The sequence below is a fragment of the Rhodococcus marinonascens NBRC 14363 genome (genome assembly GCF_001894885.1).
Taxonomy (GTDB): Bacteria; Actinomycetota; Actinomycetes; order Mycobacteriales; family Mycobacteriaceae; genus Rhodococcus_F; species Rhodococcus_F marinonascens.
This window is the reverse complement of record NZ_BCXB01000014.1, coordinates 1-56977: the sequence shown is the minus strand read 5'-3', so window position 1 is coordinate 56977 and position 56977 is coordinate 1. Positions and strand designations below refer to the sequence as shown.

Genomic DNA, 56977 nt, shown 5'->3' with positions numbered 1-56977 from the left:
GAGACCCGGGGCGCTGCGCACGCTGTCGAGCGCCTGCTCGAACATCGCGCCACCGCCGGACATCCGCTCAGGTAGCGGCGCAGGACGATCCGGTTTGTTCGGTGACGGTTCGGGGCGCCTACTGTGCAGGAGGGTCATCAACTGGATGCCTCCGAGACCGTCCGTGATGCTGTGATGGGTCTTCACCACGTAGACGGCGCGGCCGTCGACTAGACCTTCGATGAGCATCGCGCTCCACGGTGGCCGGGCACGATCGAAGGGTTCGGTCGCCATGTGCCGACACATTCGCAGCGCATGGTCGAAGGTCGCGGGTTCCGGTAGTCGAACCCGGGACAGGTGGTAATCGAGATCGAATTCGGGGTCCACCGACCACACCGGGTTGCCCAGGCGCAGTGTCGGCTCCACCACCCGCATCCGGATCCGGGGCACCATGCGCGACGCCCACTCGTGCGCACGTACCAGTCGATTCCAGTCCGGTGGTTCATCGAGCACATCTACAGCGACGATCGGTGAGCGCAGTTTGGGCTGCACCTCCTCCATTCGCCACATTCCGGCCTCGAGGTCGGACATGGTGCGGGACGCCCCCCACGTGACGTCGGAGAAATCCACGTCGACGGCGCTCGGCGGTATCAGAGGTTCGCAGTCGGCCATGCCCACCCTCATTCGATTTCTCGCGTTGCCCTCAGCTACTGCGTTTACAGTGTGGACCCGCCTCGCGGATCGCGGCGCCGCTTCCGGCGGATTGCGCGCCGGAGTTTCGATCTAAGCTGGTCTCGTGCCGACTTTTCACCACGCGACGCTCGACAAGATCGACTCAGCCACCCTCTATCGGATCATGGTGCTGCGCACCGACGTGTTCGTCTTCGAGCAGGGCATCGTGTCGGAACCCGAACTCGACGGACGGGATCTCGAACCCACCACCACCCATTTCTGGGCAGAGGAGGACGGCGAGGTCCTCGCAACTCTGCGTGTACTCGCGGACGAACCGACGGTGCATCTCGGACGCGTGGCGACCGCCGCGACTGCCCGCCGCCGCGGACTTGCGGGACTCTTACTCGAGGCCGTCTTCGACCAGTTTCCGGGACCGATCGAGATCTCCGCCCAGGCCTACCTGGAGAAGTGGTACGGCCGTTTCGGCTTTCGCCGGATGAGCGAGAACTACCTCGAGGCGGGCATCGACCACTTGCTCATGAAGCGCTGATTGCCGAGCGCGGACGACGCTGATCAGGGCTCGGGCACCACGCACAGTGTTTGCGTAGGCTGCTTCCATGGCGAAGAGTTTCGAATACTCGGAAGAGATCGCATACCCCCTCGATCGGGTGCACGCGACGGTAACGAATCCGGCCTTCTGGCAGCATCGGTTCGAAAAAGCGCCCGAGAAACTCACTCTCGACGCCAGTCGAGGACCCGGCACGCTGACGGCAATCATGCGTGACTCGATCGGGGTGTCCTCGCTCCCCTCGATCGTCAGCAAGGTCGTGTCGGGTGAATTGAAGGTCGAGCGCATTGACGAATGGGGTGCCCTCGACGGAAACCGCGCAGACGGTCGGATCAGCGGAAGCTCGACCGGAATCCCCGTGCAGATCGATTGCACCTCGGCGCTTCGCGCGTCGGGCGAGGAGGCCACAGTCCTGGAGGTCGCAGGCTCGGTGGAGGTCAAGGTTCCGCTGGTCGGCGGACAGATCGAGTCCTTGATCAGGAAGCAGGTCGGCGACATGATCGGGCAGGACCGAGCCGCGATCGAGAAGTCGCTCGGCGACAGCTGACCGGTCACCCGCGCCGGAGATGTCCGTGGAGATGGTGGGTGAGCGGTGTCAGATCGTGCGCCATCCAGAGGTCATAGGTGAGGTCGCCGCCGCGGACCGACAGTTGCCGTCGAACGCTGAACACGGGCTTGGCGTCCGGCGACGCGCTCAGCGCCAGCATGGTCAGTTCGATGGTTCGGTCTCGGATCTGACCCCGGTGGATTTCGGTGAATCCGGTGGGCTGGGCCACCAGCAGTTCGGCCTCGTTCTCGGTGACCAGTCGGAGATAGCCCGACTCCGTATGTAGGGGTCGGCCACTGCCTATCTCCCACGTCCGAGACCGGTACTCCAGGAACGGTTTGGCGGTCGGCGCGAATTCGATCTCTTCGGTATACGCGAAGTCGTCGATGGTTGGGTAAGCGCCCTCGCCTTCGCCGAACCAGCGGCCGACGAAGGGCGACAGGGCGGCTGGCACGGTGGGTTGCGGTAGAAAAGGCGCACTGGGCGGCGCAGTCGACTCCGCCGGCAAGCGACTCGAGTTCTGATCCATGAGTTACCTCCGCGGTTTCACGGTACTCGCCCGCGGCGCCGAGGGACACGTTCGATCGGGGCGCTCTCGTACGTGCCTGTTGTGCCGGTCGGCGTTACCGTCTAGTCATGAATGCGTCCGCACCACTTGGGGTCAATTCAGAAGTCGGGCGGCTCCGTGCCGTCCTCCTGCATCGTCCCGGGGACGAACTGAAACGGTTGACGCCCCGCAACAACGACCAACTGCTCTTCGACGGATTGCCGTGGGTCGACCGCGCGCAGGATGAGCACGACGCGTTCGCCGATGTCCTGCGAGGCCGCGGCATCGAGGTGTTGCTGCTGTCGAGTCTGGTCACCGAGACCCTCGGCACGAGTGGCGCCGCCCGTATGCAGGGCATCGGCGCGGCCGTCGACCCCCGCAAACTCGGGCACACTCTCGCGTCGGAACTGGCAGCCCACTTGCGGAGTCTTCCCGCGGAGGAACTGTCGACCATCCTCACCGCAGGCATGACCTTCGACGAGCTCCCGGCCGAGGCCAGCACGGCTTCGCTGGTCCGGCGTATGCATCAGGGCGGCGACTTCGTCATCGACCCACTGCCCAATCTGCTCTTCACTCGGGACTCGTCGTTCTGGATCGGACCGCGTGTCGCCATCACGTCATTGGCACTGCCCGCTCGGGTCCGCGAAACGTCGCTCACCGACATCATCTACGCTCATCACCCGCGATTCCGCGGTGCCCGGCGGGCCTACGAATCCCACACGGCCCCCGTCGAAGGCGGCGACGTCTTGCTCCTCGCTCCCGGCGTCCTCGCCGTCGGAGTGGGGGAACGTACAACCCCGGCAGGCGCCGAAGCGTTGGCGCGCAGCGTTTTCGAGGACGAGTTGGCGCACACTGTGCTGGTGGTGCCCATCGCGCAGTCCAGAGCATCGATGCACCTCGACACTGTATGTACGATGGTCGATCACGACGCAGTCGTGATGTACCCCGTAGTTCAGGACACTCTGTCGGCGTTCACTATTCGTCGCGAGGACAAGGGTGTGTCGATCCGCGGAGCGGAGCCGTTCCTGATCGCCGCCGCCGAAGCGATGGGTATCGGCAAACTGCGCGTCATCGATACCGGACTCGACAATGTCACCGCCGAACGCGAGCAATGGGACGACGGGAACAACACGCTCGCACTCGCACCTGGCGTCGTCGTTGCGTATGAACGGAACGTCGAGACCAACGCGCGACTCGAGGCGTCAGGCATCGAGGTGCTCCGGATCGCGGGGTCGGAACTCGGTTCCGGGCGAGGCGGCCCCCGCTGCATGTCCTGCCCGGTAGCCCGCGACTCGCTGTAGAGAATGTCGGCACGACGAGTGGTTGGTCTTCGAGCGATACTTCCGTGACCGGCTCGGTGTCAAGACTCTGCATCTACGTATGCATCATGCTTTTTGCCGCCTCGTGGATGAGGCTTGTCGATGTGCGGTTCGGGATCGTCGAGCATGGGTCGCGGTTTGGCGTTCGCAGCACCGGTGTGGTTGTGCCGTCTCGGGGTTTCGGAGGTGCCTGTCCGCTGGCTGTGTTCCGCTGATCGGGGGACATCTGATTGGCCCGGTGAAAGGGCTGTTCGGGGGACAGACGTATCCCGTGCTGGCGGCAACACTTCATCGGGGCGGTGCTTTGCCGAATACCCACTGGACATTCCGTGGGTACTGCCCGGGGAAGCAAGATGGATTACAGCGCGGAACGCTACAAATCGATGCTAAGAGTGTGGGCATCACGTTGACAGGCAACATAATTCGACCATCAAAACCCCAGGTCGGAATCGGCAGGAAACGTGCAGCTGTCGCACCTCTACCTGGGTCGATGTGGGTTGTTCCTTTGAAGTAGGAGACGAATGTGAATCGGTTCAGTAACTTTGGCGGCAATCTGGCGGACAGGGAGAGCGTGCGGGGCCTTTTGCTCGGGTCGGCGGCCGTCAGCGCGATGGTGCTTGGTATGGCCCCTATGGGGGAGGCAACCGCGGCGGCGGATGACGTCGTTGCGACCATCGATCTCGACTATTCGGCGAACGACGTGGAGATAAGCCCGGACGGGTCCCGTGCGTACGCCACCGACGGCATTCAGGGCTCGCTGATAGTGATCGACACCCCCACCGACACCGTGGTCGATACCGTTCCCGTCGGGGAAAACCCGAACGGAGTGACAGTCACCCCGGACGGGACGCGCGTCTACGTCGCCAACTCAGGGAGCGAAGGGCAGCAAGCGGTAGAAGGTTCGGTGTCGGTGATCGACACCGCCACCGACACCGTGGTCGAAACCATTGACGCGGGGGTCCACCCCTACCAGGTGGCGGTCGCGCCGGACGGTGCCTTCGTGTACGTCACGAACGACTGGTACGACCTGTACGCAGACGTCGGTACCGGTGCGTTGACAGTGATCGACACTGCCACCAACGCCGTGACCGATACCGTTCCGATCGGGAATAGTGCCAAAGGGCTGGCGGTCACCCCGGACGGGTCCGGCGTCTTCGTCGCCGACTTTACCGACGATAGCGTCAAATTGATCGATAGCGTCACCCACGACGTCGACGCGACCATTGCCGTCGAGAAGCCTTGGAGGGTGGCGGCTGTCCCCGGCACGACCGCCCCCGACATCTCCGCATACGTGACCAGCGTTGCTGACAATACGGTGTCGGTGGTCAGCTACTTCGGCCTGGGCGTGACCATCCCGGTCGGGGAACAACCGTGGGGGGTCGACGTCAGCCCTGACGGAAAATATGCCTACGTCGCCAACAACGACGGCAGTTCGCTGACGGAAATCGAGACCTCCACCAACACTGTGCGCGGTACCGTCCCCCTCGATGGTCATGTGTGGGACGTATCGGTTGCCCCGGACGGGAGCTTTGCCTACGTCGCCGGCCATGGCCTGTTCCGGGTCTCGCTCTTCCCGTTCGCTGACCTTCCCCAGAGTCCCCAGACCTAGAGTCTTCCCGAGCCGAATACGCTGGGGTGGCCCCATACGCTGTGATGCTTCAGCCGCCCGTGTCGGCGAGGTTCTCGTGCGGCATGGCAGTGCCTGGAATCACCTTCGATGGCGACACGCCGATCGCAGAGGCGCGTTGTGCCGGCCCCGCATCGCGCAGAGGCTCGTACATATTCGGAGGGTCCGACCGCGTAAGCGTGAGTAGTTCTGCGGTGACGGGCCTCGGGCGCCCAATGGTGTTGGCTATCGATCTCAGGCGGTCAGGTGGTGGTGGTTACGGTGTAGCCGCGGCAGCTTCGTCGGGCCGTCCCACTTGCCGGGCAGTGTTTCGTGGATCGCGAGTTCAGGGCTGATTTCTTCGGGCATCAGGCATTCCGCGTGTGGCTTGTTGCCGAAACCTGTATCCGCATTCGCATCGCGCCCACCCCAGCATCGTGGATGAACCTGGTCGACGTGTGGTTCGGGATCATCGAACGCGGGCCCCTGGCTTCGTATTCCAATTGCCGTATGTCGTTGTTGCTTAATCGGTTCCGAGAATACTGATGTGTTGGATCGTGGTGATTGTCGACTCACGCCGTCTCAGTGTTGCGGCGTGGCCTGTCTGCTCGATGTGTTCCATCGGGTCCGATCGGGGGACACCTCAATGGTCCGGTACGGGGTCTGTTCGGGGGACATACGTGGCCCGCGTTTGCCGCGATACTGGGGTCCGTGCTCATCCGAAGCCACCGGATCTGTTCACGGATACCACTGCAGAGTTGAGGAAAAACCAGGAAGTGTGTGGCGTCGGCATCAATCATTGCCGGTCAAGAATTATGAGACTCTTTCTGTAACGGACCATTTCGATAGTAGCGGCGTCGTCTCCAATGAGCGCCTCTTCCGCCCGGTTGCAGCTCTGGGACTGCACCGGAGAGTTCAACCAGCAATGGAACTTACCTCCTTTTCGGTAAGCGATACCGGCTTCCCGTACTCGCTCCACAGCTCCGCGGCGGCCCTATGTCCCATGCCGAGATGATCGATCAGCGATCGTCGAACTTCCCTGTGGTGCAATATTATACAGTCCACAAGTATCTCCAGGTTGCGGGCATGCAACTGCAATTGTGTCGCTCGTTGCCCCGTCCAAACAAACAACACTGGCCAAGAACTTCAGGCGCCGAACTAGAGGACTTCGTTGACCTTCGTGGCCGGTCGGGCGAGGACGGTGCCCTTATCTGTCACCACGATGGGTCGCTCGATGAGAATGGGATTGTCCACCATCGCCTTCAGTAGTTCGTCCTCGGACGCCTGCGCAAGCCTGAGTTCTTTGTAGGCGGCTTCCTTCTTGCGGATCGCCTCGCTGGGTTTCAACCCGGCGTCGTCGAGAAGTTTTCGCAACCCGTCCCGGGACGGTGGAGTCTCAAGGTACTTCACGACTGTCGGCTCGATGCCGGCTTCCCGAATCAGTCCGAGGACGGTGCGGGAGGTGTTGCAGCGCTGGTTGTGGTAGATGGTTGCGGTGTCGGCCATGCCCGCCATTCTGACACCGGGGAACAATCGCGCGCGTAGCGGCGCTGCAGTATCGGGCAATACTGAAATCGGGCAATACTGAAATCGGGCAATACTGAAGTACCGCGAAGATGTAGGGAGATCGATCATGGCTGAACAACCGAGCGCAACTGCGCGCCGCATCGTCATCGCGGGAGGGCACGGAAAGATCGCCCGTGAGCTGATCAAGCTGCTCAACGCCCGCGGCGACCGAGCCATCGCGTTGATCCGCAATCCCGACCACGAAGAGGAAATCACCGCGCTGGGTGCCGAACCGCTGCTGCTCGACCTCGAGACGGCGACTGTCGACGAGGTCGGGCAGGCGCTAGTCGGCGCGGACGCCGCGGTGTTCGCCGCGGGCGCCGGGCCGGGCAGTGGTGCGGACCGCAAGGACACCGTCGACCGTGGGGCCGCAGTCCTGCTCGCCGACGCCGCCGAGGCGGCCGGTGTACGCCGATTCATCCAGGTCAGTTCTTTCGGCGCCGGGGCACCGATCGCCGAGGGAACGGACGAGGTGTTCGCCGCGTACCTCGTCGCGAAGACTGCGGCGGAGGAGGATCTGCGGGCCCGCTCCTACCTCGACTGGACGATTCTGCGCCCGGGCGGGCTGTTGGACGACAACCCGACGGGCCGTGTCGCGCTCACCGCGCCACCGCTCGAGCGTGGCACCGTTGCGCGCTCGGACGTAGCCGCCGTGATCGCGGCTCTGCTGGACGCTCCGAACACTGCGAAGAAGACACTGATGCTCACGTCCGGGCCGACACCGGTCGTGGCGGCTGTCGCAGCGCTGTAAGCCATTGCGGCACCACTAGGCACCAACTACTGTCTGATACAAAGCCTGGAACAGCGGAGGTGGCGCCGGCCGTGCACATCGACATCGATCACAACTCGTCGACCGCACCGTTCGACCAGTTGCGGTTGGAGATCATCGAACAGGTGCATAGCGGGCGGTTGATAGCGGGCACCAAGATCCCCACGATCCGTGCGCTCGCCGTCGAGGTCGGACTTGCACCGAACACAGTTGCCAAGGCATACCGGGAACTCGGTGAGCAGGGCGTCATCGAAACCCGCGGCAAGCAGGGCACGTTCATAGCTGCCGGCGCCGACCCCATCCGCGCCGGGGCCGAGAAGGCCGCAACCGGGTACGTGCAGGAACTGCGGCACGTGGGGGTTTCCGACGAGGAAATCCTCGGTTTCGTGCAGTCCGCTCTCCGCGGCGCCGAGTGACGGCAGTCGCAGCAGACAGGCAATATCGCTCCAGGAAGGTAGGTTGCGGTATGCGTTCCACACTTTTCCGAGACCTTGCTCTATTGATTGCGCGTATCGGGCTCGGGGTGGTCTTCATCGCGCACGGATGGCAGAAGTTCTTCGACGACGGAGTGCGGGCCACACAGGACGGATTCGCCGAGATGGGCGTGCCGCTACCCGAGATTTCGGCTGTTGCCGCCGCGACAATCGAACTCGTGAGTGGATTTGCGCTTCTCGTGGGTGTGCTCACGCCACTCGCGGGAACCCTTCTGTTCCTCGACATGCTCGGCGCGCTGATGCTGGTCCACGTGAGCAATGGCGTATTCGTCGCGGACGGCGGATTCGAACTTGCCGTCGCGCTGGGCGTCGGATCGTTGCTCGTGGCGGCGTTCGGCGGCGGGCGGGTGAGTGTCGACGGCCTTTTCGGAAGAGGTGCGGGATGGGTCAAAACTCCAGCGTAACGACATCGCGCAGGTGGTTTCGATTCGGTGTGCAGCGGAATGCTGGTTTGCTTTTACCCTCGGAAGTGACCAACGTAGTCGGACATGGCAACTAATACTGATCTGCCAACAAGAGATTCCGGGGCTTCCGACGCATCGGTTGCCGGGGGGCGCAAAAGGATCGGTGGCCGCACCGATTACGCTGTCTTCTCAGTCGCCGCTGCCGCGGTCACGGCAATCGTCGTCTGGGGTCTAGTGGCGCCCGACAACCTCGTTTCCACCACCAGCAAGGCGCTCGACTGGCTGGTCGTCGACATGGGTTGGCTGTTCGTTCTGTCGGCGAGTGCCTTCGTTTTCTTCTCACTGTGGCTCGCGTTCAGCAAGTACGGGCATATTCCGCTCGGAAAGGATGGCGAGCGACCCGAGTTCCGGACCGTCAGCTGGATCGCAATGATGTTCAGCGCCGGAATGGGCATCGGGCTGATGTTCTTCGGTGTCGCCGAACCGCTCGCGCACTACGTTTCGCCTCCTCCCGGCACCGACGGCGGTATCGGAACTGCAATGGCCACAACCATGTTCCACTGGAGCCTGCACCCGTGGGCGATGTACGCGGTCGTCGGGTTGGCGATCGCCTACGGCACGTATCGCAAGGGACGCAGGCAGCTGTTCAGTTCCGCGTTCATTCCGTTGCTCGGACGCCGCGCGGAGGGTCCGCTCGGCAAGTTCATCGACGTGCTCGCGATCTTCGCGACCCTGTTCGGCACCGCAGCCTCCCTCGGGTTGGGTGCACTGCAGATCGGGTCGGGATTCCAGGTCGTCGGTTGGATGTCGCAAACCGGAACCTTCCTGCTGATTACCATCGTCGCTCTGCTCACCTTGGCATTCGTGGCGTCCGCCGTGTCGGGTGTCGCGAAGGGTATTCAGTGGCTCTCCAACATCAACATGGTTCTCGCCGCTGTCCTTGCTCTGTTCGTGTTCGTGCTGGGGCCGACAGTTCTGATTCTCAACCTACTGCCGACGACGATCGGTGCCTACACTGCGGACCTCGCGCAGATGTCGGCGCGTAGCGGGGCGTCCGGCAACTCGGAGACGGGTGACTGGCTGTCTTCGTGGACCATCTTCTACTGGGCGTGGTGGATCTCTTGGGCCCCCTTCGTTGGAATGTTCCTGGCACGCATCAGCCGGGGTCGGACCATCCGTCAGTTCGTGATCGGCGTGATCGTGGTGCCGAGTGCCGTCAGTCTCGTTTGGTTCGCGATCTTCGGTGGTGCCGGGATCAGTGAGCAGCGAGCGGGGATCGATATCGCCGGTCAGGACACGACGGAGGGGCAGCTGTTCGGGATGCTCGAGCATCTTCCGCTCACCGGCTTCTCTACGGTCCTGGTGATGGTGCTCGTCGCGATCTTCTTTGTCGCCGGCGCCGACGCCGCATCCGTGGTGATGGGTACGCTGTCGCAGCGTGGTGCCCTGGATCCGCAGCGCTGGGTGGTGATCTTCTGGGGCACTCTCACCGGCGGGGTGGCCGCGCTCATCCTGTGGACCGGTGGTGACACCGCGCTCTCCGGACTCCAGACGATGACGATCATCGCAGCGGCGCCGTTCGTCCTGGTCATGATCGGCTTGTGTTTCTCGCTCTACAAGGACCTTTCCAGCGACCCGCTGATCGTTGAGGGCAAGAAAATGCGCAAAGCTGCGGCACAGAGCCGTCAGGAAATTTCGTCCCGCTAGAACAGTCCGGCTGGGAAGCAGCCCGCGAGCCGCTCGGTGTCCTACGGGACCCGGGCGGCTCGGTGCATCTCGACCTCAGCGCCAACTGGGGAGCCACAGTTGGTGCTGCCAGGTCTCCGGGGTGATGGGGAGGGCCGTGAGTATCGGCCACAGCCAGACGAAGTTGGCCACGACGAGACCCACGTAGAGGCAGACGGCGAGCAGTCCAGTGCCACGCCGCTCGAATGACGCCTTCGCGCTGCCCAGAACGTCGCCCAGCACCAAGGCGAAGCCCATCACCATGAACGGCGCCATCGCCACCGCATAGAAGTAGTACATCTGGCGGTCCAGGGTGATCAGCCACGGGAGGAACGCGGCGCCGTAAGCGGTGAGGACGGTGGTGTAGCGCCAATCCTTGCGCACCACGGCCTGCCACAGCGCCCACGCGAGCATCGGCAGTGCCAGCCACCACATGGCGGGCGTCCCGACGAGCATGACAGCCTTGACGCAGCTGGACGCACTGCAGCCGGTGACTTGATCACCCTCGGCGAAGTAGTACAGCATCGGGCGCAAGCCCATCGGCCACGTCCAGGGCTTGGACTCCCACGGGTGATGGTTGCCGGCCGAGTTGGTGAGGCCCTCGTGGAATGTGAGGACGTTGCCGCTGTAGTACCACAGTGATCGAAGCGCGCCGGGCACGAAAGACCAGGTCCCGCCCGTCCCGATCTGATTGCCCACCGCATACCGGTCGACGCCGGTCTCGCTGGCGAACCACGCCCAATAGCTGGCGAGGTAGACGAACAGTGGGACGACGACCAGCGCGTACAACGCGGGGCCGATGTCGCGGAGAGCGGCACCGAACCACGGGCGCCGCACCCCATACGCGCGGCGGGCGGCCACGTCGAATGCCACACTGAGCAGTCCGAAGAACACGACGAAGTACACGCCCGACCACTTCGTGCCGCACGCCAGGCCCAGCATGATGCCGGCGCCGAAACGCCACCACCGCACACCGAGACGCGGTCCCCAGTCGCTGTTTTCGATCCGCCCCTCGGCGTACACGCGGGCCATGCGTTCTCGCATCTGGTCGCGGTCGACGACGAGGCAGCCGAGAGCGGCCACTACGAACAGTGCTAGGAAGATGTCGAGCATGCCCAGTCGGGAGGAGACGAAGGTGACGCCGTCCGCGATCAGCAGGATTCCCGCGAGAGCGCCGATCAGAGTGGATCGGGTGAGGCGCCGGACGATGCGGATCACCAGCAGGATCATGATCGTTCCAGCAACGGCGGAGGCGAATCGCCAGCCCCAGCCGTTATAGCCGAAGATCGCCTCGCCCAACGCAATCAGCTGCTTGCCGATCGGTGGGTGTACCACCAGGCCGTAGGCGGGGTTGTCCTCGATCCAGCCGCCGCCGGTCAGTACCTGCCAAGCCTGCGGCGCGTAGTGCTTCTCGTCGAACACCGGTGTGCCCGCGTCGGTGGGATAACCGAGCATCGTGAACCGGGTGATCGCAGCGAGCGCGGTGACGAACAACGTCACCACCCAGCCTCGGGCGCGGTCGACGGGACCGAAGTCGGGGGGCGGCACCAACGGAGCCGGACTGACCACGGGCCGCTGTCGTGCGGAGGGCGTCGGTCGCTCGTCCGTCCACATCGTCACACGACGATCGTAGGCTGTGGGTCATGACTGGTCGCCTCGTGCTCGCTGCAACACCGATGGGGGATGTGGGTGACGCCTCACCAAGGCTGCGCACTGCGCTGGAAACGGCCGACGTCGTCGCCGCAGAAGACACCCGTCGCACCAAGGCTCTGGCCAAAGCGCTCGGGGTAACCATCACCGGGAACGTAGTCAGTTTCTACGACCAGGTGGAGGTGTCCAGATTGCCCGCACTAGTAGCCGACGTGGCATCCGGCAAGACGGTGCTCCTCGTCACCGACGCCGGAATGCCGTCCGTCAGCGACCCCGGATACCGCCTTGTGTCCGCCTGTGTCGCCCAGGATCTGGCGGTGACGTGTCTGCCCGGACCTTCCGCGGTGACAACTGCGCTCGCGTTGTCCGGGCTGCCGGTCGAGCGGTTCTGCTTCGAGGGCTTCCCGCCCCGGAAGCAGGGTCAGCGCAAGACGTGGTTGCGGGCGCTGAAGACCGAACCGCGGGCCTGCGTGTTCTTCGAGGCTCCGCACCGCCTCGCCGACTGCCTGGCCGACGCCGCGGAGGTGCTTGGCGGCACCCGCCGCGCCGCCGTCTGCCGCGAACTGACCAAGACTTACGAGGAAGTTCGGCGCGGCACCCTCGCCGAACTCGCCACCTGGGCCGAGAAGGGTGTCCGCGGCGAGATCACGGTGGTACTCGAGGGTGCCGCGCCGGTGGTCTCGGATCCGGTCGACCTCGTCGACGAGGTGGAACGCCTCGTCGACGAAGGAACACGGCTCAAGGACGCGTGCGCGCTCGTCGCCACCACCGGTGTGTCGAAGCGGGAACTCTACGAAACGGTGCTGGCGTCCCGAAGGGACTAGACATGGCCGCTACCGGGCCAGCGGCAGCGTATCGGCGACCGCGACCAGTTTATCGGGATTACGCACGAGATAGACGCCGCTGACCTTGCCGCCCGTGACCTCGATCATCATTACCAGATCTATTTCGCCTCGTGAGTACACGATCATCGCCGGAAGTACGTTGAAGGTCGACTGTTCGAGCCGCATGTCGGGCAGGCCCCGAGCGGCCAGACCCCCGAGGAACCGGGCGATCTTCTCCGCTCCGACGATCGGCCTACGGGCCGCACTGACTACTCCGCCGCCATCGGACAGTTCCACCGCATCCGGGGCGAGCATGTCCATCAATGCTTGGATATCCCCGGTCGTGCTTACGGCGAGGAATCGAGCGGCTACTTCGCGCGCCGATTCCGACGGGGGGTCGAACCGTTTGCGGCGCGCGTGCACGTGTTCCCTGGCGCGGTGCGCGATCTGCCTGGTGGCGGCGACGGAGCGGCCGATGGACGCGGCGATCTCGGTGTGACCGAAGCCGAACACCTCACGCAACACGAACACCGCCCGCTCGTCGGGGCCGAGTGTCTCGAGAACGAGCAGCATCGCCACCGATACCGATTCCGCGAGCAGGAGGTCGCTACCGGCGTCGGGCTCGGTGCGGACCGGCTCCGGAAGCCAGTTGCCGACGTACTGTTCCCGACGGCGCCGCGCCGACCGCAGCGCGTTCAACGACTGCCTGGTTACCACCTGCGCGAGGTAGGCGCGGGCGTTGTCGATGGTGTCGGGGTCGATGTCCGCGAGGCGCAGATAGCTCTCCTGGAGCGCGTCCTCGGCGTCGACGGTGCTGCCGGTGACCGCGGCGTATCGTCGCGGCGAGTCGACTGCACGACGCCGTAGCGCCTGCCCACCGAGATGCACTGGGCGACGAAACCAAGCGAGAGTGGCCGCGGAGAAGCGCCGTCGAGCAACGCCAGGACGGTGTCGGCGCCGTGCGCCCCCAGCGGAATCGCGGCCTGGCAGCTCATCCTGATGTGCGCCGCCACCTCGCGCGGTGGGGCGACGGCGTCGCCGATGCCGACGATGTCGGGTCTGTCCGTGCAGATCAGCGAGGCGTCGGCGAGCAGGCGTCCGTGCGCGTCGACGGGAAGACCGCTGCGGGCGGCAAGGTCGGGTGCGGTGAACCCACCGGCCCACACCGTGCACTCGGACGACACCACCGAGCCGTCGTCGAACTCGATGAAGGTAGCGGTGACCCGACTCACCGTCACTCCGCTGCGAATCTGCACGTCGAGTGCGCGCAGCCTGCGAAGAATCCCCTCGCGCGACGACAGGGGAAGACCGGCCGCCGGTTCGGCCCCCGACACCAGCGAGACCCGTAGCGCGGGATAGCGTTCGGCGATCTCGGCGCCGACCTCGATTCCGGTCAACCCGCCACCGACGACGGTGACGCGGGTACCGTCGTCGAGCGACTCGAGCGCGTTGCCGAGCCACAACGATTCCTCGTAGCCGTCGACGCCGAAAGTGTGGGTGCCGCCCGCGACCCGGGACATGTCGCGGGTGCTCCCGACCGCATACAGCAGCAGGTCGAACGGAAGCGTCGTGCCGTCTTCGAGCATCACGTCGTGCTCGCCGATTCGCTCTGCGACGCCGACCCGGATCTCCGCGTCCGGGTCGAGGACCTCGGTGAGGGCGTGAATGCCGTCGGATGTGCCCGTGGCCACCTGATGCAACCGGACGCGCTCGACGAACTGCGGACGTGGGTTCAACACGGTCACGGTGATGTCCGGCCGGCCGGCTGCGAGGATACGGTTGGCCGCCATCGAACCTGCGTAGCCGGCACCGAGTACCACCACGTTCTTGCGCTCAGCGATGTTATTGTGCGTAGACATCGGTTGTCCTCTCTTATCGGGAAGTAGATACCCCAGGGACACCGCTCACGCCGAAAACGTGACAGGCCGTTCGCGTACTACCGTCGCAGCGTGCGATCGCCGGGTGACAGCGATGCGTCGTCGGCGGCCGACTGCCCGGCGTACCAGCCGTTCGCATCCACAGCCCTGCCACGTGCCTTGCGGGTGCGCGGGAACAGGCGCTCGAACTCGGAATCGACCGCTTCGGACTTTCCGGCCAGGATCGGCAGGAGGTCGTCGACCGGGATCGCCGCCTCGTCCGCCGCATCGACCGTGGCCCGACTGTCGGCGTCACGTAGGCGCTGGCCGATGCGGCTGGCGAAGCCCGCGAGGAAGCCCTTGCGGAACGAGGTGGTGTGTGACCCGATGCTGCTGCTGGCATCAGCGAATTGCATTGCGCGGGTGGCTTGTACGAGCAGGGATGTGAAGAGCATGTCGACCTGCTGGAGGCCGAGGGGCGTCCCGACCACCGTGGCGATGGCGAGGGAACTGAACCACACGGTGCGCACCCGGTTGGAGTCGCTGATCTCGGTGAGGAGGTGTACCTTCTCCTTGACGTACGGATTCTCCAAGTGGATGCGACGACTGTGCACCGGTGTGTCGCCCATGCCGTTCCAGGTGTGGAGAAGGGCGGCGTTGATCGCGTAGCGCGTCATCAACTCCTGTGCCTTCGCGGTGAAGATCTCCGCTTCCTCGGCGAAGTCGGTGGCCTCGGCCTTGGCGAGCAGTCCGCGAATCCTGTTGAGTACCTTCGTGTCTGCTTCGGTCTCGGACCCCGCGACGCCACTTTCGTCGAGGCGGACGTTCGGCCACGTCGATGGCGGCGGGGCGAGCACGGTCCACCCGGGCAGGTTCGTCCACGTCAGAGAGAGGTCGGTGAAGTGGTGGACGGAGTGGAACGGATCTTCGTACATCAATCCTGCGGCGAGAGCGTGGTAGTCGGGGCTTTCTCCCGGATGACGCCGAGCAAGGTGGGACGTGGCCGGGTACAGCTCGCCGATGGTTCGGAGTTGCTCGATCCAGTCGCGGGGCGCGCGGTTCTCTGCACGCGTCCGCTCAGACTCGTGCAGCACGAGTGCGGCCGCGAGAGGTGCGTCGGATGGTTCCTTCGACCGACGCGCCAGATGCAGGATGTCGGCCGGTTGCCAACCGCGCTCGTACGCGGCGGACAACTCGCCCACAAGGGTGTGCACCGCGGCGGCGGCCTGAGGATCTGATTCGTCGTCGAACACGCGCGCTCCGTTCCCGAACCCGCCCGAATCGGATCGAATGTATGTTCTATTCGGCGTCATGGGGGCAGTGTGCATGCGGGGTCCGACAACCCGAACCCCGCAGAGGTCATTCGTCCACGTAGCGAGGGAAAACGCCCGACGGCGCGGGTAGCGGCGTTCCTGCCAGGATACGGGTCGGAAGGTCGCTGAACTGCCGCGCTCCGGCATCCTGGCCCAGGAGATCGAGGATCTTCTCCGCCGCGTCCGGCATGACCGGTTGCGCCAGGATTCCCACGATCCGCACCACTTCGAGCGTCACGTACAGCACCGTTGCCATCCGCTCGGGGTCCGTCTTCCGGAGTACCCAGGGCTCCTGCTTGGAGAAGTACCGGTTGGTCTCGCCAAGCACCGACCAGATCGCCTCCAGCCCGAGATGCAACGCTTGGACGTCGTATTCGGCGCGGACCCGGGTCAGTAGCGCATCGGCGTGCGCCAGCATCACCGTGTCGTCTTCGGTCAGTTCTCCGGGGGTCGGGACCCGGGCATCGCAGTTCTTCGCGACCATCGACAACGAGCGCTGCGCGAGGTTGCCGAGTTCGTTGGCGAGGTCGGCGTTGATGCGGGTGACGATGGCCTCGTGGCTGTAGCTGCCGTCCTGCCCGTAGGAGATCTCGCGGAGCAAGAAGAAGCGGACGGCGTCGAGTCCGTACTGCTCCACCATCGCGACGGGGTCGACGACGTTGCCGATCGACTTCGACATCTTCTCGCCCTTGTTGTAGAGGAATCCGTGCACGAAGACGCGCTCGGGCAACTCGATTCCCGCCGACATCAGGAATGCGGGCCAGTACACGGTGTGGAACCGGGTGATGTCCTTGCCGATGATGTGCAGGTTCGCGGGCCAGAATCTGCCGAACTGCTCGGAGTCGGTGTCCGGGTAGCCGGCGCCGGTGAGGTAGTTGGTGAGCGCATCCACCCACACATACATGACGTGTTCCGGGTGGCCGGGGACCGGAACGCCCCAGTCGAAGGTCGTGCGGGAGATCGATAGATCCTTGAGGCCGCCCTTGACGAAGCTGACGATCTCATTGCGTCGCGTCGTGGGCACGATGAAGTCCGGGTTCTCCTCGTACAAGCGCAGCAGCTTGTCCTGGTACTCGGACAACTTGAAGAAGTACGTGGACTCCTCGGTCCACTCGACCGGCGTGCCGGTCTCGGTGGACAGGCGCGAACCGTCCTCCTGCGGCGTGGTCTCACCCTCGGTGTAAAAGGCCTCGTCGCGGACGGAGTACCAGCCTGAGTAGGTGTCGAGGTAAATGTCGCCGTTGTCGAGCATCTTCTGCCAGATCGCTTTGCTGGCTTCTTCGTGATCGCCATCTGTCGTGCGGATGAACCGGTCGAAGGAGATGTTCAAGGCCTTGTCCATCGCCTCGAACATGTCGGAGTTCCGCGCGGCAAGTTCGCGGACGTCGATGCCTTCCTTGGCCGCGGTCTGCTGCATCTTCAGCCCGTGCTCGTCGGTCCCGGTCAGGAAGAAGACGTCGAAGCCGTCCAGGCGCTTGAACCGCGCAAGGGCATCGGCCGAGATGTACTCGTAGGCGTGGCCGATGTGCGGGACGCCGTTGGGGTACGCGATCGCCGTCGTCAGATAGAAGGGTGGTCGCGAGGCGGTGGAGTCAGCAGCATTCATGGTGTACCGCCCGAGAAACCCCCGGCTTTAGCAGTGGGGAGGTAAGGGCGGTCACGTATTCCGCTGGTTCTGGACATGTTTTGGGAACCTTCCTTGGATTCGGAAATTTGTGTGGCAGTGGACGATAAGAGTGGGTGTTGTGTTGTATGTTGATTCCTGTGACCGAGGTCGTGCGCTACACCTACCGGTTGCGCCCTGGTGCGCGAGCCGAGCGCGCACTGCTCGATGAATGGCATCGTTGCCGGTTCCTGTGGAACGAAGCGGTCCATCAACACCAGCCCGGCCGGAAGCCGACGTTCGGGAAACTGTGCAAACTGCTTACCGCCGCACGTGGTCGAAGTGGCTGGCTCGAGTCCGGCTCCCAGGTCGCACAGCAACGAATGCTCTGCACTTACGGGCTGGCCCTCGGCCACTCCTTCACGGTGAAGGGCCGCGGAAGGCCGGCGTTCAAAGCCCGTAGGAAGACTTTGCCGTCGCTCGGGTACACCACCCGCGGATTCTGCATCCGTGAGCGGCGTCTGGTGTTGCCGAAGGGTGTCACCATCCCGGTGGTGTGGTCCCGCGGGCTGCCGTCCGACCCGACCAGTGTCCGGGTGTATCGGGACAGCCTCGGGCACTGGTACGCCTCCTTCGTGGTGCGGCGCGACACCGAACCGGCCCCTGACGCGGACCCGGACAGCGGTCTCGGTATCGATTGGGGTGTGTCGACCACAGCGACCGCCACCGACAGCGCCTACGACCTGCCGTCTCTCGGGCATCGGAAGCGTTGCGCCGCCGAGTTGGCCAAGGCGCAACGGAAGATGGCGAGACGGCACAACGGGAAACGCGGCGCCCAATCCGGGGGGTATGCGCGGGCCAGGCGTGCGGCGGCGACGCTGCAGAAGAAGGCGTTTCGACAAACCCGGCATGATTCTCGGGTGTGGGCGAAACAGGTGGTCGATCATCACGACCTGATTGCCCTCGAGGATTTCAAACCCACCTTTCTGGCGAAGTCCACGATGGCCCGCAAGGCGGCGGATGCTGCGGTGGGTGCGGCGAAACGGGAATTGATCGAGCGTGGCAGGCGGGCCGGCCGGAGGGTGGTGTTGGTGCGGCCCTGGTATACGACGATGACGTGTTCGAGTTGCTTCGCGAGAGCCAAGCAGCGACTCGAACTGTCGGAACGAACGTTCCGATGCACGGCCTGCGGGTTTACTGCGGGTAGGGATGGGAACGCTGCCAGGGTGATCCTGGCTGTGGCAGAACGGGGCCACACAAGTGTTGACGACGTCAGACATGTGCGGCCTTCCTCCGGGTTGGTTGTGTGTGCGGTCTGAGCTTGAAATCCTCCGGCTTCAGCCGTGAGGAACCGCTAAGGTGCGATCACTCTATCTGCGCACTCCAGTTTCACGACGCCCAGATCGGCGTTGCTGCAGATCGGCGCTACACGGACTGCCGAATGTGGGGAAACGTGAAACCACGCAGCGGGCGGACAACGTCGTCACTGGTGGGATCCGGTCTCGCCGGTGACCTCGCGGGATTCGTACTGCACGCGGACGGCTTTGTCGGTGGCCGCCACCTGGTCGGGGACCGAGTTCGACGGCATCAGAGTTTGGCTCCCACCCGTTGTGGCGAATGTACCTCGTGTGACACGCTGCCGTGGCGACCCGATGGCGTCCACGGGGGTGCCGACGTCGACAATGTCCGCATGAGCAGAGACCGACCCGCACCCGAGCCGCCACAGCCGCTGTCCCCTCTCATCGACGCGCACACCCACCTCGATGCGTGCGGAGCCTCGGACGCCTCGAGCGTCCGGCAGATGGTGGACCGGGCAGCGGATGTCGGGGTCGAGCGAGTGGTCACCGTTGCCGACGACCTCGACGCCGCGAAGTTCGCCGTCGACGCCGCGAACTGGGATCCCCGGGTGTATGCCGCGGTGGCCATCCACCCGACGAGGGCGAACGTGCTCGGCGACGCCAACAAGGCGGAGATCGAGCGGCTTGCAGGCGATCCCCGTGTGGTCGCAGTGGGCGAGACCGGACTGGACTTCTACTGGCCCGGCAAACTCGACGGCTGCGCCACGGTCGCGGAGCAGACGGCGGGATTTCGCTGGCACATCGACTTGGCTAAACGCCTCGGCAAGACCTTGATGATCCACAACCGCGAGGCCGATCGGGCACTGTTGCAGGTGTTGCGCGAAGAGGGGGCGCCGGAGACGGTGATCTTCCACTGCTTCTCCTCGGATGCCGAGATGGCGCGCGAGTGCATCGACGCCGGGTACGTCCTCAGCTTCTCGGGCACCGTCAGCTTCAAGAACGCGAAGGCGTTGCGGGAGGCGGCGCCCCTGGTGCCCGCTGATCAGTTGATTGTCGAGACGGACGCGCCGTTCCTCACCCCGCACCCGTTCCGGGGAGCACCCAACGAGCCCTACTGTCTGCCGTACACGGTTCGGGCGCTGGCCGAACTGCGCGGCGAGAGCCCGACAGAACTGGCAATTGCGTCGACCGCCACCGCAGAGCGGGTATTCGGCCTGCGATCCGTGAGAAGTTAGCGAGTCGCCGCACCGCCCACGCCGGCCCGTTTCCACGGAATCCGTGGCTGGCCGACGCGCCCCTTGATGCAAACGAGACGCCCCTGTCTTGAGCTGGGGCGTTTCGTGTCGGAATCAGCTACCGAAGATCGAACCCAGTGAACCCAGTGAACCAGTTGAAAGGTTCCCGCTCTGGTTCCGGCGCAGTGCTGTCGACGGTCCGCCATGCGGATTCGATCTTCCTGGCAATCACTTCAAGGTACTGGGTCTTGGGCGTGGTCCTGACCAGAAGCCATTCGTCCCAGTGACGCGGAAGCGGTTGTCAATCTTAACCCTTTCGTGATCCAAACCGCGGAAATTGGCGGAAATTTGCCAGATGATCTTCGGTTCGTTACCGTACCGTGATCAAACAATCGTCTGCCTTGGGACTCGATGTGTCTATTACCGCCAGGATCGCCAACGCTGAATCGTCACTGCGCTGATGTCCGCGTTTGCGAAGATCAACGCGGCTCGTTCGCCGCTGCTGCTCGCCGTGGTGGCACTGCTTCTCGTCACCCTGATTGCCGGCGCCGCGATGGCCGTGGTCCGGCACAAGACCGTCACTCTCGACGTGGACGGCGAGAGGATCTCGCTGAGCACGATGACCACCAGTACCGCCGCCGCACTCGCCGCCGCCGGATATGCGATCAGCGACCGAGATGTAGTCGCCCCAGCGCGCGAAGCGTCTTTGTCTGACGGTGACACCGTGGTGTTGCGCCGCGCGCGTGAGGTATCGCTGACGGTGGACGGTCGTCCGAAGATGGTGTGGACGACCGCACTCACCGTCGAGGACGCGCTGAAGCAATTCCAACTCGGCGACGACGTATACGTGTCCGCCTCCCGTTCGCACCGGCTGCCGTTGGAGGGCGCCGCCCTCGAGGTGCGCAATCCGCTCGACATCACGCTGGCCGACGGCGCCCGTCCTGTTACCGCTGTGCGTCTGGCCGCACCGACGGTCGGGGAGTTCCTCGCCGCGCACGGTGCGCCGCTCGAACAGGCCGACACCGTCGTTCCCTCCGCGGATGCACCGCTGACCGAGGGAATGGACGTCACGGTCACCCGCGTTCGTACCGAGACCAAGGTCGAGACGTTGCCCATGGATCCGGAGGAGCAGCGCATCGAGGATCCGACGATGAATATGAGTCGGACCGTGGTGGAGGATCCCGGAATGCCAGGGGTCCAGGACGTCACGTTCGCCGTCGACACTGTCAACGGAAATGAAATCGGCCGCCGAGAGGTGGCGGCGACGGTTGCGACGGCCGCGGAGCCGAGGGTGATCCGCGTCGGCGCGAAGCCCGGCACCGAGGTGCCGCCCATAGAGAACGGTTCGACGTGGGATGCGCTCGCGCGCTGTGAGGCGACCGGAAACTGGGCTATCAATACCGGCAACGGCTATTTCGGCGGTGTCCAGTTCGACCAGAACACATGGGAGCGGCAGGGTGGTCTCAAATACGCACCGCGCGCCGACCTCGCCACCCGCGAAGAGCAGATTGCCATCGCGTCGCAGACGCAGAAGACGCAGGGTTGGGGCGCATGGCCGACGTGCTCGGCCGCGCTCGGCGTGCGTTAAGTTCACCTGATGTCCGACGCCGAAATTCCCCCCACCGCCCGAGGCCGGGCCGCACTCCTCGGTCCCGCAGAGGTTCGGTCGTTAGCCGAGGCATTCGGCGTACGCCCCACCAAGCAACTGGGGCAGAACTTCGTGCACGACGCCAACACGGTGCGTCGCATCGTCGCCACCGCAGGGGTGGATGATGCTGACACGGTCCTCGAGGTGGGGCCCGGCCTCGGTTCGCTGACCTTGGCGTTGCTCGATGTCGTCGACAAGGTGATCGCGGTCGAGATCGACCCGAACCTCGCCGCGCGACTTCCGGTGACGGTGGCGGACCGCGCTCCGACGCTGGCGGACCGACTGACGGTGGTGGGCGCGGACGCGATGCGGGTCGCACCCTCCGAGATTCCCGGCGAGCCGACCGCGCTCGTCGCGAACCTGCCCTACAACGTGGCAGTGCCGGTGCTGCTGCACCTGTTCTCCCAACTCCCCAGTCTGCGAACCGCACTGGTGATGGTGCAGGCCGAGGTCGCCGACCGGTTGGCGGCGTCGCCCGGCGGCAAGATCTATGGTGTGCCCAGCGTGAAGGCCAACTTCTTCGGCGAGGTCCGCCGGGCAGGGGCCGTGGGACGCGCTGTATTCTGGCCCGTTCCGAAGGTCGAGTCGGGTCTTGTGCGCGTCGACCGTTACGCCGTACCGCCGTGGCCGATCGACGAAGAACACCGTCGTCGCGTCTTTGCGGTGATCGATGCGGCATTCGCTCAGCGCCGCAAGACTTTACGTGCTGCTCTAGGCGGTTGGGCGGGCTCGCCCGCGGAGGCGGAGCGGCGACTGCTCAAGGCGGGAATCGAACCGTCCATGCGAGGCGAGACACTCGATGTCGCCGCCTTCGTCCGTCTCGCCGCCACCCAGCCGTGACTTGACCACACAGTCGCGACTTGACCACACAGTCGCGACTTGTCTGCGCCCGGCCGAATTCCTCTGGGACGGTCCTTCCGGCCACGCCCCCGACGCGTGTTGTCGGACCCGGGGAAGACAACGCCGCGCGGATGTGGTTCACTATTGGAGGTCGTAAGTTTTGTGTTTGTGTTTCCCACGCTCGCAAATCAATGGTTGCGAGCGTTTGGACGTCCTCCACAGGAATCGTCATAGACGGTCGTGTCAATGACCCAGGTAACCGAGCCGGTTACCTGAAGAAGTTACTGTGTTAGAGGAGATTTACATGGCAGAGGGCATCGTGAAGTGGTTCAACTCCGAGAAGGGGTTCGGCTTCATCGCCCCCGAGGATGGCAGCGCTGACGTGTTTGTCCATTACTCGGAGATCCAGAGTGGCGGCTTCCGCACGCTCGAGGAAAATCAGCGTGTTGCGTTCGAGATCGGCCAGGGCAACAAGGGCCCCCAGGCGACCGGCGTCACCCTGATCTGAGAACGACCATGACTTCCCGGTTCGCTGGGACATGACGTTCGAGCAAGGCCTCACTCCTCGAGGAGTGAGGCCTTGTCTCGTCTCAATGCAAGCTCAGTCTCTTGTTCGTGCAGGTTCACACCTTCGATCGGAGCGCAGGTGGGCCGCCTGGTATCCGAGATTCATGGCGCAGACCAGCCAGAGCGCGAGCGCAGAATTCTCAGATGATCCGAACATTCCGACCACTGCGGAGGCTCCTAGGCCGGCGGCGACGAAGAATGTTGCAGTTCCGAGCGTCTGGCGAGGCGTCGACGAGAAGATCACCACGCAGGTGACCATGAGCGCCCACAGCGTGGCCGCGATTATCGTTGCGACGACGAACCAATCCGTCGAGTACGGTGCCGGCCAGGTCCAGGGCGTGTTGCCGTTGTCGAGTGTGCATACGAACGCCAGCGAGAATGCCATGACCACCACCGTCGCGCTGCCGAGTGCCAGATGTCCCCGGACGAGTGCCTTCCTGCTTACTCCCCGCTCCGCCAGCGCACTTGGGCGCACCTCTTCGACAATCGCGTGCTGCATTCCCGACTACCTCGACCTTTCCTCGATCGTCACGCGTGTCGACGCCACGCAGGGCCGTGTGGGCCCCGGATGTCAGGTCCGCGCTGGCGGCTGAACGGCGTGTTGGTCAGGCGTTACCGTATCGGTCGGAGAAGACGCGGTGTCGCCCGCCCGCCCGTCGGGGCCCTTCACGCAGTTCAGGGGGCAAGGAGGCGAATTCGACTCCTAATGTGCTGAGCCAGTTGGCGGTCGACGAGATGGAGCCGCCTCCGATCGCGGCAGCGCCCGTAGGCACTTCTTCCACGGTTCCTCTGTCTCGAGGAGCGCCCCTGACGGGGCCCCCCGTCACGTGTCTCTGACGGCGGCCGTCACGTGTCTCTGACGGCGGCCGTCACGTGTCTCTGACAGCCGTTGTGAACCTGGACAGATTGTCTTTGTAGTTCATTCATGGCGGATTTCCGACCCCGGGACCGGTCCCAGGTAACAGGACATTTCAATTATCCCACTAGTCCCACAGAACCCAATGGACTCAGTAGACTAACCGACAACGCTTCGTGAACTTTCGTATGAGTACTTCAGTGGCATCCGACGGAAGGGTCTTCCGAGTGACACGCGTACGTATCCATCCGTTCTCCGCCGCAATCAGGGCGTTGGTCGCCACGGTCATGACCACCGCCCTATTCCTGGCCCTTGCGGTATCGACCGCAGCTACGGCGTCGGCCACGGCGGCCGACCTCTTCAATAACGCGCAGGGCAGATTTGCCGCCGGCGACACCCGGGGTGCCCTTGCCGACATCGGCGGGGCAGTCGCGAGCGAGCCCGGCGACACCAACGCGCTGGCGTTGCAGGCCATCTACGCCGACGCTGTGGGAGACCTGATCACTCGTGAGGCCGCGCTCATCCGCCTGGGTGCCTTAGACAGTGCTAAACGCGCCGGCGTCGACAATATGCTGAACGCGATCAGGATCGCGTCCTTCACCCCTCCCAATCCGCTCCCGGCCATTCAGGGCCCGTCCACGGCGATCATTGTCCTCGGCTACGGACTGCTGCCCGACGGAACAATGCGCCCGGAACTGGTCAACCGCTTGTGGGCGACGGTGGTCCAGTCGTGGGTGTCGCCCTTGTCACCGATCATCGTCACCGGCGGAAACCCACGAAACGGCATCACCGAGGCGGCTGCCATGCAAGGGTGGTTGCAGAGCCATGGCGTCCCAGCGAGCCGCATCCATGCGGAGCATCGAGCGGGGTCGACGGTCGGGAATGTACTCAACTCCGTCCCACTCGCCCGCTCGCTCGGTGCGGGCGGTGCCATCATCGTGACCTCCGCCAATCATATTCGCAGAGCGACGGTGGATTTCACCGTGGCGGGGTTGCCGGTTGTCGGTGCGATGAGCGCCGTCACCAGTGCCGGCCAGTTGATCGCCGAATTGAAGCCGCTGACCAAGAGCCAACAACTCGGCATGTACCGCGACGCGATCAAGGTGTTCGGCATCCCCTCCAGGTACTGATGCGACTTGCCGCCGGCGGCGACTGTGTCGAGGGCGGCAAAGTACGTGATCGGCTGCATTTCCGCACCCGCACGGAGAGCGCCTAAGCTCTACCCTTGTGCTTTCCGTCGTTCCTCACCCCGTCGTAGTTCGGGCCCCGTCCAAGGTCAATCTGCATCTGGCCGTCGGTGACCTGCGCGATGACGGCTATCACGAGTTGAATACGGTATTTCAGGCGCTTTCGCTCAGCGACTCGGTGGCGGTGGCTCCCGCGGACACTTTGTCGGTGACGGTCCGGGGCGAGGACGCTGCGGCGGTGCCCACGGACGGCGGCAATCTCGCTTGGAAGGCGGCAGAGATGCTCGGCGCCGAGTCGGGGCGGCGCCCGGATGTCGAGATCTCCATCGACAAGGGCATCCCGGTGGCTGGGGGGATGGCCGGCGGAAGCGCGGACGCGGCGGCGACGCTGGTGGCGCTCAACGTGCTGTGGCAACTCGACCTGTCCCGCGAGGAACTCGACGGTTTCGCCGCGAGGCTCGGTAGCGACGTGCCGTTCTCGCTACACGGTGGCACCGCATTCGGGACGGGGCGCGGCGAACGGCTTCTGCCGGTACTTTCCCGCAGTACCTTCCACTGGGTGCTCGCGCTCGCCAAGGGGGGGTTGAGCACCCCGGCGGTGTTCCGGGAGCTGGACCAACTACGCGCGGACGGGAGTCCACCGCGACTGGGCGGCGCGGACGATCTGATGCACGCCCTCACTACGGGCGACGCCGCAACCCTCGCCCCGTTGCTGGGCAACGATTTGCAAGCAGCTGCTCTGTCACTGAGTCCGGGGCTGAGGCGGACGTTGCGGGCCGGGGTCACGGCAGGCGCGCTGGCGGGCATCGTCTCCGGGTCTGGCCCGACCTGTGCTTTTCTGTGCGCCGACGCGGATGCCGCGGTCCAGGTCAGCGCGGAACTTGCGGGCGCGGGGGTGTGTCGCACGGTGCGGGTTGCGAGTGGACCAGTGCCTGGCGCACGAATATTCAACGACACGACGGAGGGATCGCACTGATGGCGAATCTGATCAATCTCGAGCAGGTGTCGAAGTCGTTCGGCATCAAGCCATTGCTCGAGTCGGTGTCACTCGGGTTGCAGGAAGGCGAACGCATCGGCGTCGTCGGTCTCAACGGCGGTGGCAAGACCACACTGCTCGAGGTGCTTGCCGGCGTGGAGGCGCCTGATGCCGGACGAGTCAGCCGGGTCGGCGGCCTGCGCATGGCGGTCGTGACCCAGCGCGGCGTCCTGCCCCCCGGTTCGAGTGTCGGCGACGTGGTCTTGGGGCCACTCGGTGTGGCCGATCACGAATGGGCCGGCGACGCTCGCATCAGGTCGATCCTGGCGGGTATCGGCATCGACAATCTGGGTCTGGACGTGACGGTCGACGGACTGTCCGGTGGTGAACGCCGGCGGGTAGCGCTGGCTGCCGCGCTCGTCCAGGACCTCGACCTCTTGGTGCTCGACGAGCCCACCAACCACTTGGACGTCGAGGGAGTGCAGTGGCTGGCCGAGCATCTCGTGGGCCGACGCAGTGCGCTGGTGGTCGTGACCCACGACCGGTGGTTCCTCGACACCGTCGCCAACCGCACCTGGGAGGTGGTGGGCGGCAAGGTCGAAAGTTACGAGGGTGGCTACGCCGACTGGATCTTCGCTCGCGCTGAGCGTGGCCGGCAGGCCGATGCGGCAGAAGACCGTCGTCGCAACCTCGCCCGGAAGGAACTGGCATGGCTCCGACGTGGCCCTCCGGCTCGAACATCCAAGCCGCGCTACCGAATCGAGGCCGCCGAGGCGTTAATCGCCGACGTGCCTGCACCCCGTGACAGCGTGGCCTTGGCATCGTTCGCGCAGCGCAGGCTCGGCAAGGTCGTCGTCGAACTCGAGGACGCGCGCCTCGAGACGCCCGACGGCCGGGTGCTCGTGAACGACCTCACTTGGCGACTTGCGCCGGGGGAGCGCGTCGGCCTGGTCGGAATCAACGGTTCCGGCAAGACCACTCTCCTGCGTACGCTCGCGGGGGAGATCGAACCCGCGTCGGGCAAGCGCATCCAGGGGCAGACCGTGCACATCGGATGGCTCCGTCAGGAACTCGACGATTTGCCGACCAACATGCGGGTTCTCGAGGCCGTCAAGGACGTGGCCGAGCGGATCACGTTGGGCGACAAGGAAGTCTCGGCTGGACAGTTGGCGGAGCGGCTCGGCTTCACCCCTGCCCGGCAGCGGACCCCGGTCGGCGATCTGTCGGGTGGCGAGCGTCGTCGTCTTCAGCTGACCCGTGTGCTGATGGCCGAGCCGAACGTCCTGCTGCTCGACGAGCCGACCAACGACCTCGACATCGACACGTTGCAGCAACTCGAGGACCTTCTCGACAGCTGGGCGGGCACGATGGTGGTGATCAGCCACGACCGGTACCTCATCGAGCGCATCTGCGATACGACGTGGGCGCTGTTCGGCGACGGAAAGCTGACCAACTTGCCCGGCGGTATCGAGGAGTACTTGCGTCGCAGGTTGTCGATGGCCGACGGCGGCGCCCCCTCGGTCGCGTCGACGGCCGGCGGTGCGTCGGCGCCCCGGCAGACACGTGACGGCGCGGCCGATCGCACAGCCCGCAAGGAACTGGCCCGGCTCGAGCGTGCGGTCGCGAAGTTGGACGAGCGGGAGCGGAAGCTTCACGCGAAATTGGCCGAAGCGGCAACCGACCCGGACAGCCTGCAGAAACTCGACGCCGAACTCAAGCAGGCCGTCGCGGAGAAGGAAGCCACCGAGGAGCAGTGGATGGAACTGGCCGCCGAACTCGACTAGTGCGGACCGATCAACCGTCTGCTTCGGGCGTCGAATATCCCTGGTGTGTGATTCGGCTACCATTACAGAAGCCGATATCGAAATCCGATAGCTGAGGGTTGATGCAGGTGAGTCAGTTTCTTCGGGGAGCAGTGCGCCTGAATGTTCTCCACCACGCCATGGAGGGTCCGATCCACGGGGCGTGGATGGCTGAGGAACTTGCCCATCACGGATACCGAATCTCGCCGGGTACCCTGTATCCGACATTGCATCGCATGCAGTTCGACGGCTTGTTGACCTCTACCCACGAGGTCGTGGACGGGCGCACCCGGCGGGTCTATTCGATTACCGACAGCGGTCGGGCCGCACTGGCCGAGGAACGGCACGCCCTGGCGGAACTGGCCCGTGAAATCCTCGGCCCCGGCCACGTGAAAGAGCAGAAATGAGTGCAACACAACCCACACTCGCCCGCCGACTCGACACCAAGGATGCGGTGGTCATCGGCCTCGGGTCGATGATCGGGGCCGGTGTGTTCGCCGCGTTCGGTCCCGCCGCGAAGGCCGCGGGCGCGGGCCTGCTGATCGGCTTGGCGATCGCCGCGGTCATCGCCTTCTGCAACGCGACCGCATCCGCCCAACTCGCGGCGACATATCCGACGTCCGGGGGGACCTACGTCTACGGTCGTGAACGACTGGGACCGTGGTACGGGTTCGCGGCCGGGTGGGGATTCGTGATCGGCAAGATCGCCTCCTGCGCGGCGATGGCGCTGACATTCGCTTCCTACGCAGTGCCCGGACCGTGGTGGGTTCAGCGCCTGGTCGCCGTCGTGGCGGTGCTCGCACTGGCTGGTCTGAACTACCGCGGAGTGACCCGGACGGCAATGTTGACCCGAATTCTGGTGTTCTGCACGTTGGTTGCGCTCATAGTCGTCGTCTTGGGCATCGCGTTCAGCGGCGGAGCCGACCCGGCTCACCTCGGCAGCGCGGGCGGGTGGTGGTCGGGTGGGTTCTACGGGATCTTGCAGTCGGCGGGATTGCTGTTCTTCGCATTCGCCGGGTACGCCCGGATCGCAACAATGGGCGAGGAGGTCAAGGACCCCACACGCACTATTCCGAAGGCGATCACGATCGCCCTTTCGATGGCGGTCGTGATCTACCTGATCGTCGGAGTTTCGGTGCTGCTCGGCGCGGGAGCGGACCGACTTGCCGCTGCGACTGCGCCACTGGCCGAGGCGGTCCGGGTGGCCGGGGTCGGGACGCTCGTGCCGGTGGTGGCAGTGGGTGGCGCGTTGGCCAGCCTCGGCGCCCTGCTCGCCCTGATCACCGGTATTGGCCGGACGGGTCTGGCGATGGCCCGCAACCGCGACCTACCGAGCTGGCTCGACGCCGTACACCCGCGCTACGGGGTACCCCACCACGCCGAAATCGCGCTTGCCATTGTGGTCAGCGTGCTGGTGCTCACCGTGGACTTGCGTGGGGTGATCGGATTTTCCTCGTTCGGGGTGCTGGTCTACTACGCGATCGCGAACGCCTCGGCATATACCCAACCCGCCGAGCAGCGCCGCTGGCCGCGCTGGTTCAACATCGTTGGCGGTGTCGGATGCCTGGTCCTGGTCGCTACGCTTCCTCCAACCTCGGTATTGGCCGGATTGGTCATGTTCGCTGTCGGGTTTCTCGTTCGTGCCTTCGTTCTGTGGAGGCGGAGCCAGGACCCCGCCGACAGGGATGAATAGTTCACCCGGTCTGAAGGTTCCACTTCGTGATGGCCCGGAGACTCGAGTTGACGTGCTCACGATTGAGGCTGAAGTGCCCGCTTGGCGAGCCAGGCATCGAGAGAGATCCGGCCCGGGCCGAGTAGAAGAAGTGCGATCAGACCGAACAACATGGACCAATCGGGGCGGGACTCGTGGGCCATGTCCCAAAAGCCGCGCAGTTGAGGGGTCAGACCCCCGGCTCCCCATAGGATCGGGATCTTGGTAAGGATGATCGCCAGCGAGATGTCCACCAACAGGGGAATGACTGCCACGCGGGTGATCAGTCCCAGAAGAATCAGTGCGCCGAACACCGTCTCGGCTAGCCCGTCGAGATAACCGAAGAAATAGGGGGCGGGCACGGAAATCTCCGCGAACCGGCCACCGCCGAGCGCGTCGGGGTACAAGAACTTCTGAATGCCCTCGGACAAGAACACCGCGCCGACCAGAATCCGGAGGAAGATCAGCGCACCCGGACCGTCAGCTTTCAGCCATCGCGTCCACTGGGTGCCGCCTTGGGGATATACCACCATAATCGTCTCCCGATGTCGATCATCGATATCTGTTCTCGATAGTACTGACGGTCCTGAAAGTCGACCACTATCGATGCCCCCGGTTGGGGCGACCCCGTGGGAGGGGCGATCAACTTCGTGCTCCAGGACGGGAGGGGTCGAACCCAGAGCCAATTTGTTATCGTTTCGTGACCAATATCTCGGCGGTTGCCTGCATGATCCGCGCGAAACGAGGGAATTACAGATGTATGTGCAGATTCTCGGTTTGGTCTGCAGTTCAGCGCTTACACGTTCGCTGCACAGGAGGCCGGGGTCATGAATCTCGAGGCGATCAAACATATCGAGCAACTCAAGCACCGTTACTCACGTGCACTTGACACCAAGTCCTGGGTCGAATTCGCCGATACGATGGTTCCGAATGTCACGGCGACATACAGCGAGTACCTCACTTTCGATTCCCGTGATACTTTCGTGTCTTTTCTCGCGAACACACTCGGGACCCGCGTGATCACCGAGCATCACTGCGGCCAACCGGAGATCACGGTTACCGGTGATACCGCAGTGGGGGTGTGGTTTCTCGCAGACACCACGATGATTCCCGAGGACGGAATGTTGCTCCGCGGGTCTGCCTATTATCATGATCGTTATCTGAGGTGCTCCGACGGGAACTGGCGAATCACGCACACCGGATACGAACGAATCTGGGAATCGGTTGCGGCACTCTCAGACTGGCCGAGTTTCCGGATCACTTCCAACAAGTGGGCGATGGCACAGCCGCCGCCAACCGTCTGAGGTAGGCGCCGATGTCTTCGAAAGCCCCCTCGCCAGGCGCACTACCGTATCTCACCGTGCGGCGCGGAGCCGAGGCCATCGACTGGTATTCCAGGGTGTTCGGCGCAGAGGTTGTCGGCGAACCGATCATCATGGACGACGGTCGGGTTGGGCACGCCGAACTACGGTCGCCCACAGGGATGATCTACCTCGCCGAAGAGTTCCCGGAAATGGGTCTGACCGCGCCGGAATCCGGTTCGACATCAGTGAGCCTGATGTTGCCGGTCGAAGATCCGAATGATGTCCTGGCGAGGGCCCATGATGCAGGGGGCAAGGTGGAACGGTGGATTTCGGAGGGCCACGGACACCGTAACGCCACCCTCATCGATCCGTTCGGCCACCGTTGGCTGCTGGTCGGGCCGACGGCTCCGGCCAGCCCTGACTGAGGGTATGAACCGCGGCTACTGTCGACACATGCCGACTGCACCCGACCCCTCGTCGTATCTGGACACCCGCGCTTGGATCCGCGCGCTGCCGGCGCTGAGCGGCGTGACGCCTCCGCTCGTAGAGGTGCTGCCGGATTCGCCGTCCGAGTTGTTTCTCTATTGGATTACGGAGGCCGGCGCCGCTGGTGTTCCCGAGCCACAGGCCGCCGCACTGTCGACTGTAGATGCCGACGGATGCCCCGACGCCCGGTTCCTGCTGCTCAAGGACGTGACCGAGCGGGGTTTCTGGTTCTCCGGTGACGCGCACTCACCGAAGGGACGCGACTTGGCATCGAATTCCTCTGCGGCACTCACGTTCTACTGGCGCGAGCAGGGCCGTCAGGTGCGGGTGCGAGGATCGGTGGAGGAGGGCGGGCCAGCGGTGTCGGCTCGCGATTTCCGCGAACGCTCCGTCACCGCGCGGGCCGTGGCCGCCGCCAGTCGACAGAGCGAGGTGCTCGGCGATCCTGCCGAGTACGAACACGCGGTCACGGCTGCGGTCGCTCGGATCGAAGCCGAACCCGACTTCGTCTCGGACAGTTGGCGGGCATGGTGCCTGGTTCCCGACAGCGTCGAGTTCTGGCAGGCAGACCCCGGGCGTCGGCACCGGCGTCGGCTCTACCGACGCGATACCGGTACGGGAGGCTGGACCGCAGCGGAACTGTGGCCGTGATCTGCGGTCGGCGCGGCGAACTGGAACCGGAGAACGGCCCCTCGAGCGTTAGTCGGCGGCGGCCACGAGAGGCTCGAGCATGAGTTCGGGCAACTCCTTCTGGATGTACTGCAGTCGCCACTTGTCACTGACGAGAGCGAGCATCACCCCGTCCGAGCGGGTGAATACCTCGACGCCGCGCTGCCGGTTCAATTCGTCGGCGGACGCCGCGTCGGTGCGCCGCGCCAAGGCGTAGCCCAGCGGTTCCATCCGGGCCTCGACGTTGAACTCGGCCTTCATCCGTGCCGCGACCACCTCGAACTGCATCGGTCCGACGGCTGCCATGACCGGGGAGGCGTCGCCGCGGAGGTCGTTGCGGAGGATCTGTACTACACCCTCGGAGTCGAGTTGATCCACGGCGCGGCGGAACTGCTTGTACTTGCCCGCGCTATCGGCTCGCAGAATCGAGAAGTGTTCGGGGGCGAAAGATGGAATCGGTGGGAACTCCACCTTCTTGTCGAAGAACAGAGTGTGTCCGGGGGCGAGTGCCGTAGCGTTCACGAGTCCCACCACGTCGCCGGGGTACGCAGATTCGACCGTCGAACGTTCACGGCCGAATACGGTCTGCGCGTACTTGGTCGTGAACGGCTTCCCGGTCTGGGCGTGGGTGACGACCATGCCGCGCTCGAACGCCCCCGACACGATGCGCATGAACGCCAGTCGGTCGCGGTGTGCGGTATCCATGCCGGCCTGGACCTTGAAGACGACCGCACTGAACGGGTCGGTGACTTCGCGTGGCGTGCCGGCGGCATCTGTCCGGACGCTGGGTGGGGGTGCCAGTTCCACGAGGGTGTCGAGAATCTGGCGGACCCCGAAGTTGAGCATTGCGGACGCGAAGATCACCGGTGACGTCTGGCCGCCGAGGAACAACTCCTGGTCGTGGTCCTGGCCGGTGGCCGAGAGTAGTTCGCTCTCCTCAACGGCGGTTTCCCACTCGGAACCCTCCTTGGCGAGGGCGGTGTCGGCATCCATGACCTCTTCGGGGGCAATTTTCGCGCCGCCCGCCGTGCGCGTGAATCGGATGTACTCACGTGGGGCACCTTCCTCGCCGCGGCGCAGCAGTCCGCGGAAGTCGCCGGCGATGCCGACCGGCCAATAAAGGGGGGTCGGTGTGAGGCCGATCCGCTCCTGGATCTCGTCGAGAAGTTCGAGCGGTGTCTGGCCCGGCCGGTCCCACTTGTTGATCACCGTGATCACCGGGATCCCGCGGTGACGGCACACTTGGAACAGCTTGAGAGTCTGCGGTTCGAGGCCCTTCGCGGCGTCAATGAGCATGACGGCGGCATCGACCGCGGTCAGGACGCGGTACGTGTCCTCCGAGAAGTCGGAGTGGCCGGGGGTGTCCACCAGATTGATCACGTTATCGACGGCTTCGTCGGCCGCCACCTCGGTGGATCGGTAGTTGAACTGCAGTGCTGTGGAGCTGACCGAGATTCCGCGTGCCTTCTCCATCTCCATCCAGTCGGAGACCGTTGATTTGCGGCCCGCTTTGCCGTGAACGGCGCCTGCCTCGGAGATGACCTTCGCGTGCAGTGCGAGAGCCTCCGTCAGCGTCGATTTACCGGCGTCGGGATGCGAGATCACGGCGAACGTCCGGCGTCGGCGAGCCTCGGCTCGGACGCTCTTGCCGGATTTCCCCTGCGTCGCAGACACGGGGGAAGGCTGGTCAGTACCGCCGTCGGCAGACGCCGCGTCGGCTGGAATGGTGTCGGCCGAGTCGGACGGGGTAGTCAACGAAGAACCTCTCGGGGGCTGAATGCTGCAACGGAGGCCGTGTGGCCGCACACCAGGCTACTCGGACGCCGAAGACGAACTCTCAGCACATTCGTATCCAGCGAGGAGTAACGATCGGACCTCGGTTGGGGATTAATCGTAGTGAGTCGTCGGGGCGCTCCGGAATGAACGATTCTGCGTTCGGGCACCCATAATCGCAGGAGGAGAGACGTTGAGTAAATTCACCGACGAGATGTACGCGACCGCGACGAGCAGCACCCACGGTCTGAATACAGGTGAGCCGGATGCCCCACTGCGGCAGTCGTGGGGAGAGATCCACAGCTCGGCGCGTCGCATGGCAGGTGCGCTCGCCGAGGCAGGTATCGGCCACGGCGACGCTATCGGCATCCTCGCCGGTCAGCCTGTCGACATCGCGCCCTCATGCCAGGCCACCTGGATGCGTGGCGCGTCTGTCACGATGCTGCATCAGCCCACACCCCGCACCGATCTGGCGGTGTGGGCTACGGACACCGAAACCGTCATCACCATGATCAACGCGAAGGCTGTAGTCCTCGGTGCGCCGTTCGACGCGGCCAGGCCGCTGCTGGAGGAGCGCGGAATCATGGTGGTCACGGTGGCCGAGTTGAACAGCGGCACCGAGATCGGCCACGTCGATACGTACGAGAGCGATATCGCACTGCAGCAACTCACGTCCGGTTCCACCGGTTCGCCCAAAGCCGTGCAGATCACGCACGAGAACTTCTACACCAACGCCTACGCGATGATCGACCGCATCAAGTTCTCCATCGAGGACGACGTGATGATCAGTTGGCTGCCGTTGTTCCACGACATGGGCATGGTCGGATTCCTCAGCGTGCCGATGCAGGTCGGCGCCGAGGTCGTGAGTATCACCCCGATGGACTTCCTTCAGAGGCCGCTGCTGTGGGCGGAACTGATGGGCAAATACAGGGGCACAGTGACGGCCGCGCCCAACTTTGCGTACTCGTTGCTGGCCCGCCGTCTCGAGCAGGCAGCAGACGGCGCCGTCGACCTCAGTTCCGTGCGGTACATGTGGAATGGAGCAGAGCCCGTCGACCCCGGCACTATGACCGCACTCGCCGAGGCCGGTGCTCGTTTCGGGTTGAGCCCGTCCGCCCTGGCCCCCGTCTACGGCATGGCCGAGACCACCCTTGCCGTCTCGGTCCCGGACCCAGATCAGGGCCAGGTCCTCGATCTCGTCGACCCTGACCTGCTCGAGGCCATGCAGCGGGCGGTCCCGTCGAACAAGCCGAACGCCCGTGCGCTTGCCACCCTCGGCAAGATGGTGCCGAACCTCGAAGGACGCGTCGTCGACAACGACGGCGAACTGCTCCCGACCCGTGGTGTCGGCATCATCGAAGTACGTGGCAAGGCCGTCACCCCCGGCTACATCACCGTCGACGGACGCAAGCCCGCGCAGGACGCGGACGGCTGGCTGAACACAGGCGATGTCGGCTACTTCACCGAAGAGGGTCTCGTCGTCGTCTGCGGCCGCATCAAAGACGTCATCATCATGGGCGGCCGCAACATCTACCCCACCGACATCGAGCGGGCTGCGGGCACCGTCGCCGGGGTGCGTCCCGGTAACGCGGTGGCGGTGCGACTCGATGCGGGGCAGAAGCGGGAGAGCTTCGCGGTGGCGGTCGAGACCAACGACTACCAGGATCCCGAAGTGGCCAAGCGCATCGAGCACGAGGTAGTGCATGCTGTGTTCTCCGAAGTGGGGGTCCGTCCCCGCACCGTCGCCGTACTCGGGCCGGGCAGCATCCCCAAGACGTCGTCGGGCAAACTGCGCCGCACCACGTCAGCGTCGATCGTTGGCCGGTAACCATCCCGCGTGGTGGCGAAGCGGCTAGTGAAGGCGGTTCTGTGCTGCCTCGAGCCCGACCTTCAGAAGGACCTCGACGGCATCGGCCGCCTGTTCGCAGACTAGGTCGAGTTCCTTACGTTCCACCGTCGAGAACGGCCTCAGCACGTACGACGCCGGGTCCATGCGCCCGGGCGGTCGCCCGATGCCGACGCGGGTACGCAGGTAGTTCTTGGTGCCGAGTGAACTCGAAACGGACCGTAGGCCGTTGTGACCGCCCTCGCCGCCACCCTGCTTGAGGCGGACTGTCCCGAAGTCGAGGTCGAGTTCGTCGTGGATCACCACGATGTTGTCGGCATCGATCGAGAAGAACCGGGCCAATCCGGAGACGGCATTGCCGGACAGATTCATGAACGACCGTGGTTTGGCAAGGATCATCGGGCGACCCTCGAAGCGGCCCTGGAGGATGTCGGCGCCGCTCTTCTTGTGCGCGCCGAACTTGCCGCCCATACGCGCGGACAGCACGCCGGCCACCATGAAGCCGATGTTGTGCCTGGTCTTTTCGTACTGTGAGCCGGGATTACCGAGGCCCACCACCAAGGCGGTGTCTTCACTCACCGACGGTGTCCTTCCCATGCGACAGGTCTCGTGAGACGACAGCGGCGCGTCACCCGGACTACCCGTCCGGGACGACGCGCCGCCGACATCAGTGCGGTGGCGAGAGGATCAGCTCTCGGTGCTCTACTCCGCCGGAGCCTCTTCGGTTTCGGTCTCGACTGCGACAGTCTCTTCTTCGAGGTCGGCAGCGGTCGGGGCTGCGACGACGTTGACGATGAGCAGATCCTCGTCAGCCTGCAGGGTCGAACCCTTGGGCAGGTCGATCTGGCCGGCCAGGATCTGGGTGCCGACTTCGAGGCCCTCGACGGAGACCTCGATCTGCTCGGGGATCTTCAGCGCGTCTGCCTCGAGGGAGATGGTGGCGGCGTCCTGCGCGATCAGCGTGCCGGAAGCGGCCTCACCGGTGACGACGACGGGAACGTCGACGGTGACCTTCTCGCCCTTCTTGATCACGAGGAGGTCGGCGTGCTCGATGTATTTGCGGATCGGGTGAACCACGACGGACTTGGTGAGCGCGACCTGCTCCTTGCCGTCGATATCGAGGGTCAGGATGGCGTTGGTGCCGTGCGAGCGCAGAATGGCTGCGAAGTCGCGGGAGGGCACGTTCAGGTGGCGGGGATTCTCACCGTGGCCGTACAGAACTGCGGGGACCTGGCCGTCGCGGCGGGCACGGCGGGCGGCGCCCTTACCGAATTCGGTACGTACGGCGGCTACGAGGCGATTTGCGTCAGACATTGTGAAACGGCTCCTACAACTCAAAGCGGGTTACTGGCGGGCGGTTCGAGTCGGCGAGGACGAACGCGCGACGGCCAGGAGCGGAACGCTCGAGCAAGCCGTAGCCACGTCGATCACGGTGAGCCAGCCGATTGGAATCTTCTAGTTCACCCTCGCCGAGACAACTCTGGAAACTCTACCGGATGGTGTGCTGACCTGCTAATCGGGTGCCCGCCATGGAAGGTCGACCAGACATGGCCTCCTGGTTCGCAGTGCGGACCATCGGCTAGCTGTTCGCCGTGCGGACTGGGGTTCACTCTGGATGGTGGACATCGAGATGGTCGCCGTAGACACGGCCGCAAACGCCCTGATCTCCCCCGGGTGCCGTTACCGCGTCATGCGGCATTCGGTGAATAGTCGCCGATATGCGTCGATGCTTCGCCGAGGCTTCCCAATGACCCGGACCCGGGCCGAGGTGAGGTGATCGCCACCCTTTGTGAGTGAACTGTTCGAATGATGCGTATTTGCATGAAGGGACAGAATGTGCGACCAGCCATCTACGGGGCCGTCGGGCTTCTGACAGGAGTCATCGCAGTAATCCCGTTTCAGGGAGCCCATGAATCGCTGCTAGATTTCGCCCTTCGGTGGTACTGCCTCCCGCTCGGCGTTGTCGTGATTGCCGCCGTCGCGCTTGGCCAGCTACGGGATCGAGCCGAGGGGTATGTATACGCTGCATCGACTCTGTTCCTTATCGGCGGAGTCGTGCAGCTTCGCTGGTTCGTGATTGCGTTGATGTATCGAGACGTCGCGCCCATCATGGGAACTGTCAGTGCGGGATTCCTCCTCGCTGCCGGGGCAATGATCCTGAATACTCAAGCAGGGGAACCCGCTAGGTAGTGCGCGACAGCACAGCGAGCAGTAGATATCCCGGGGGCCGCGGAAACGGCCGACTCGGAGATCATCAACAGCGCCGAATAGGTGAGAGTTCCTGCGGAGTCAGGGCTCCGGCAAAGTCGTGAATTGAGGAGCCCTGACCTGTCCCCCAAGTAGTTGTATGGATATCGCCATTGCGAATCTGCGGCGGGGCTGTGCTCCGCCGCAGACGATCGGCGGCCGGCCGGGCACCGGTTTCGCCTCGAGCGCCTCCCAGCCCCCTGCCCGGAACTTCGCGACCCACCCGTACACGGTCTTGCGATGCAGCCCCAACACCTCGGCCACGTCCTCGGGGTGCGCCCCGGACTGAACCTGCTCCACCGCACGCCTTCTCAACACCGCCAGGGTCGCATGATCGAGTCTTCGGACATCATGTTCGCGCACAACATGATTCAACCAGAGGCAGGACAAATAGTCGACATACCTACGCACTAATTGGTAAGTTGGTGACGTAGGCGTGGGACCCGTCCGGGGTGCCGCCACCCCTTGTGGGCTGAGCCCGGCGGTGACGGTCGTGGCCACGGTGGCGGTGTCGGCTGCCGCGGTCGCCGCACCCACCCCGGCAACACCGAGCAGCATTGCGAGTATGGCTATCACCCCGAGCAACAGACGTTGGGCGTATCCCCTGACTGTGGGGTAGCCGCGAAAACTACTGCGCGGATTCACATTTTTCTCTTGGCTCGGTGTGCTGAACGAATAGGCGACAGTTTGGGTTTCATGCCGCAACGGCCGCGGCGGGCATCATGATGGCTTCGTACCTAACGAGCGCATAGCAGGCGCCGGCAATTCGAGTGGGGCACTTTTCGTACATTTCAGATCCCGCAAATGATCGTGTCGCGAAACTGCCCACTGGTGGGTGAGGTCAGGACTCGCAGCCGGCGGCTTCGATTGCGAACGAAGAGAACGACCAGGCATCGCGAAGTATGCTGCTGCGCCATTCTGTTGCTACAACGGCGGCCACGAGTACAGGATTGTTCCGGTGCGAACCTCAAGCCACCGGTTGGCTTTTCGCGGTGCGGTCCACCAGTTAGCGCGAGTGGGACTGCCCGGCCGCGCTGATCCCGGCGCGGCGTCCGTAGAAGCTTCCGTCGCCGAGTGAGGTGCCGCTGGCATATCCGCCGGCGCACACACCCGACGTGCAGCGTCCCGCGGCGAAGAGGCCGGGAATCGGCTCGCCGGACACATGCAGCACCTCGGAGTGGATCGTCGTCCGCAGGCCACCGAGGGGGAAGCCGAGCGTGAACCCGCGCAGGTCGAGTGCCGCGACGGGTAAGCCGATCGGTTTCACCCACTCGGCCTTCTTGTGCAACAGCGGATCCGCGCCGTCTTCGGCATGCCTGTTGTACACCTCGACTGTGGATTGGAGTGCGCCGGCGGGCAGCCCCATGTCGGACTCGAGTTCCGCGACGGTCTCGGCCACCCACGTGGGTTGTACACGCAGAAACGGCGTGGCAGTGGTGGCGGCAGCACCCTCTTCGTAGGAGGCTTCGTCGATGATGAGGAACGCCTGGTTCTCCTGGTGGAACAGGGTCATCTGGCCGATACGCCCCGAATACGTGTCTTCCGGAACGTAGCGCTGGCCATGCCCGTTGACGAGGATGCCGCGAGCCGCCAACTGCGGATCGCACACGAAGGCGACCTCGGTGGCGTCCATGTGGGCGAGATCGGCGCCCAGTGCCTGGGCCATCAGGATCGAGCGACCGTCGTGTTCCTCGACGGCGGCGCCCGGACGTCCGATGAGCCGGGGTGCGTGGGCCTCGATCATCCTGTCGTTGTAAGCAAAGCTGCCGGAAGCGAGGATGACACCGCTTCGCGCCCGGACCGCCACCTCCTTGCCATACTGCTTGGCGACGGTCCCAACCACTCGACCCGTGTCGTCGATGACGAGTGTCTGCACGCACATGTCGTATTCGGCACGGACCCCGAGCTTTTCGGCGGTCTCGACGAGCGGCTTCATCAACATGTAGCCGCCGCCCTTCTCACCCGTGCGCTTGTCGGCCATCTGCGGAACGTGCCCGCGCGGCGCGGGTGTAGCGATCTCGTTGAACGGCGCCGCATTCTCCCCGCCGGAGTACATGAGGCCATCGTCGAACGGGGGCTCCCAACCGGGTTCGCCCCAGAAGGTCTCTTTGAACGGAACGCCGCAGTCGACCAGCCAGTCGTAGTGGTCGACGCTGCCGTCGCAGTAGTCGGTGATCTTCTCCTCGTCGACGCCCGGGCCGAGCGCCGCCATCATGAACTTCTTCATATTTTCGGGGGAGTCGTCGAACCCACACGCCTTCTGGAGTGACGTCCCCCCGCCGAGGTAGATCAATCCGCCCGCGAGCGCGGCGGCGCCACCCCATCCGCTGGTGCGTTCGAGCACGAGGACTTCGGCGCCTGCGCGTGCAGCCTCAATGGACGAGGACACGCCGGCGATGCCGTAGCCCACGACCACGACGTCGGCCTCGTAATCCCACTGGGCGACTTCTGCTGCGGATCGGGGTCGGATAGGGGTGGCATCGGACACGGGCGGAGTCCTCTCAGGCGATTACAAACGCAGTGCGACGGCGGTTACTCCCAGACCGTAACTTGCCGCACGTCGGTGAGCCCGTATTGCGGTGCCTGGGTGAGTCCGAGCCCACTGCGCTATCCAGTGAGTGTCCGCACCTCCGCGAGGAATCGGTCGAGGTCGTCCGGAGAGCAGAAATAGTGCGGCGACGCCCGCACCAGGGAGTCCAGCCCGCGAGTGCTCATGTCCAGCAAGGTTGATCCGCGCAGGCTGGACGTGACGGTGACGTTCCGTGTCGCCAACCGCTTGGTGACGTCGGCCGGATCGAGGCCGTCGACGGTGAACGACACTATTCCGCAGCGGTGGGCGCCGAGATCGCGCACGGTTACACCGGTGATCGCGGCGAGTCCAGAGCGTATGTGCTCGGCGCCTGCCAACACGGCCGCTTCGACCTCCGCCGGACCGAGGTCGAGGAGATAGTCGACGGCCACGCCGAGCCCGAGGCGTGCCGCGACGCTGCATTCCCAGGTTTCGAACTTGCTTGCGTCGGTGGTCGGCCGGTATGCGTCGGCGGCGGTCCACTCGGCGCTGTGCAGGTCGAAAGAGGCGGGTTCGAGAGCCGCGATCAGTTCCGGGCGGACGTAAAGGAACCCGGTGCCCCGCGGCGCGCGCAGCCATTTGCGGCCGGTAGCGGAGAGCGCGTCGATGCCCAGTTCGGTCACGTCGAGCGCGATCTGGCCGACGGACTGGCAGGCGTCGAGCAGCACAAGCGCCCCGTGAGCGTGCGCCAGATCCGACACCTCGCGAACGGGGTTGACCAGACCGCCGTTGGTGGGCACGTGCACGAGAGAGACGAGGCGAACGCGGTCGTCGAGGAGTCTTGCCAGGGCGGCCACGTCGATCTGCCCGGTGGGGTCGCTCGGGATCACGTCGATCGTCGCCCCCGCCGCGTGGGCTCGTTGCAGGACTGCGATCGCGTTGCTTGCGTACTCGACCTCCGAGATCAGTACACGGTCGCCGGCCTGGAGGGGGACGGCGTGGAAAAATCTGTTCCAGGCGGTGGTCGCGCCGTCTGCCAAGGCGATGCTGTCGGCGTCCGCGCCGATCAACCGGCCCAGGGACGTCTTCACACCGGCGATGTCTTGTGCCCGTTCGATGGCCGCGACGTATCCGCCGACCTCAGCCTCCCGGCGCAGGTGCGCGAACATCGCATCCAGGACTTGCGTGGGTGGGAGTGAGGAACCCGCGCTTTCCAGGAACACCTTGTCGAGACAGCCGGGGGTGTCCCGTCGCGCTTGCTCGACGTCGAGCATGTCTGATACCTCCCTGTGTGCGGTGAATCGGTTGTGCGGTGAATCGCCGGGCGGTGAATCGACTCGAAGGTACCCTCCCGTTTTGAAAAGTATTCCGATGGAGCGTGCACCGAGCGGCGCCTACCTCTAATGTCGATAAAGACATTCAGGCGCCCCAGGGGGAGGTCCTATGCGTACGGCAATTCAGTCGGTTGAGCGAACCTGCCTCACTTCTAGACCGGCGGCAGAGGCGTATCTCGGTGGTGTGTGCTTCAAACTGGGTCCACCGCAGTTGATCGGCGCGGAATTGGAGTGGCTCACCGCGCAACCCCCGGATTACCTGCGCCCCGGCCTTGTGTCGCTGGCCGCAGCACTCGGACCACACACTCCCCGAACCATCGATCCCACTTCTCCTGCTCAGCCTCTCCCGGGTGGCAGCGCCGTCACGGTCGAACCCGGCGGACAGATCGAATTGTCCAGCGCTCCCTGTCGCTCCGCACGTGAGCTGTGCGACTATCTCGCCGCCGATCATGCGGTTCTCGCAGGCCTGTTGTCATCCAAATCGATCCTCATGGCGTCCGAGGCCGCGGATGGCCGTCGGCCTGCCCAGCGACTTCTGCAGTCGCCGCGATACTCTGCCATGGAATCACGCTTCGCCAGAATCGGGCCTTTTGGGAAGTTGATGATGTGCAACACCGCGGCAACGCAGATCAGCGTCGACGCAGGCGCCGATGCGGCCGCAGTGGAAGAACGGTGGCGCTTGCTGTACACAATCGGGCCTGCGCTGGTCGCAGCCTTCGCATGTTCGACGCGACTGTTCGGGATACCTGACGGGCAGTGGGCGTCGCAGCGAATGCGTACGTGGCTCGAACTCGATGCACCCCGTACCGCAGGTACTCCGCGCAGTGCCGACTATGCGGCATGGGTACTGGATGCGCCACTGCTGTCCGTATACAACGACGGGGAAGATTGGGCGCCCCCGGACGATGCGACATTCGGGGACTGGGTGGACGGGGCGCTGGGCGAGATGGTCGGGCAACCGACGTCAGCCGACCTCGATTACCACCTCACCACGCTGTTCCCGCCTGTTCGGGCCGCGGGCCACCTCGAGGTGCGCTACCTCGACGCGCAACCGGGTGATCTGTGGCGGGTTCCGATTGCGGCTATCGATGCGTTGCTTTCGGGTCCGGGAGTGATGGCAGAGGCGCTCGGCGCGGCCCTACCTACTGCGGATCGCTGGCGGGACGCGGCAGAATTCGGCCTTGGAGACCTTGACTTACGCTCTGCAGCAACAGCGTTGCTGTCGCTAGCGGCATCGTACGCGCCCGACCCTGAGTTCGTCAGACTGCTCGACGCCGCAGCCGAACGATGTTGCCGGGGCTTGGCCCCGGGAGAGGAATACTGATGGGCACCCGCGAGAAGATCGAGACCGTGCTGACGCGGGCACGTGCGCGCACCGACGGGCTGACGGATTGCGTGGACGCGGCGGAACTCGTGGCTCAGCATTCACCTTTGATGAGTCCGCTCGTATGGGATCTGGCGCACATCGGCAATCAAGAGGAGTTGTGGCTCGTCCGCGACGTCGGAGGCCTCGAGCCGATTCGCCACGATATCGACGAATTGTATGACGCATTCAAACATTCGAGGAACACGCGGCCGTCGTTGCCGCTACTCGACCCGGACGAAGCCAGGAAATACGTACGTACGGTTCGCGACAAGACGTGGAACATTCTCGACAGCAGCACCTTCCGTGGGCGGCGGCTCGAGGAGAACGGATTTGCCTTCGGCATGATCGCCCAGCATGAGCAGCAGCACGCCGAAACGATGCTTGCCACCCATCAACTACGGTCCGGCGCAGCGGTGTTGACTGCTGAGAATGCACCGCGTGTCGGAGCAGCGATAGCCGAGGACGAAGTGGTGATTCCCGTCGGCGAGTTCACCATGGGTACTTCGGACGATCCGTGGGCCCTCGACAACGAGCGCCCCGCGCATCCCGTGAACGTTCCGGCGTTCGTGATCGATGCCGCCCCGGTCACCAATGGCCGATATTTCGAGTTCATCGATGACGGCGGTTACCGGCGCCCAGAACTGTGGAGTGAACGAGGATGGGCGCATCGGCTCGAGGTGGGGTTGGAGGCTCCGCAGTTCTGGGAGCACGACGGGTGCGGAACCTGGTGGCGACGCAAATTCGGGGTCGTCGAACCACTCCATTTCCAGGAACCGGTACTACACGTCTGTTTCTTCGAGGCCGAGGCGTTCGCGCGTTGGGACGGCAAGCGTCTGCCGACGGAAGGCGAGTGGGAGAAGGCGGCACGTTGGGATCCGTTTACTGGCCGGTCACGCCGATACCCCTGGGGTGACGATGAACCCGACAAATCTCTCGCGAATCTCGGGCAGCGGCACCTCGGTCCGGCCGTGGTCGGCGCATATCCGTCGGGCGCGTCCCCACTCGGCGTCCATCAACTGATCGGCGATGTCTGGGAATGGACGTCGTCGTCGTTCACACCCTATCCGGGTTTCGCGGCGTTCCCGTACCGCGAGTATTCCGAGGTTTTCTACGGCGGCGACTATCGCGTCCTACGCGGCGGTTCGTTCGGCACCGACCCGGTAGCGTGCCGCAGCACGTTCCGTAACTGGGACCACCCGATCCGCCGGCAAATTTTTTGCGGATTCCGCTGCGCCCGTGATCTTCCGGGGGTCGACCGCTGAGATGTGCCGACACCTGGCCTATCTGGGGCCGGAACAATCAGTAGGCGACCTCCTGGTCCGAGGTGAGAACTCGCTGTTGCATCAGTCGTTTGCGCCCCGCGACATGCGGGGCGGCGGAACGATCAACGCGGACGGGTTTGGTGTGGGGTGGTGGGGAGTCGAAGGATTTTCGCGCTACCGCAGTGATCAGCCACTCTGGTCTGATTCCGCCCTACGAGAGACGTTGCCGGGCATTCGCTCCGGTGCTGTCGTTGCTGCCGTACGTTCGGCGACGGTAGGTATGCCGGTGCAGCGCACGGCGTGTGCACCGTTCTCGGACGAAGTTTGGGCGTTCAGTCACAATGGGGTCGTGGGCGGATGGCCGGAGTCCCTAGGGGAACTCGCCGCTGACATGCCCGTGACCGATCTTCTTCAACTCGAGGCGCCGACAGATTCGGCGGCGCTCTGGGCGTTGCTGCGCGGCGCTCTCGCGGAGCAGGATCCCGAGAAGGCGATGATCTCGCTGGTGCGCGCGGTTCACGCGGTGGCCCCGGACTCGCGATTGAACCTGCTGCTGGGGAACGGCCGTGAACTGTGGGCTACCACCTGGTACCACTCGTTGTCGGTGCTCGTCGACGACGAACGGGCCATCGTGACATCTGAACCTTACGACGACAACCCTGCGTGGCAATCGATTCCGGACCGCCATTTCGTCAGTGCGCGCCCTGGGCACCTGACCGTTACACCACTCGAGATCGGATCTTCATGACTACTACACCGCCGCTCGATGTGTACTTGCAGCCCGAGCAGTTGAGGGCCGCGTTGCGGAAGGACGCCGGCGCAGGGCTGACGTCGAACCCGAAGTGGCTCCCCCCAAAATACTTCTACGATGCTCACGGGAGTGAGTTGTTCGAGCAGATCACGGAATTGCCCGAATACTTCCCGACGCGCACCGAACGGGAACTGCTCAGGCGCTTCTCCGGAGAAATCGCCGACGTGGCGTCACCGGAGATTCTCGTGGAACTCGGATCGGGGTCTTCGGAGAAGACGCGACTCCTACTCGATGCAGGGACCGGTCACGGAACTCTCCATACGTATGTACCGCAGGATGTCTCGGTGTCGGCGCTCGAGGGTGCTGCAGAGCAGATCGGCGCGGAGTTCCCGAATCTGACCGTTCGCGGTGTCGTCAGTGACTTCACGGAGTCTCTGCACCACCTTCCGCGCGGAGGACGGCGCATGATCGCGTTTCTCGGCGGCACCCTCGGAAACTTGGTGCCCGCCGAGCGCGCGGAATTCCTCTCCAGGATCGCAGACGTACTCGAGACGGGTGAGCACCTCCTCCTCGGAGTCGGACTGGTCACCGACCCGGCAGTCCTTGTGCCCGCATACGATGACGCCGCCGGGGTGACGGCGAAATTCAACCTCAACGTGTTGCGGGTGCTCAACGCGCAACTGGGCGCCGATTTCCCCTTGGAGAACTTTCGGCACGTCGCGTTGTGGGACGCCGACAACGAGTGGATCGAGATGCGACTTGAAGCCGCGTGTGCGATATCGGTTCGGATCGAGGAATTGGATCTCGACATCGAGTTCAGCGCGGGGGAGCAGTTGCGGACCGAGATCTCGGCCAAGTTCACCCTCGAGGGCATCCGGAAGGAGTTGACGGATGCGGGATTCGGCATTGAACGCACGTGGCGGGACCCCGACGAGCGCTTCGCGCTGGTGTGCGCCGCGCGGAACTGAGCGACGGGACTTATCGCCAACAGTGTCCCGATCCTTTCGGCGGGCGTGGGTGGTCAGGGTCGTTCGGCGCCAATGGGCGCTGCGAGGACGGGCGCGACGAACTGTTCGAGCATGGTCCTTTCGTCGGCGTCGTCGATGCCTGGGACGGTGAGTAGAGAGACGATGATCCGGACGAGCCACCGTGCCCTCCGGGCGGTCTCCTCCCCGGTGAACCTCGACCGTCCCAGGAAGGCGGCGCCCAGGGATTCGATTACCCCCGACGAGTGTGCGATCTGCGCTGCCAGTCCGGAGTCGCCCAGTTGGAACCAGGCGGTGAGGGTAGGGTCGGCCCGTACCAAGCGGATCGCCGTCAGCATCGCGTCGACGACCATGACCTTCGGGTCGCCGACGACCGTGTTCTTCGGGTCGCCGACGACCGTGTTCTTCGGGTCGCCGACGACCGTGTTCTTCGGGTCGCCGACGACTACCGAGTCTGCGACGAGTGCGCCGATGCGTCGGGCTTCACGTTGCACGAACGCCAGTTGCAATGCCTGCCGGCCGTCGAAATATCGGTACAGGGTGGCGCGAGAACATCCGGCCGCGCGCGCGACCTCGGCCATACCCACGGCGGCGATGCCGTTTGCGGCATACAACTGAGCCGCGACGTCGAGGATTCGTTCGGCGGCGAGACGGGGACGTTCGTCGCGCATCCAGTCTGCGGTCACGTGTCACCTGCCCTGAACGGGACACTCGTAGGCCGGCGCACGTAGTTACCGTCCGCGTAGACGACGGCGTCGACATCCACGGTGAAGTCGGGGCACCGAGTAAGCAATTCCTCCAGGGCTATCCGTGCCTGCATTCGCGCGGCGGCTGCTCCGAGGCAATGGTGAACTCCGTGACTGAATGTGAGGATCTGCGTGGGTTTGCGGCTAACGTCCAATTCGTCGGCGTCGGCCCCGAACCGTCGGGGATCGCGGTTCGCGGAACCATACAGCAGCAAGGTCTTCCGGCCTCGCGGAATGGTGACGCCCTCGATTTCTACGTCACGCGTCGTGGTGCGGGCGAGTCCCTGGACCGGAGAAGTCAGGCGCAGCAGTTCCTCGACAGCGTCACCGATGAACTCGGGGTGGTCGATCAGCACCTGCCGTTGGTCGCGGTGTCGGGTGAGTAGCTGCACCGAGCCGCCCAGCATTCCGGTCGTGGTGTCGTTGCCGCCCGTCACCATCGTGAATGCGAAACCGAGGATGGAGAGCAGACCACTGACGTCACCGTCGGCACCCATTCCTCCGGCGACGAGGTGTGAAATCGTGTCGTCTCCCGGATCGGTGCGCCGCCGCTCGATCAGGGTGGTGAAGTACCCCATCAGTTCGGTGACCGCCCTGCTGGCGTCGAGGGTGTTTCCCCGCGCGTTGGCCGCGACGATGGCCTCCGTCCACCCGTCGAATCGGTCTCGATCTTCCTCGGGAACGCCGAGATAGTGCGCGACGACCATGCTGGGGAGTGGTTTGAACAGCGTCTTCACCACGTCGCCCTCGCCGGCCTCGCGGAGTTGTTCGATTCGCTCCACCACGAAGGCCCGAACGTCCGGTTCCACGGCGGTGACCTGCCGTGGCGTGAATCCCTTCGCCACCAGACGCCGGAACGCGGTGTGGGCGGGTGGGTCGAGCATCACCAGTGGTGGATTGTCCTGCATACCGATCTTCTCCAACTCACCGTACGTCGTGGTGAGTCCGGCCGCCGAGGAGAACGTCTCGGCATCGCGGGCCGCCGCATAGACGTCGTCGTAACGGGACAGCACCCAGTAGTCGTTTTCCGGTTCGCGTCCTGGGATCACGTGATGGACCGGATCGTGATCGCGGAGGTCGGCGTACATCTGCCACGGGGCACGCCACGATTCTCCGGATCTGGGCACGAATGAGACACTCGACACATGTGCGGTCATGTATCGATAGTGAGACATATACGCGAATGTGTCAATAGCCCTCAATCGAATGCGGGGCGGGGAAGCAGATTGGCATGTAAGGGTGGCACATCACCCGGCATCTGCTCGATAAATGTATGGCCTATTGGGTGGCTGCGATCCGGGCCTTCTCGAGCGCTGCGAGGGTGCGCAGCACGGTGGCGCGCTGCTTCTCGAGATCGCTGACACGGGCGCGGGCAGCGAGGCCGGCGGGCTCGCCGATGAGGTTCATCTGTGCGTCGATGGCCGAGAGTTGATCGAGAAGGCCCGTTACCCGAGTCTCGAGTGCCGCGATATCGACGGCGTCGGTGGACATCGGTGCGGCAGGACGGGCGGCCGGCGTGCGGGACGCGCTGGGGCCATTGGTGCGAGACGTGCTCGGGCCGTTGGGCGCAGATGTGGAAAGCTTTGCGGAACGTGTGGTGCGGGGCTCCGATATCACGGTGGCCGCTCGGGGGCGGAGGGCCTTGCGCACGACGGCCGGGTCGGGGAGTTCCTTCAGCTTCATCTCGTTGAGTTCACGGCGCGCGCTACGGGCGTTGACCCGGTGCTCTCGCTCTTCGTCGTCGTCCGACTGCAGCGTGCCGCCGAGTGGTCGCAGGCCGTACATTCCGAGAAACTGACGGGCCTCGTCGATTACAGATTCCTTCTCGCGGCAAGCGCCGCAGCGTGGCTCATTGCGAAACATATCGACGGCGTCGTCGTCTCCGCACCAAACACACGACCCCGGCGACCAACGCCGGACGTTTCGAATTGCAGCGATATCGATAGGGCCGGAGAGAGTCTGCGCGTCGATCACGACGACCCACAGTAGGTGAACTCGGGCTCGCGAGTCGCATCGCTGTGAGTACGACCTGCGATTCTGCGGCCAAGCGTGACGAAGATCATGTCGTGGCTCGTGAAAAGTCGCGGAAAGGTCCTGTGCCACATTACTTTTCCCGACCAGTAGGTCTTATTCTGCCGCGCCGACCGTGGTGGACAACCAGTCGACGAGTGGCCGCATCGTGCGCCAGCCCGCGCGTACTTCTTCGGCGGCGCGGGCAGTGTCGATCCAGTCGGGAGAGAGGTAAACCTTGCTGGCGGTGAGGGATTTGTGACGCATCAGATCCAGGCGGGGGTGATCCTCGGCGACACCGCGGGGGCGCGTCTTGAGCTTGTCGCCACCGATTTCGTATCCCGCAGACTCCACTTTCTTTACGGTCCGCACTAATTGGCGGCCGCGGCGTTCGTCGTCGACGGCGTCACGGAATCGCGTGACCTGGACCGGGGTATGCGCATAGAAGCCGCCTGCGACGAACAGTCCGGAGGCATCGATCTGCACGTAGAAGCCGACACCGGGTTGCGTCTCGACGAATCCGCCCTGATGGGTCTTATAGGGTGTCTTGTCCTTCGAGAACCGCACGTCACGGTAAGGGCGAAACAGCTTGCCCGCGCCGAACTCCGGCTCGAGTTCGGCGAGCAGGGCGACCATGGGTGCCCGCACGGAATCGTCGTAGACGGCCTTGTGCGCAGCCCAGAAGCTCTTGCTGTTGTCCGCCTCGAGGTCCTCATAGAAGTCGAGAGCAGCGGTGGGTATCCCGGTGAACTCCGTCATAGGACAACAGTAGGCGGAGTGACCTATGCGTTGCCGTTGAACAGCGAGGTAACCGAGCCGTTCTCGAAAACTTCTTTGATGGTGCGAGCCAACAGTGGTGCGATGGACAGCACCGTCAGTGTCGGGAACTTCTTCGACTCGTCGATCGGGAGTGTGTTGGTGACGATGACTTCTTTGGCGCCACAGGCTGCCAGGCGCTCGGCGGCGGGATCGGAGAGGACACCGTGGGTGGCGGCGATTATCACGTCGCCCGCACCGGCCTCCTTGAGGATCTTCACGGCGCCGGCGATGGTTCCGCCGGTGTCGATCATGTCGTCGATCAGGATGCAGGTGTGCCCCTCGACGTCACCGACGACCCGGTTGGACTTCACCTGGTTGGGTACCAGTGGGTCGCGGGTCTTGTGGATGAACGCCAGTGGCGCTCCACCGAGGGTGTCGGCCCACTTCTCGGCGACGCGGACGCGACCGGAGTCGGGGGATACGACGGCAATGTTCTCGGTGCCGTAATTGCCGCGGATGTACTCGGCCAACTGACCTTGGGCGTGCATGTGGTCGACGGGGCCGTCGAAGAAGCCCTGGATCTGATCTGTGTGCAGGTCTACCGTGATGATGCGGTCGGCGCCGGCGGTCTTGAGTAGGTCGGCGATGAGCCGGGCTGAGATGGGCTCACGTCCGCGGTGCTTCTTGTCCTGGCGGGCGTACGGGTAGAACGGCAGGACAGCGGTGATGCGCTTTGCCGATCCGCGCTTGAGCGCGTCGATCATGATCAACTGTTCCATCACCCACGTGTTCAGTGGGGCTGGGTGGCTCTGCAGCACGAAGGCGTCGGACCCTCGTACCGACTCTTCGAAACGGACGAAGATCTCGCCGTTCGCGAAGTCACGGGCAGTCTGCGGAGTGACCCGCACGTCGAGTTCCTTCGCCACCTGTTCGGCCAACTCGGGATGCGCGCGACCAGAAAAAAGCATGAGGTTCTTCTGGTTGTCGATCCAATTCGCGGTCACTGCTCTGAGCCATCCTTAGATTCTTGCTGATCGGTTTTGTGCGGATCTGAAGCGTGGTGCGATCCCGCAGCGGATGCGGCTTCCGCGGCGGCGGTACCGGGCCGATTTCGTTGCACCCAGCCGTCGATATTGCGTTGCTTCCCGCCGGAGACCGCAAGTGCCCCCGGTGGTACGTCGAAACGCAACACGGTGCCGGCGCCGGTGTAGGCGCCGTCACCGACCTGTAGCGGAGCGACGAACATGGTGTCCGATCCGGTCCGGACGTGCGACCCCACAACCGTACGGCTCTTGTCGACGCCGTCGTAATTGACGAACACGCTCGACGCACCGATGTTGGTGTGCTCACCGATCGTGGCGTCCCCCACATAGGTGAGGTGAGGAATTTTGGAATGCGGCCCGATGTCGGCGTTCTTCGTCTCGACGAAGGCGCCGAGCTTGCCGGAGGCGCCGAGTACGGTGCCGGGGCGCAGATACGAGAACGGGCCGACGTCGGCGTCTGCGCCGATCATCGATTCCGAACCGTGCGTGCGCACAACGCTGGCGCCTTCGCCTACCGACACGTCGATGAGGGTGGTGTCGGGACCGATGATTGCGTCCTCGGCGACGATAGTGGTGCCGAGCAGCTGGACTCCGGGATGGAGGGTGACGTCGCGACCGAGCGTCACACCGACGTCGATCCAGGTGGTCGACGGATCGACTACGGTGACACCGGCTCGCATCCAGTTCTCGACGGTGCGACGGTTGAGTTCGGCGGCCAGTGCAGACAACTGAACACGATCATTGGCTCCCGCGACTTTCACGGAGTCAGCGAGATGGGCGCCGAATACAGGTTCACCTGCCCTGCGGGCGATCTTCACAACATCGGTGAGGTACAACTCGCCCTGCGCGTTGTGGGCGTTGAGTCGACCGAGAGCGGAGCGGAGGAACTCTGCGTCGAAGGCGTACACACCAGCGTTGACCTCGGTGATGGCCGCCTGTTCCTGGGTCGCGTCTGCCTCTTCCACGATCTCGGCGATTCCGCCGTCGCTGGGCTGACGGACGATGCGCCCGTAGCCTGTGGGCTCGGGCGCGGTAAAGGTGAGCACCGTGACGGCCGCCGCGGTCGTCTCGCTACGGTGCTCGTCCATCAGGGCATGAAGTGTGCGGCAGTCGAGCAGAGGGATGTCGGCAGCAGTGACCAGAACGACCCCGCGAAAATCGGCGGGCAGAGCGGACAGGGCGCATTCGACCGCATGCCCGGTGCCCTTCTGCTCTTCCTGAATGGCCACGGCGATAGGGCGGCCGAGTTCGGTTTCCAGGGCGCTGACAGCCGCGCTGACGCGTTCCTTGTCGTGGCCTACGACGGTGACGAGGTGAGTTGGGTCTACCTCAGCGGCGGCGTGGAGAGAGTGGGCCAGCATCGTGCGGCCGCCTAGCTCGTGAAGCACCTTGGGAGTCTTCGACCGCATCCGAGTTCCTGCGCCGGCGGCGAGGACTACCACGGCGGTCTGCGCTGGCATGAAGCTCCTCTGGAGTCGTTCCACTTTTGTTGCTCTGACCTGCAGAAGCGTACTCCGCAGACTCTGCTCTGACACACAGAGCCTGCGCTCCGCAGGCTCCGCGCTCGGGCTACGAAAAGCGCTCCGCCGCCAGGACTCGAACCTGAACTATCTGAACCAAAATCAGAGGTGCTGCCATTACACCACGGCGGATTGCCGCGCTCGCGGGCTGTCGCGCCCGTTTACGCCAAAGAATCCTCGCATGCCGACCCGCCGCCCGTCGAACCGCTTCGGAAATTTGTGTCGCACGCACCGATAGAGTAGTCGCTACCTGCAGTGTTCCGTGCCGCCTTCGCGGCACACTATCCACTGCGAGTGTCAGAAAGGATGGTGCTTCGGTGCCCCGACCCACCGACGGCGGCACGGCCCCCGAGCGGGTTGTGCGAACTCGGATGACCGGTACACAACGCCGGGAGCAACTCATCGAGATCGGTCGCGCCCTGTTCGCCGAGCGAGGCTACGAGGCGACGTCGATCGAGGAAATCGCTCAGCGGGCACATGTCTCCAAACCCGTCGTGTACGAGCACTTCGGAGGCAAGGAGGGACTATATGCGGTCGTCGTTGACCGTGATATGTCGCGATTGCTCGAAATGATCACGTCCTCGCTGACGCAGAATCGGTCCCGGATCCGGGTGGAGCGGGTAGCCATGGCGTTGCTGACGTACGTCGAGGAACACACGGACGGGTTTCGGATCCTCGTCCGCGACTCTCCGGTGGCGGCGCCGGACGGTACGTACTCGAGTCTGCTCAACGAGGCCATCGGCCAGGTCGGGCACATCCTCGCCGGCGACTTCGAACGCCGGGGGTTCAACCCCGATCTCGCCCCGCTCTATGCCCAGGCGCTCGTCGGGATGGTGTCGACAACCGCGACGTGGTGGCTTGACGAACGCACGCCCCCGAAGGAAATTGTGGCCGCCCACCTCGTGAACCTGTGTTGGAACGGGCTAACCAATCTCGAGGCGGATCCGCAGTTGGGTACCGACCGACCACCCGCGTCGGAGTGAGGAACGTGTTCTCACGTTCCAACTAGCGGTCCAATATCCACGGCTTCAAGCCTATAGGGTGTTAGGGTTCGCGGGAATTGTGCGCCCCGCCAGGGGTTGTTCGGGAGGCAGTCGATGGCGAGACAGGTTCGGGCAGAGGTCACTCGGGCTTCGGTGCTTACTGCGGCAGCCGACGTATTCTTACGCCTCGGCTATGCCAACGCGGGGCTCAACGAGATCATCGAGCAGTCGGGTGTCACCAAGGGTGCGCTGTACTTCCACTTCAGTTCCAAGGAAGATCTTGCTCGCGGGGTGATCGACGAGGGTCAGATCCGTCTCGTTGCCGAAATGACCTCTCTGAGCGACGGGCCCGCGCCTGCCCTGGAAGCATTGGTCGCACTCTCATACGTCGCAATCGAAGCGGCTAGTTCCGATCCGATCGTCGCGGCGATGCTGCGGTTGCAGCATGAGATCGGCGATTACAAGGGTACGCACGGCAACTTGGTGGTCACTTGGCTGGCGGGCTTCGAAAGGCTTGTAGCCCGGGCGGTTGAGGAGGGCGACATCCTCGTGGAGGACGACGTTTCCGCGGCGGCGCTGTCCACGTTCCTGTTGGGGTCCTGGATGGGTGCCTACGTCGTTGCAAGTGCGACCGATGCCTTCGATGATCTCCCGCGCCGGATGGAACGAGTCTGGTACTTCATGCTCCCGGGTCTGGTGGACGCGTCGAAACTCGGGTATTTCCGGCAGTTCGCCTCTCGCCGTTTGTTGCGTTAGCGAAAATATCCTTCAGGTAGGAGACGCGATTACTCGTCTCGAGAAAAATTCAGGTATGTATTTGGCACCTGCAACACCCCCCTGAATGCTCTTACGCGGATCCGAGTTCGGCAGGTTTTGCTTGCGTGCCGACTTAGGTGTCGGGCTTTGCGGGGAGATGTCGCAGACTGCGAACGGCTGACGATGTATGGTGAAATCTCGTCCCCGATTATCGGGGAGCGGACAATAAGTGCCACCGTGAGCCTCATTTGTCGATGGCATTGGGGGTGCTCGATGCCGTTCCTCATCGTCGAACGCGAAGAGGTGCTGGTGGCTGGACTTGCCGTCCGAAGCCCGAAGCGGGCGTTGGGAAAGGCTCGCGACAGATCCCTCGATAAGACGTGGTCCACTCTTCTCGCACAGAATGTCGATCGACCGTTGGCATCTGCCTATATCGACCACGCGCCCGAAATCAGATCCTATTACACGCAAATCGTGGGATACGAGTGCTCGGCTATTGATCAGGTGGCGCGCGGCCATGTCGTGTCGAGGCTGCCAGCGGGTACCTACGCGAAGTTCTCTACGGTGGGGACCTTTCCCGACCTCTTCGACGCACTCTGGGGGGAGATTGCTGAGGCGGAGGAATCGAAGCGAATCGTACGATCCTTCACTGGCGATTTCGAGTACTACCCGCATGCATTCGGGATCGATTTGTATGTGGCGATTGTGCCCGCAGCCGCGGGTTGGGTGTTGCAATGAGTTTTGAGATCGTCAAGCGTGAGTCCACTGATTTCGGTGGACTCGTTCTTCCGCGTATGGAGTTGGGTTCGTCCATTCATGCGACCGACCTGATGAAGTTCACCAGGGAACGCGTTCAGCAGCGCGGTATCGAAGAGGTGACAACCGTCTACGTGGCGGTTCCCGACTTGGAGTGGAGTGCTGTCATCGGGTATCGCTGTATCGACGTTGATCACCTCGCGATCGGGGACGTGCTCGTCCGAGTGCCGGAAGGATACTTCGCCAAGTTCGCGCCCGATGGGCGCTCTTCCGACCCAATCGAAGACGTGTGGATCCAGGCCGAGTTGGCTGAGAAGGAAGGGCGCATTGAGCGCGCCTATACGGAGGAGATCGAAGTCTTCCGGGCCCCGAGCAACGTCGAACTCTTCATTTCCCTGACGTAATTTCCGGCTCCCTGACATAATTTCGGGGGAATTTTCCGACCTGAAGTCCGATTTATTGCCAATTTGTGGCATTCAGAAGTGACAAACTTGCTCCAAACGCGGAAAATAGATAGCTGCAGGGCTATGACCGGGTGTCGGTGTGTCCAGTTATGGGGGGGCTTTCGATCCCGCGAGTCCCCGAATTGCCGCGCAGCACCTGATGGGAAACTTAATGCTTGTTCAGCAGTTGTCGAACCCGCAGATCCACGCATCGTCGCACAACACCTCACTGGATCGAACTCTGAGCGTGTGGGATTCTCGGTCGGAGTGTCGCTTCGTTGTAGCCCGACCTGCTCGGGAGCCGACACTGTGGGAAGCGTATCTAGAGGGGGCGGTGGTGGGCTATCGAAAATACGGTGCCGAAAAGGCCCTCGAGTTCAGCGAGATACGCGACGGAAGCTCCACCGCGTTGTTTTTGGTAGGCATCGAGGCGGACGGGTCGGTCGCGGGTGGGGTGCGGACGCACGGCCCATACCGATCGGTAGACCAGGCCCACGCGGTCACGGAGTGGGATGAAGATCCGGGCGCTCCCGCGGTGTGTCGGATGATCGAGGACCGCCTCCCGTTCGGAGTCATCGAAGCGAAAGGCGCCTGGGTATCGGACACAGCACCGCGACGGGGTGAACTGGTAGGTGCACTCGGCCGTATCGCCACCTTCGCTATGGATCTCCTCGACGTTCAGTTCATGCTGGCAACGGCCGGGGCTCATGTCTTGAACACCTGGCGATCCTCCGGCGGCGTGGTGGCCGAACATATTGCACCCGTGCCATATCCGGATGATCGCTACGAGACGCGGCTGATGTGGTGGGATCGAAGCAGGCGAAGGGGCCGCGCCGAATCCAAGCAACTGGCCCAACTGTTACTCACGACGTCACGACCGGATACGTCGCTGGCTGCGGCTTCGGGGGTGCGTAGCGTCGGCCGGCGGATGCGGAGCGTCTCGTGAACGAAATCTGTGGTGACCACACCGCATTGCTGCTCGACGAGGGCCACCTCGGTGCGGAGGTACTCGACCGTCTTCGCCGCGACCCCGAGGTGACCTTCATCGATCAACTCGAACAGCAGAGGGCTGCCTTGCGTTCCCTCGTTCCCGCACCAGGTCCGGACGTGCTGGACGAGGCGCCGGTGTGGGCGTATTACTCGTGGCGAAGGACCGCGGTGCGTGTACTCGGTCCGAATTCGTTCCGGTTGTTGAGACTCGATAGGAACCGGAACAAGATCACTGCGAGTGAACAAGATCGACTGAGAGATATCACCGTCGGGATAGTCGGATTGAGTGTGGGTCACGCGGTCGCGCTGGCACTGACGTTGGAAGGGGCGTGCGGAGCGCTGCGGCTTGCGGACTTCGACGTCCTCGAGTTGTCCAATCTGAACCGGGTTCCGGGTACGGTCTTCGATCTCGGCGTGAACAAGGCGGTCGTGGCGGCCCGCCGTATCGCCGAGATCGATCCGTACATCGCCGTCACGTTATGGGAAGACGGACTGAACACCGAATCGGTGGCCGAATTCCTGAAGGGTGCTGACGTGGTGATCGACGAGTGCGATTCCCTAGACGTCAAGGTGTCTCTGCGACGAGAGGCTCGCGCAGGGTCTCCGGGTCCTCGACTGCGGCAGCCAGCGACAGAGGTTTGCTGGACGTGGAACGATTCGACGAGGAACCGGATCGTGCGATCTTCCACGGCATGGTCGGCGATCTCGATGTGGACATGCTGGCGGACCTCGGCTCTCGCGACAGGATCCCGCTGATTCTTCAGATCCTCGATGCCGATCAGTTGTCCCCGACGATGGCGGCGTCCCTGGTAGAGGTGGACGAGACCATATCGACTTGGCCGCAACTCGGCGGAGACGTGCTGCTCGGCGGAGCAG

General features: G+C 64.1%; 57 protein-coding genes and 1 tRNA gene (1 of these 58 cut by a window edge). 34 read left to right on the top strand and 24 right to left on the bottom strand.

The window, feature by feature from the left end; translation table 11 throughout:
• Positions 1-651, bottom strand: the 5' portion of a protein-coding gene (locus RM2_RS12290) for a wax ester/triacylglycerol synthase domain-containing protein (protein WP_072689581.1). 804 nt of this gene lie to the left of the window's left edge; only the first 651 of its 1455 coding nucleotides appear in the window; its start codon is at positions 649-651; its stop codon lies off the left edge, out of view.
• A 124-nt stretch (positions 652-775) separates the two neighbouring features.
• Between RM2_RS12290 and RM2_RS12285 the strand changes: the two genes are divergently transcribed.
• Both RM2_RS12285 and RM2_RS12280 read left to right on the top strand, forming a co-directional pair.
• The gene (locus tag RM2_RS12285; RefSeq protein ID WP_072689578.1) at positions 776-1201 is read left to right on the top strand and encodes a GNAT family N-acetyltransferase; all 426 of its coding nucleotides are present in this window, start codon (positions 776-778) and stop codon (positions 1199-1201) included.
• Between the two features lie 67 nt (positions 1202-1268).
• Complete coding sequence (locus RM2_RS12280) at positions 1269-1766, top strand: DUF2505 domain-containing protein (RefSeq protein WP_072689575.1); 498 nt, start codon at positions 1269-1271, stop codon at positions 1764-1766.
• Positions 1767-1770: 4 nt separating this feature from the next.
• Here RM2_RS12280 and RM2_RS12275 read toward each other — a convergent pair whose 3' ends face one another.
• Positions 1771-2295 carry a nitrobindin family protein gene (locus tag RM2_RS12275; protein ID WP_084721764.1) on the bottom strand — a complete coding sequence of 175 codons (525 nt, stop codon included), beginning with the start codon at positions 2293-2295 and terminating at the stop codon, positions 1771-1773.
• Positions 2296-2402: 107 nt separating this feature from the next.
• On the opposite strand from RM2_RS12275, the gene arcA reads away from it, so the two are divergent.
• Both arcA and RM2_RS12265 read left to right on the top strand, forming a co-directional pair.
• Positions 2403-3614: an arginine deiminase gene (gene arcA / locus RM2_RS12270; protein WP_072689572.1), complete on the top strand. Its 1212-nt coding sequence runs from the start codon at positions 2403-2405 to the stop codon at positions 3612-3614.
• A 541-nt stretch (positions 3615-4155) separates the two neighbouring features.
• Positions 4156-5241 (top strand): choice-of-anchor I domain-containing protein, encoded by a 1086-nt coding sequence (locus tag RM2_RS12265; RefSeq protein ID WP_084721763.1) that lies wholly within the window; start codon positions 4156-4158, stop codon positions 5239-5241.
• Between the two features lie 49 nt (positions 5242-5290).
• Here the strand turns inward: RM2_RS12265 and RM2_RS25625 are convergent, their stop codons facing one another.
• Positions 5291-5413, bottom strand: a complete 123-nt coding sequence (locus tag RM2_RS25625; RefSeq protein ID WP_281250411.1) for a hypothetical protein — start codon at positions 5411-5413, stop codon at positions 5291-5293.
• A gap of 983 nt (positions 5414-6396) precedes the next feature.
• Complete coding sequence (arsC, locus tag RM2_RS12255) at positions 6397-6744, bottom strand: arsenate reductase (glutaredoxin) (RefSeq protein ID WP_373863329.1); 348 nt, start codon at positions 6742-6744, stop codon at positions 6397-6399.
• Between the two features lie 127 nt (positions 6745-6871).
• Here arsC and RM2_RS12250 point away from each other — a divergent pair, with 127 nt between their 5' ends.
• The 4 genes from RM2_RS12250 to RM2_RS12235 all read left to right on the top strand — a co-directional run bounded on the left by RM2_RS12250 (position 6872) and on the right by RM2_RS12235 (position 10178).
• Entirely contained in the window at positions 6872-7555 is a 684-nt protein-coding gene (locus tag RM2_RS12250; RefSeq protein ID WP_072689566.1) for an NAD(P)H-binding protein, read from the top strand.
• Between the two features lie 59 nt (positions 7556-7614).
• On the top strand, positions 7615-7989 hold the full coding sequence (locus RM2_RS12245) for a GntR family transcriptional regulator (protein WP_084721762.1): 375 nt from the start codon (positions 7615-7617) through the stop codon (positions 7987-7989).
• 50 nt (positions 7990-8039) lie between these two features.
• Positions 8040-8471: a DoxX family protein gene (locus RM2_RS12240; protein ID WP_072689563.1), complete on the top strand. Its 432-nt coding sequence runs from the start codon at positions 8040-8042 to the stop codon at positions 8469-8471.
• A gap of 84 nt (positions 8472-8555) precedes the next feature.
• On the top strand, positions 8556-10178 hold the full coding sequence (locus RM2_RS12235; protein ID WP_072689561.1) for a BCCT family transporter: 1623 nt from the start codon (positions 8556-8558) through the stop codon (positions 10176-10178).
• 75 nt (positions 10179-10253) lie between these two features.
• On the opposite strand, the gene RM2_RS12230 is transcribed toward RM2_RS12235, so the two are convergent.
• The gene (locus tag RM2_RS12230) at positions 10254-11810 is read right to left on the bottom strand and encodes a dolichyl-phosphate-mannose--protein mannosyltransferase (protein ID WP_072689771.1); all 1557 of its coding nucleotides are present in this window, start codon (positions 11808-11810) and stop codon (positions 10254-10256) included.
• A gap of 29 nt (positions 11811-11839) precedes the next feature.
• On the opposite strand from RM2_RS12230, the gene rsmI reads away from it, so the two are divergent.
• Entirely contained in the window at positions 11840-12670 is an 831-nt protein-coding gene (gene rsmI / locus RM2_RS12225) for a 16S rRNA (cytidine(1402)-2'-O)-methyltransferase (RefSeq protein WP_072689559.1), read from the top strand.
• A gap of 9 nt (positions 12671-12679) precedes the next feature.
• Here rsmI and RM2_RS12220 read toward each other — a convergent pair whose 3' ends face one another.
• The 4 genes from RM2_RS12220 to metG all read right to left on the bottom strand — a co-directional run bounded on the left by RM2_RS12220 (position 12680) and on the right by metG (position 17445).
• Positions 12680-13447, bottom strand: a complete 768-nt coding sequence (locus tag RM2_RS12220; RefSeq protein WP_307718090.1) for a sigma factor-like helix-turn-helix DNA-binding protein — start codon at positions 13445-13447, stop codon at positions 12680-12682.
• Positions 13381-14529, bottom strand: coding sequence for an NAD(P)/FAD-dependent oxidoreductase (locus tag RM2_RS25190; protein ID WP_072689557.1), 1149 nt, complete (start codon positions 14527-14529; stop codon positions 13381-13383). Before RM2_RS25190 ends, RM2_RS12220 begins: the two co-directional genes overlap by 67 nt.
• Before the next feature lie 77 nt (positions 14530-14606).
• Entirely contained in the window at positions 14607-15839 is a 1233-nt protein-coding gene (locus RM2_RS12210; RefSeq protein WP_072689770.1) for a DUF2786 domain-containing protein, read from the bottom strand.
• A gap of 46 nt (positions 15840-15885) precedes the next feature.
• Complete coding sequence (gene metG / locus RM2_RS12205) at positions 15886-17445, bottom strand: methionine--tRNA ligase (RefSeq protein WP_072689555.1); 1560 nt, start codon at positions 17443-17445, stop codon at positions 15886-15888.
• A gap of 158 nt (positions 17446-17603) precedes the next feature.
• Here metG and RM2_RS12200 point away from each other — a divergent pair, with 158 nt between their 5' ends.
• The 5 genes from RM2_RS12200 to RM2_RS12180 all read left to right on the top strand — a co-directional run bounded on the left by RM2_RS12200 (position 17604) and on the right by RM2_RS12180 (position 22971).
• A complete protein-coding gene (locus RM2_RS12200) occupies positions 17604-18761 on the top strand; it encodes an RNA-guided endonuclease InsQ/TnpB family protein (RefSeq protein ID WP_245813879.1) in 1158 nt (385 codons plus the stop codon).
• Between the two features lie 371 nt (positions 18762-19132).
• Complete coding sequence (locus RM2_RS12195) at positions 19133-19975, top strand: TatD family hydrolase (RefSeq protein WP_072689551.1); 843 nt, start codon at positions 19133-19135, stop codon at positions 19973-19975.
• 460 nt (positions 19976-20435) lie between these two features.
• Positions 20436-21563 (top strand): resuscitation-promoting factor, encoded by a 1128-nt coding sequence (locus RM2_RS12190; protein ID WP_072689549.1) that lies wholly within the window; start codon positions 20436-20438, stop codon positions 21561-21563.
• A 9-nt stretch (positions 21564-21572) separates the two neighbouring features.
• Positions 21573-22463, top strand: a complete 891-nt coding sequence (gene rsmA / locus RM2_RS12185) for a 16S rRNA (adenine(1518)-N(6)/adenine(1519)-N(6))-dimethyltransferase RsmA (protein ID WP_072689547.1) — start codon at positions 21573-21575, stop codon at positions 22461-22463.
• 304 nt (positions 22464-22767) lie between these two features.
• The gene (locus RM2_RS12180) at positions 22768-22971 is read left to right on the top strand and encodes a cold-shock protein (RefSeq protein ID WP_072689769.1); all 204 of its coding nucleotides are present in this window, start codon (positions 22768-22770) and stop codon (positions 22969-22971) included.
• A gap of 93 nt (positions 22972-23064) precedes the next feature.
• Here RM2_RS12180 and RM2_RS12175 read toward each other — a convergent pair whose 3' ends face one another.
• The gene (locus tag RM2_RS12175; protein ID WP_072689545.1) at positions 23065-23529 is read right to left on the bottom strand and encodes a hypothetical protein; all 465 of its coding nucleotides are present in this window, start codon (positions 23527-23529) and stop codon (positions 23065-23067) included.
• A 644-nt stretch (positions 23530-24173) separates the two neighbouring features.
• Here RM2_RS12175 and RM2_RS12170 point away from each other — a divergent pair.
• The 5 genes from RM2_RS12170 to RM2_RS12150 all read left to right on the top strand — a co-directional run bounded on the left by RM2_RS12170 (position 24174) and on the right by RM2_RS12150 (position 29544).
• Positions 24174-25016, top strand: a complete 843-nt coding sequence (locus RM2_RS12170; protein ID WP_072689767.1) for a YdcF family protein — start codon at positions 24174-24176, stop codon at positions 25014-25016.
• A 97-nt stretch (positions 25017-25113) separates the two neighbouring features.
• Positions 25114-26049 (top strand): 4-(cytidine 5'-diphospho)-2-C-methyl-D-erythritol kinase, encoded by a 936-nt coding sequence (locus RM2_RS12165; RefSeq protein WP_072689543.1) that lies wholly within the window; start codon positions 25114-25116, stop codon positions 26047-26049.
• Positions 26049-27833, top strand: a complete 1785-nt coding sequence (locus RM2_RS12160; protein ID WP_072689541.1) for an ABC-F family ATP-binding cassette domain-containing protein — start codon at positions 26049-26051, stop codon at positions 27831-27833. Before RM2_RS12165 ends, RM2_RS12160 begins: the two co-directional genes overlap by 1 nt.
• Positions 27834-27940: 107 nt before the next feature.
• Entirely contained in the window at positions 27941-28258 is a 318-nt protein-coding gene (locus tag RM2_RS12155) for an Rv3488 family transcriptional regulator (RefSeq protein ID WP_072689765.1), read from the top strand.
• Positions 28255-29544: an APC family permease gene (locus RM2_RS12150; RefSeq protein WP_072689538.1), complete on the top strand. Its 1290-nt coding sequence runs from the start codon at positions 28255-28257 to the stop codon at positions 29542-29544. The genes RM2_RS12155 and RM2_RS12150 overlap by 4 nt, the downstream gene beginning before the upstream one ends.
• A 56-nt stretch (positions 29545-29600) precedes the next feature.
• On the opposite strand, the gene RM2_RS12145 is transcribed toward RM2_RS12150, so the two are convergent.
• Entirely contained in the window at positions 29601-30053 is a 453-nt protein-coding gene (locus RM2_RS12145) for a DoxX family protein (RefSeq protein WP_072689763.1), read from the bottom strand.
• Between the two features lie 336 nt (positions 30054-30389).
• On the opposite strand from RM2_RS12145, the gene RM2_RS12140 reads away from it, so the two are divergent.
• From RM2_RS12140 to RM2_RS12130, 3 genes are read left to right on the top strand one after another with little or no spacing between them, the layout of a single operon-like run.
• Positions 30390-30866 (top strand): nuclear transport factor 2 family protein, encoded by a 477-nt coding sequence (locus RM2_RS12140; protein WP_072689535.1) that lies wholly within the window; start codon positions 30390-30392, stop codon positions 30864-30866.
• Between the two features lie 11 nt (positions 30867-30877).
• Entirely contained in the window at positions 30878-31291 is a 414-nt protein-coding gene (locus RM2_RS12135; RefSeq protein ID WP_072689532.1) for a VOC family protein, read from the top strand.
• Positions 31292-31319: 28 nt separating this feature from the next.
• Positions 31320-32003, top strand: a complete 684-nt coding sequence (locus tag RM2_RS12130) for a pyridoxine/pyridoxamine 5'-phosphate oxidase (protein ID WP_072689529.1) — start codon at positions 31320-31322, stop codon at positions 32001-32003.
• A gap of 48 nt (positions 32004-32051) precedes the next feature.
• Here RM2_RS12130 and RM2_RS12125 read toward each other — a convergent pair whose 3' ends face one another.
• Positions 32052-33776, bottom strand: a complete 1725-nt coding sequence (locus RM2_RS12125) for a peptide chain release factor 3 (RefSeq protein WP_072689526.1) — start codon at positions 33774-33776, stop codon at positions 32052-32054.
• 211 nt (positions 33777-33987) lie between these two features.
• Here RM2_RS12125 and RM2_RS12120 point away from each other — a divergent pair, with 211 nt between their 5' ends.
• Positions 33988-35622, top strand: a complete 1635-nt coding sequence (locus RM2_RS12120; protein WP_072689523.1) for a fatty acyl-AMP ligase — start codon at positions 33988-33990, stop codon at positions 35620-35622.
• 24 nt (positions 35623-35646) lie between these two features.
• Here RM2_RS12120 and pth read toward each other — a convergent pair whose 3' ends face one another.
• The gene (pth, locus tag RM2_RS12115; protein WP_072689760.1) at positions 35647-36219 is read right to left on the bottom strand and encodes an aminoacyl-tRNA hydrolase; all 573 of its coding nucleotides are present in this window, start codon (positions 36217-36219) and stop codon (positions 35647-35649) included.
• 123 nt (positions 36220-36342) lie between these two features.
• Positions 36343-36954, bottom strand: a complete 612-nt coding sequence (locus RM2_RS12110) for a 50S ribosomal protein L25/general stress protein Ctc (protein WP_072689520.1) — start codon at positions 36952-36954, stop codon at positions 36343-36345.
• Positions 36955-37461: 507 nt separating this feature from the next.
• On the opposite strand from RM2_RS12110, the gene RM2_RS12105 reads away from it, so the two are divergent.
• Positions 37462-37830, top strand: a complete 369-nt coding sequence (locus tag RM2_RS12105; protein WP_072689517.1) for a hypothetical protein — start codon at positions 37462-37464, stop codon at positions 37828-37830.
• Between the two features lie 99 nt (positions 37831-37929).
• Here RM2_RS12105 and RM2_RS12100 read toward each other — a convergent pair whose 3' ends face one another.
• The 3 genes from RM2_RS12100 to RM2_RS12090 all read right to left on the bottom strand — a co-directional run bounded on the left by RM2_RS12100 (position 37930) and on the right by RM2_RS12090 (position 41670).
• Positions 37930-38532: a helix-turn-helix domain-containing protein gene (locus RM2_RS12100; protein WP_072689514.1), complete on the bottom strand. Its 603-nt coding sequence runs from the start codon at positions 38530-38532 to the stop codon at positions 37930-37932.
• A 361-nt stretch (positions 38533-38893) separates the two neighbouring features.
• A complete protein-coding gene (locus RM2_RS12095) occupies positions 38894-40375 on the bottom strand; it encodes an FAD-dependent oxidoreductase (protein ID WP_072689511.1) in 1482 nt (493 codons plus the stop codon).
• A gap of 119 nt (positions 40376-40494) precedes the next feature.
• Positions 40495-41670, bottom strand: coding sequence for an aminotransferase class V-fold PLP-dependent enzyme (locus RM2_RS12090; RefSeq protein ID WP_072689508.1), 1176 nt, complete (start codon positions 41668-41670; stop codon positions 40495-40497).
• A 169-nt stretch (positions 41671-41839) separates the two neighbouring features.
• On the opposite strand from RM2_RS12090, the gene egtA reads away from it, so the two are divergent.
• From egtA to egtD, 4 genes are read left to right on the top strand one after another with little or no spacing between them, the layout of a single operon-like run.
• Positions 41840-43054, top strand: a complete 1215-nt coding sequence (gene egtA / locus RM2_RS12085) for an ergothioneine biosynthesis glutamate--cysteine ligase EgtA (protein ID WP_072689505.1) — start codon at positions 41840-41842, stop codon at positions 43052-43054.
• A complete protein-coding gene (egtB, locus tag RM2_RS12080; protein WP_072689502.1) occupies positions 43054-44358 on the top strand; it encodes an ergothioneine biosynthesis protein EgtB in 1305 nt (434 codons plus the stop codon). Before egtA ends, egtB begins: the two co-directional genes overlap by 1 nt.
• Before the next feature lies 1 nt (position 44359).
• Complete coding sequence (egtC, locus tag RM2_RS12075) at positions 44360-45106, top strand: ergothioneine biosynthesis protein EgtC (RefSeq protein WP_072689500.1); 747 nt, start codon at positions 44360-44362, stop codon at positions 45104-45106.
• On the top strand, positions 45103-46077 hold the full coding sequence (gene egtD / locus RM2_RS12070) for an L-histidine N(alpha)-methyltransferase (protein WP_072689497.1): 975 nt from the start codon (positions 45103-45105) through the stop codon (positions 46075-46077). Before egtC ends, egtD begins: the two co-directional genes overlap by 4 nt.
• Positions 46078-46130: 53 nt before the next feature.
• Here egtD and RM2_RS12065 read toward each other — a convergent pair whose 3' ends face one another.
• The 7 genes from RM2_RS12065 to RM2_RS12035 all read right to left on the bottom strand — a co-directional run bounded on the left by RM2_RS12065 (position 46131) and on the right by RM2_RS12035 (position 52305).
• Positions 46131-46781, bottom strand: a complete 651-nt coding sequence (locus tag RM2_RS12065; RefSeq protein WP_072689494.1) for a helix-turn-helix domain-containing protein — start codon at positions 46779-46781, stop codon at positions 46131-46133.
• Complete coding sequence (locus tag RM2_RS12060) at positions 46778-47998, bottom strand: cytochrome P450 (protein WP_072689491.1); 1221 nt, start codon at positions 47996-47998, stop codon at positions 46778-46780. The genes RM2_RS12065 and RM2_RS12060 overlap by 4 nt, the downstream gene beginning before the upstream one ends.
• 121 nt (positions 47999-48119) lie before the next feature.
• Positions 48120-48704 (bottom strand): hypothetical protein, encoded by a 585-nt coding sequence (locus RM2_RS12055; RefSeq protein ID WP_072689756.1) that lies wholly within the window; start codon positions 48702-48704, stop codon positions 48120-48122.
• A 264-nt stretch (positions 48705-48968) separates the two neighbouring features.
• Complete coding sequence (locus RM2_RS12050; protein ID WP_072689488.1) at positions 48969-49610, bottom strand: DUF2461 domain-containing protein; 642 nt, start codon at positions 49608-49610, stop codon at positions 48969-48971.
• Between the two features lie 23 nt (positions 49611-49633).
• Complete coding sequence (locus tag RM2_RS12045) at positions 49634-50614, bottom strand: ribose-phosphate diphosphokinase (RefSeq protein ID WP_005255561.1); 981 nt, start codon at positions 50612-50614, stop codon at positions 49634-49636.
• A complete protein-coding gene (glmU, locus tag RM2_RS12040; protein ID WP_072689485.1) occupies positions 50611-52113 on the bottom strand; it encodes a bifunctional UDP-N-acetylglucosamine diphosphorylase/glucosamine-1-phosphate N-acetyltransferase GlmU in 1503 nt (500 codons plus the stop codon). Before glmU ends, RM2_RS12045 begins: the two co-directional genes overlap by 4 nt.
• A gap of 121 nt (positions 52114-52234) precedes the next feature.
• Positions 52235-52305, bottom strand: a tRNA-Gln gene (locus RM2_RS12035).
• A 239-nt stretch (positions 52306-52544) separates the two neighbouring features.
• Between RM2_RS12035 and RM2_RS12030 the strand changes: the two genes are divergently transcribed.
• The 6 genes from RM2_RS12030 (at position 52545) to RM2_RS12005 (ending at position 56857) form a co-directional block, all read left to right on the top strand.
• Entirely contained in the window at positions 52545-53156 is a 612-nt protein-coding gene (locus RM2_RS12030) for a TetR/AcrR family transcriptional regulator (protein ID WP_245813884.1), read from the top strand.
• A gap of 114 nt (positions 53157-53270) precedes the next feature.
• Positions 53271-53912: a ScbR family autoregulator-binding transcription factor gene (locus RM2_RS12025; RefSeq protein WP_072689479.1), complete on the top strand. Its 642-nt coding sequence runs from the start codon at positions 53271-53273 to the stop codon at positions 53910-53912.
• Positions 53913-54185: 273 nt separating this feature from the next.
• Positions 54186-54650, top strand: a complete 465-nt coding sequence (locus RM2_RS12020; protein WP_072689476.1) for a GyrI-like domain-containing protein — start codon at positions 54186-54188, stop codon at positions 54648-54650.
• The gene (locus tag RM2_RS12015; RefSeq protein ID WP_072689472.1) at positions 54647-55072 is read left to right on the top strand and encodes a hypothetical protein; all 426 of its coding nucleotides are present in this window, start codon (positions 54647-54649) and stop codon (positions 55070-55072) included. Before RM2_RS12020 ends, RM2_RS12015 begins: the two co-directional genes overlap by 4 nt.
• Before the next feature lie 376 nt (positions 55073-55448).
• Positions 55449-56057: a hypothetical protein gene (locus RM2_RS12010; protein ID WP_245813875.1), complete on the top strand. Its 609-nt coding sequence runs from the start codon at positions 55449-55451 to the stop codon at positions 56055-56057.
• Positions 56054-56857, top strand: a complete 804-nt coding sequence (locus tag RM2_RS12005) for a ThiF family adenylyltransferase (RefSeq protein ID WP_373863327.1) — start codon at positions 56054-56056, stop codon at positions 56855-56857. Before RM2_RS12010 ends, RM2_RS12005 begins: the two co-directional genes overlap by 4 nt.
• The last annotated feature ends 120 nt before the right edge of the window (positions 56858-56977 follow it).

Coding starts and splice junctions, on each gene's coding strand:
- RM2_RS12280 (WP_072689575.1), top strand. CDS start 1,269: ATGGCGAAGAGTTTCGAATACTCGGAAGAGATCGCATACCCCCTCGAT.
- RM2_RS12275 (WP_084721764.1), bottom strand. CDS start 2,295: ATGGATCAGAACTCGAGTCGCTTGCCGGCGGAGTCGACTGCGCCGCCC.
- arcA (WP_072689572.1), top strand. CDS start 2,403: ATGAATGCGTCCGCACCACTTGGGGTCAATTCAGAAGTCGGGCGGCTC.
- RM2_RS25625 (WP_281250411.1), bottom strand. CDS start 5,413: ATGTACGAGCCTCTGCGCGATGCGGGGCCGGCACAACGCGCCTCTGCG.
- arsC (WP_373863329.1), bottom strand. CDS start 6,744: ATGGCCGACACCGCAACCATCTACCACAACCAGCGCTGCAACACCTCC.
- RM2_RS12250 (WP_072689566.1), top strand. CDS start 6,872: ATGGCTGAACAACCGAGCGCAACTGCGCGCCGCATCGTCATCGCGGGA.
- RM2_RS12240 (WP_072689563.1), top strand. CDS start 8,040: ATGCGTTCCACACTTTTCCGAGACCTTGCTCTATTGATTGCGCGTATC.
- RM2_RS12235 (WP_072689561.1), top strand. CDS start 8,556: ATGGCAACTAATACTGATCTGCCAACAAGAGATTCCGGGGCTTCCGAC.
- RM2_RS12230 (WP_072689771.1), bottom strand. CDS start 11,810: ATGTGGACGGACGAGCGACCGACGCCCTCCGCACGACAGCGGCCCGTG.
- rsmI (WP_072689559.1), top strand. CDS start 11,840: ATGACTGGTCGCCTCGTGCTCGCTGCAACACCGATGGGGGATGTGGGT.
- RM2_RS25190 (WP_072689557.1), bottom strand. CDS start 14,529: ATGTCTACGCACAATAACATCGCTGAGCGCAAGAACGTGGTGGTACTC.
- RM2_RS12210 (WP_072689770.1), bottom strand. CDS start 15,839: ATGACGCCGAATAGAACATACATTCGATCCGATTCGGGCGGGTTCGGG.
- metG (WP_072689555.1), bottom strand. CDS start 17,445: ATGAATGCTGCTGACTCCACCGCCTCGCGACCACCCTTCTATCTGACG.
- RM2_RS12195 (WP_072689551.1), top strand. CDS start 19,133: ATGAGCAGAGACCGACCCGCACCCGAGCCGCCACAGCCGCTGTCCCCT.
- RM2_RS12190 (WP_072689549.1), top strand. CDS start 20,436: ATGTCCGCGTTTGCGAAGATCAACGCGGCTCGTTCGCCGCTGCTGCTC.
- rsmA (WP_072689547.1), top strand. CDS start 21,573: ATGTCCGACGCCGAAATTCCCCCCACCGCCCGAGGCCGGGCCGCACTC.
- RM2_RS12180 (WP_072689769.1), top strand. CDS start 22,768: ATGGCAGAGGGCATCGTGAAGTGGTTCAACTCCGAGAAGGGGTTCGGC.
- RM2_RS12175 (WP_072689545.1), bottom strand. CDS start 23,529: ATGCAGCACGCGATTGTCGAAGAGGTGCGCCCAAGTGCGCTGGCGGAG.
- RM2_RS12170 (WP_072689767.1), top strand. CDS start 24,174: ATGACCACCGCCCTATTCCTGGCCCTTGCGGTATCGACCGCAGCTACG.
- RM2_RS12160 (WP_072689541.1), top strand. CDS start 26,049: ATGGCGAATCTGATCAATCTCGAGCAGGTGTCGAAGTCGTTCGGCATC.
- RM2_RS12150 (WP_072689538.1), top strand. CDS start 28,255: ATGAGTGCAACACAACCCACACTCGCCCGCCGACTCGACACCAAGGAT.
- RM2_RS12140 (WP_072689535.1), top strand. CDS start 30,390: ATGAATCTCGAGGCGATCAAACATATCGAGCAACTCAAGCACCGTTAC.
- RM2_RS12135 (WP_072689532.1), top strand. CDS start 30,878: ATGTCTTCGAAAGCCCCCTCGCCAGGCGCACTACCGTATCTCACCGTG.
- RM2_RS12130 (WP_072689529.1), top strand. CDS start 31,320: ATGCCGACTGCACCCGACCCCTCGTCGTATCTGGACACCCGCGCTTGG.
- RM2_RS12110 (WP_072689520.1), bottom strand. CDS start 36,954: ATGTCTGACGCAAATCGCCTCGTAGCCGCCGTACGTACCGAATTCGGT.
- RM2_RS12105 (WP_072689517.1), top strand. CDS start 37,462: ATGAAGGGACAGAATGTGCGACCAGCCATCTACGGGGCCGTCGGGCTT.
- RM2_RS12090 (WP_072689508.1), bottom strand. CDS start 41,670: ATGCTCGACGTCGAGCAAGCGCGACGGGACACCCCCGGCTGTCTCGAC.
- egtA (WP_072689505.1), top strand. CDS start 41,840: ATGCGTACGGCAATTCAGTCGGTTGAGCGAACCTGCCTCACTTCTAGA.
- egtB (WP_072689502.1), top strand. CDS start 43,054: ATGGGCACCCGCGAGAAGATCGAGACCGTGCTGACGCGGGCACGTGCG.
- egtC (WP_072689500.1), top strand. CDS start 44,360: ATGTGCCGACACCTGGCCTATCTGGGGCCGGAACAATCAGTAGGCGAC.
- egtD (WP_072689497.1), top strand. CDS start 45,103: ATGACTACTACACCGCCGCTCGATGTGTACTTGCAGCCCGAGCAGTTG.
- RM2_RS12060 (WP_072689491.1), bottom strand. CDS start 47,998: ATGACCGCACATGTGTCGAGTGTCTCATTCGTGCCCAGATCCGGAGAA.
- RM2_RS12055 (WP_072689756.1), bottom strand. CDS start 48,704: ATGTTTCGCAATGAGCCACGCTGCGGCGCTTGCCGCGAGAAGGAATCT.
- RM2_RS12050 (WP_072689488.1), bottom strand. CDS start 49,610: ATGACGGAGTTCACCGGGATACCCACCGCTGCTCTCGACTTCTATGAG.
- glmU (WP_072689485.1), bottom strand. CDS start 52,113: ATGCCAGCGCAGACCGCCGTGGTAGTCCTCGCCGCCGGCGCAGGAACT.
- RM2_RS12030 (WP_245813884.1), top strand. CDS start 52,545: ATGACCGGTACACAACGCCGGGAGCAACTCATCGAGATCGGTCGCGCC.
- RM2_RS12025 (WP_072689479.1), top strand. CDS start 53,271: ATGGCGAGACAGGTTCGGGCAGAGGTCACTCGGGCTTCGGTGCTTACT.
- RM2_RS12020 (WP_072689476.1), top strand. CDS start 54,186: ATGCCGTTCCTCATCGTCGAACGCGAAGAGGTGCTGGTGGCTGGACTT.
- RM2_RS12015 (WP_072689472.1), top strand. CDS start 54,647: ATGAGTTTTGAGATCGTCAAGCGTGAGTCCACTGATTTCGGTGGACTC.